We start from the raw sequence: 57671 nt of genomic DNA, 5'->3' as shown, positions 1-57671 counted from the left end.
TACAGCGAGGCCTTCCACCGGGACAACCCGCGCGTGCGCCCCTTCCACCCGGACCGGGAGATCGCCTGGGTGTGGGGCTGGTCGCTGCGCGACCGGGTGCCCCGCCTGGTCCCGGAGATCCTGACGTACTACCACGCCCCGGGCCTGGAGAACCGGTTCGTGCAGGAGAGCTCCAACGGCTGCGCGTCCGGCGGCAGCCTGGCCGAGGCCGCCTACTTCGGCCTGATGGAGGTCGTCGAGCGCGACGCCTTCCTGCTCACCTGGTACGGACGGCAGCCGCTGCCGGAGATCGACCCGGCGAGCAGCTCCCGGCGCTCGACCCGGGCGATGGTCGACCGACTGGCGATGTACGGCTACCGGGCCCGGTTCTTCGACACCCGGATCACCTTCCCCGTCCCCGTCGTGACGGCGGTCGCCGAACGGTTCGACGGCGGACCCGGCCGGATGTGCTTCGGCGCCGGCGCCGGCCTCGACCCGGAGTCCGCCCTGGCCTCGGCGCTATGCGAGATCGCCACCGACGCCGTCAACCTGCCCGGGCGCACCGAACGCGACGAGACCCGGCTGCGCGCCATGGCGGCCGACTTCGACCTGGTCACGGCGCTGCACGACCATCCGCTCGTCTACGGGGTACCGGAGATGGGCGCGCACGCGGACTTCCTGCTGCGCGGCCCCGGCCGCGAGCGCCCGCGGACCGTCGCCGAGCTGGAGTGGCCCGACGCGTGGGGCGCGCCCGCCTCGGACGACGTACGCGACGACCTGGAGCGGTGCGTGTCGGCGGTCGCGGCCGAGGGGTTCGACGTCGTGGTCGTCGACCAGACGATGCCCGAGCAGCGGGGGCTGGGACTGCACACCGTGAGCGTGCTCGTCCCCGGCCTGCTCCCCATCGACTTCGGATGGTCCCGGCAGCGGGCGCTCGGCATGCCCCGGATGCGGACCGGCCTGTTCACCGCCGGTCTGCGCGAGCGCCCGCTGGAGCCCGGCGACCTCAACCCGGCACCCCACCCCTTCCCCTGACCGGCCACCGCCGGTGTCCGCCCCCAACGCAGGAGGACCCATGGGCCACGCCCATGTCTACGCCCACGAGATCATGCACCGCGGCAGGGTGCCGATGGAGCCCGTCGACTTCGTCCCCGACTGGGCCGACCGGCCCCGCAAGGCCAAGTTCCACCCGGACGCCGAGACGTTCCCCCTGCCCCCCTCACCGGCCGGGCCCCCGCACACGGCGCCGGGGCCGCCCGCGCCCGGCTTCACCCTGCCGCTGCTGTCGGGGATGCTGCGGGACTCCTGCGGGCTGACCGGCCGGCGCCTCGCGGTCCAGGCCAACACCGACCTGGCGGCGCTGCCGCACTACCGCCACGCGAACTGGTCGCGCGGCACGGCTTCGGGCGGCGGTCTCTACCCGGTGGCCGTCCACTGGGCGGCCGGACCGGGCGGACCCCTGACCCCCGGCCTCTACCACTACGCACCGCACCAGCACGGGCTGCGCCGACTCCTGACGGGCGATGTCACGGGCGATGTCCGGGAGGCGCTCGGCGCGGGGACGGGCGCCGCCGGGCAGGCGGCGCAGTACCTCGTCCTCACCGTCAAGTACTGGCAGAACGCCTTCAAGTACAACAGCTTCTCCTTCCACGCCGTCAGCATGGACGTGGGCGCGCTCGTGCAGACCTGGCGGCTGTGGGCGGCGCGGTACGGGCTGCGGATCGACCCGCTGCTCTGGTTCGACGAGGAGCGCCTGGCCCGGCTGCTGGGCGTGGCCCCCGAGGAGGAGGGCGTCTTCGCCGTCGTCCCGCTGACCTGGGAGGGCGCGCCGACACCCGCCGAAGGCGGCGCGACGGGCGCCTCCGCGCGCCACCAGGATGTCGAACGCTCCCGCCGCGTCATCGAGTTCGAGGCGCTGCGGCGCATCCACGAGGCCACCGCCGGACGGGCCGCCGACCGCCCGGCGCCGGGTGCCCTGGACGCGGCGGCCGCCCACCCGCCGCGCGGCGCCGATCCGCTGCCGCTCCCGGCTCCCCCCGCACCGCCCGTCGGCACCGGCCGCGCCCTGCGCGAGCGCCGCAGCAGCTTCGGCCGCTTCGACGCCTCCCGCCCGGTCGCGGCCGGGCAGCTCGCCGCCGCGCTGGCCGACTGCGCGGCCACCCGGTTCGGGACCGAGGCCGAGCGCCCCGCCGGGCCGTCCCTCACCTCCCTGTACGCCTTCGTCAACCACGTCGAGGGCATCGCCCCGGGCGCGTACGCCTACGACCCGGCCGCGCACACCCTGCGCCTGCTCAAGCCGGGACCGCCCGGCCCCTTCCTCCAGCGCAACTACTTCCTCTCCAACTACAACCTGGAGCAGGCCGGCGCGGTACTCGTCCCGACGGTGCGCACCACCGCCGTACTGGACGGCGTCGGCGACCGCGGCTACCGGCTCGTGGGAGGTGCCGTCGGCGCCGTCGCGCAGACCTTCTACACCACCGCCGCGGCCTTCGGCCTGGGCGCAGGGGTGGCGCTCGGCTTCGACAACATCTCGTACATCGAGGAGCTGGGGCTGACCGGCACCGACGAGGCGCCCCTGTTGATCATGCTGCTCGGCCGTGAACGCCCGAGTCCGGCCGACTTCCGCCACGAGATCGCCTGAGGGGAGCGGCACGATGAACACCACCGAGTGGCACGCGGGCGACCGCTTCATGCTGCGCGTCGCAGGACTCGCCCTGACCGAGGTCCGCGCCCTGCGCGCCGACGGCACCCGCGGCTGGGCCGAGGACGTCCTCAACGCCGAGACCGGCCTGCGCCAGGGCGCCCAGAGGCTGGAAGACGTGCTCCACGCTGCCGTCGGCGCCACCGACCCGGCACCGGACGGACCCGGCGCGGCCCAGCGCCGCGCCCTGCTGCGGCTGCGCCGCCAGATCCACAACGACCGGCTGCCGGCCCGGCCCGACGCCTCGACCGAGACCGCCGTGGAGGCCGTGGCCGCCGTGGACGAATGCGCCGCCGAGCAGCTCGCCGGCTGGCTGCACCGGCGCCGCCTGCTGGACAAGCTGCGGGCGGAGGGTCCCTCGCTGCTCACCGCCGACCTGGCGCGCAACCGGACCGCGCTGCGCGAGCTGGTCGCCGACGAGCGCCTGCGCAGCGGCCTGCTGCTCGCCTCACCGGTGCTCGAACGGCAGCTCGACGCCTACACCCGCGCCGAAGGGGCGGAGAACGGGCGGACCCGCAAGGCGGAGCGGTCCCTGCTGTCGTACGTGTACCGCACGGCCTGCAAGACGAGCCCGTTCAGCACCCTCACCGCCGTGGCCACCGGACACTTCACGGACACCCCCGGCACCGAAGCCCCCGCCGCGATGCGGGTGGCCGACGCGTGGAGCAGCCACGTACGGCTCAACGTCGTGGTCCTGGCCCGGCTCGCCGAGCTGATCCTGGCCGACCCCGTGCGCCGCCGGGACCTGCCGCTGCGCCTCGCCTCCGGCTGGGGCCACGAGGACGACCGGATCCGCTACGTCCGGCGCTCCGTGACGGCGGGCGACGACGCGGCCGCGGTCACCTTCGACGCCGTCGAGGACCGGCTGTTCTACCTGCGCCGCAGCGGCACCCTCGACCGGCTCCTCGACCTGTTCGCCGAGCGCCCAGAGCCGCGCCACCGGGAACTGACCGACTGGCTCGCGGCCGAGCACGGAGCCGGCCCCGCGGAGTGCGAGGCGTACGTCTGCGCCCTCCTCCAGCTCGGCATGGTGCGCGTGCCCCTCCTGGACACCGAGGTGCACAGCCATGACCCGCTGCGCTCCTTCCAGCAGGCGCTGACCTCGCTGGAGCGGCCCTGGGCCGACCGGCTCGCCGCCCTGCTCGAAGCGCCCGCCGCCGCCCTGGCCGGCTACCCGGCCGCCGGGTACGCGGGGCGGGCCGACCTGCTGCGGGTGCTGCGCAGTGGACTGCACCGCGCCCAGGAGGAGCTGGGCGCCCCGGACGCGGCGCTGCCGCAGACCCTGCTCTACGAGGACGTCAGCGCCGGCAGCGACCTGCCCTGCCCGCCACGCGACTGGACCGCGCTGCGGTCGGTCGAGCGGATCCTGCCCGCCTTCGACCTCACCCTGGCCCAGCGGATCACCTTCGAGGGGTTCTTCACCGCGCGGTACGGGGCCGGGGGCCGCTGCGAGGACCTCCTCGGGCTGGTGCACGACTTCCACGAGGACTTCTTCGACCAGTACCTGTCGTTCACCGCACGGCGCAAGCCCTTCGACGAGCGCGGCGAGTACGTCGCGGAGGAGAACTGGCTGGGCCTGCCGGGCATCCGCGCCCTGGACGCGGCACGCCGCACGTTCATCGCCCGGATGCGGCACGCGTGGGCGGCGTACGAGGCCGAGCACGGCCGAGACGGGACGGCCGTCCTGCGCCTCGGCGCATCGGACCTCGCCGCGGTCGCGGACGAACTCGATTCGATCACACCGGGGTTCGCGCCGCGCTGCCACCACCTCCAGCTCGGCCGCGATCCCGCCGACGGCACCCCGTTGACCGTGCTGAACCGCTCGTACGGCGGACTGTCCTTCCCCTACAGCCGCTTCACCCACGTGTACGACGGGGAGGGCGCGGACCTCTCCGACGCCCTGCGGGCCGCGGCGGAGCGGATCACCCCGCCCGGAGCGGTCCTCGCCGAGGTCACCGGCGGCCCCGTCACCACCAACCTCAACCTGCACGGCCGGCTGACCGGACACGAGATCGTCTGCCCCGGCGAGAGCGGCACCCTCCCGCCGGAGCGCCGGCTGCACCTGGACGACCTGTACGCCGAGCACGTGCCGGCGACCGGACGGGTGGTGCTGCGCTCGCGCCGGCTGGGCCGCGAGGTGATCCCCGTCTACCTCGGCCACCTGGTGCCGCTCGCGCTGCCCGCGATCCCGCGCACGCTCCTGCTGCTGTCCCCGTCGTCGATGTCACCGCTCGACGTGTGGGCGGGCGTACCGGAAGGCGCCGCGCGCGACCACGTGACCACCCGGCCCAGGGTGGTCCACGGCGACGTCGTGCTGAGCCGCCGCAGCTGGACCACCACCGCCGGCGACCTGCCCGTACGGGGGGCGCGGGAGGCCGGGCACTTCCTCGACTGGCAGCGCTGGCGCCGCGCCCACGGCCTGCCGGAGCAGGTGTTCGCGACGGTGTCGGCCGGTCCCTCGGCCGCCGGGGCCAAGCCGCAGTATGTGGACTTCGCGAGCCTCCTCTCGCTGGCCGCCTTCGAGACGCTGCTGCGCGATCCGGCCCACCGGGTCGTCTTCCGCGAGATGCTCCCCGACCCCGAAGGCCTGCACGTGCACTCGGCGCGCGGCGCGCACGTCGCCGAACTCGCCGTCGAGACCTTCACCACGACGCCCCGATACGCAGCAGACGCAGCAGACCAGGAAGAGCAGGAAGGCGGCACGCGATGTCCGAGATGACCCCGTCCACCACCGGCGCACGCGCCGACACCCGCGGCGCCTGGCAGGCCGTGCACGTCTTCTACGCCGCCAACCCGCAGCCCCTGCTGGTGCAGTGCGTCCGGCCGCTGATCGCCGGGCTCACCGCCGACGGGCTGCTCGCCGGGCACTTCTTCGTCAACTACTGGCTGGAGGGCCCGCACGTGCGGCTGCGGCTGCGCCCCGCCACGCCGGAAGCGCAGACCGAGGTGCGGCGCCGCGCCGAGGAGGCCGTCGCCGCCTTCCTCAAGGCCCGCCCGGCCCTCTACGAGGTCGATTCCGGATTCCTCAACGAGTTCTACAACACGCTGTTCGACATCGAGTTCCCCGAAGGCGACCGTGCCGCCTTCATGGGCCCCGACGGCCGGATGAACCTGCGGCCGAACAATTCGTACTCCCGCGAGCCGTACGAGCCCGAATACGGAAAGTACGGCGGCCCCGCCGGCGTCGAACTCGCCGAATGGCATTTCGCCCGCTCCAGCGATCTGGTCATCGACGCGCTGCACCGCATGAACCTGCACCTGCGCACCGTCCTGCTGGGCACCTCCGCCCAGCTGATGATGGTCATGGCGGGCGTCTTCCTGCCGGACCGGGAGGAACTCGCCGGGTATCTCGACCGGTACTACGAGTTCTGGCACCAGGCCTTTCCCGGCACCGGGTTCATCGGTTCCGAGGAGTACGACCGGACCTACGGGCAGACCGCACCCGGGCTCGGGCGCCGCTTCGCGGCCGTGCGCGGCGCGCTCGCCTCCGGGGAGAGCGCCCGGCTCCCCGCGTTCCTCGCCGGGTGGGCCGACCACTGCCACGAGCTGCGCGAGCGCGCCGAAGCGCTCGCCGCCGCCGGCGAGCTGGTCTTCCGCTCCTGGGACGGCACCCGGGACGAGCGGGTGACGGACCCCGCCGAGGCCCTGCCGCTGCTGCTCTCCCCGTACATGCACATGACCAACAACCGGCTGCACGTGACCATCCGGGACGAGGCGTACCTGGCGCACCTGCTGGGCCGGGTGCTGCGCGAGGGCGAGGGCGAGGGCGAGGGCGAGAGCGAGGGCGCCGGAGGCGGCGCAAGCGGCGTCGAGGTCCCGGCCGGCGGTACGGCGGCCGCCACGTGACCGGGCTGCTGGACCACCGGCCCGCCCTGCGCCCGGAAGTCCTGCTCTCCCCGCCCCTCCTCGACGGGCCGGCCACCGTCCACCTGGTCAAGGACCCGGTGTCCGGAGCCTCGTTCGAGATCGGCCCCAAAGAGCACTTCCTCGTCTCACGGCTGGACGGCACCCGCAGCCTGGCGGAGATCGGCACCGAATACGGCCGCGCCTTCGGACGGCGGCTGGGCGAGGGCAACTGGCAGCAGCTCCTCGCCCTCCTCGGCAGCCGGCGGCTGCTCGCCGGCGGCCCGCCGCCCGCCGCACCCGCCCCGTCCGGCGGGCCGCTCCGGGGCGGCCTGCTGCGCGGCACGCTGCGCCTGGTCGCGGACGCCGACGCCACGACGGCCCGCCTGCACCGCGCACTGCGCCCGCTCCTGCACCCGGCGGTGCTCGGCGTACTCCTGCTCGGCTGCCTCGCCATGGAAGCGGCCCTCGCCGCGTCCCTCGGTGAACTCCTCACCGCTTTCGGGTGGTTGCTGCGCCATCCGGTGCCGCTGCTGGCCGTGGCGACCCTGATGTGGCTGAGTACCGCCCTGCACGAGTTCGCGCACGGTGTCGCCGCCCGCCACGTCGGCGGGACCGTCGGCGAGATCGGCCTGCGCTGGCGGCTGCCCGTCGCCATCATGTACTGCACGGTCGACAACTACCGCTTCCTGAGGCGGCGTCGGCACCAGCTGGCGGTCGCCTCCGCGGGAGCCTTCGCCAACCTGCTGTTCCTGCTGCCGTTCGCCGCCTGGTGGGCGGCACTGCCCCCGGGCGACGACCCCACCCGGCGGACGCTCGCCGCGCTGCTGCTCATCGGCAGCGCCCAGGCGCTCGTCAACCTGATCCCGCTGCCCCCGCTGGACGGCTACACGATGCTCGGCCACGGCCTGCGCGTCACACGCCTGGCGCCCGCCAGTTCCGGGTATCTGCGCCTGCGGATGCGCGACCGGACGGCCGCCGCCGCGTACCCGCCGCGCGCCCGACGGCTCTACCTCGCATACGCCGCCGGCTCCGCCGTCCTCGTCCTGCTGCTCGCCGCCGGCCTCACAGGAGCCGTCTGGTACGCCGCCACCGCCTGAACCACCACAGCCCGAACACCCCGCACGACAGACACAGAGGGACGCACGACCCATGACCACAGACAGCACCCAGCCGCCCGACTCCCCGGCCATCGCCGTGCAGGACGTCCACAAACGCTACGGCGACCGCCGGGCGGTCGACGGGGTCTCCCTCGACGTGCGCCGCGGCGAGTTCTTCGGGCTCCTCGGCCCCAACGGAGCGGGCAAGACCACCCTCATCGAGATCATGGAGGGGCTGCGGCAGGCCGACGGCGGCACGGTCACCGTCCTCGGCCAGAGCCCCTGGCCCCGCAACACCGCACTGCTGCCCCGGATGGGCGTACAGACCCAGGCCTCGGCCTTCTTCGTACGACTGAGCGCGCGCGAACACCTCGCCACCGTCGCCGGCCTGTACCGCCGCGACCCGGCGGCCGCGGACCGCACGCTGGAGAGCGTCGGGCTCACCGAGCAGCGCGACGTCCCGGTGGAGAACCTCTCCGGCGGCCAGCGCCAGCGCCTGGCCATCGCCTCCGCGCTCGTCCACGAACCGGAACTGATCTTCCTGGACGAGCCGACGGCCGCCCTGGACCCGCAGGCCCGGCGCGATCTGTGGGAGGTGCTGCGCGCCCTCAAGAGCCAGGGCCGCACGATCGTCTACACCACCCACCACCTCGACGAGGCCGAGGCCTTGTGCGACCGCGTCGCGATCCTCGTCGGCGGCCGCATCGCCGCCCTCGACTCGCCGCACCGGCTGGTCACCGCGGCCGGCGCGCCCTCCCGCCTGCTGCTGCCCGCCGGACGGCTCGGCGTCGAGGAGGCCGCGGCGCTGCCCGGCGTGGACCGCGCCGTCCTCCAGGGCGGCTCCCTCGTCCTGGAGACCGCGACGCCCGGCAAGGTGCTCCAGGCCGTGGACGCCCTCACCGGGCTGGACGGGGTCATGACCCGCACGGCCACGCTGGAGGACGTCTACCTCGAACTCACCGGCGCCGCAGTCACCGGTGCCGCACTCACCGGCGCCGCACACATCGGCCCGCAGGCCGGCCCCCACACCCGGACGGAGCACCAGGCATGAGCGCGTACACGGCCCTGACCGCCGCCGGCTACCGGGCGCAGGTCCGGGACAAGGCCACCCTCTTCTTCACCTTCGCCTTCCCGCTGCTCTTCCTGGTCGTCTTCGGCCTGATCTTCAGCGGGCAGGACGTCGAGGAGACCGGCCGCCCCTACATCTCCTACATCGCGCCGGGGGTGATGTCCTGGGGCGTAGCCAACGCGGCCGTCTTCGGCATCGCCTTCACCCTGATGCAGTGGCGCCGTGACGACCTGCTGAGGCTGATCCGGCTCACGCCCACCCCGCTGACGACCGTGCTCGCCTCCCGGTACGTCCTCGCCCTCGCCGTGGGCGTGGTGCAGGCGGCGGTGTTCATCGCGGTGGCCATGCTCCCCGGCTTCGGCCTGGTCCTGGACGGCCGCTGGCCGCTGGTGCTGCCCGCCCTGGTCCTCGGCATCACGGCCTTCCTCGCCATCGGCGTGATCGTCGGCACCTACGCCGACACCCCGGAGGCCGTCGCCGCCATCGCCAACTGCCTCATGGTGCCGATGGCGTTCCTGTCCGGCTCGTTCCTGCCGCTCGACATGATGCCGTCGTGGCTGCAGTCGGTCTCCCGAGTCCTGCCGCTGCGCTACCTCAACGACGCCGCGACCGGTGCGCTCACCGGCACCGGCTCCCTCGCCGCCATCGGCACCGGCTGCGCGGCACTGCTCGGCTTCGCCCTCCTCTTCGGCGCGATCGGCCTCAAGACCTTCCGCTGGAGCAACCGGACATGACGACGACCGCGCCACGTCCGCTCGCCCCCGACGGGACGCCCCTCGAAGCCGCCCGGCGCGACCTCGCCCGGGCGCTGGAGCCGCTCGGCGCCGTCGTGGTGACCCTGGGCGTGCACGACGCCCTGGGGCCGCGCGCCGCCGACCCGTTCGCCGCCGTCCGGCCCGCAGCCGGCGTCCACCTCAGCGCCCGGGAGGTCCTCGTCGGCCCGTGGGGAGGCGACGGCAGCGCACCGGCCTGCGGCCAGTGCCTGGCCATGCGCCGCCAGCGGCTGCGCAGCCGCAGCGAGCGCGACGCGCTGGAGACGGGCAGCCGGCCGGGCACGCCCACCGGGCCCGAATGGCCCCGGCTGTCCCCGTACGCGCACGACGCGGTGTACGCGCTGCACGAGGCCGTCCACGGCGGCCGGGCCACCGCACCCGCCGGGCCGGCCGCCGACCGGGCCCTGCCCCAGGTGTCCCGGCTGGACCTGGAGACGCTGCGGATCCGGACGTACCCGCTGCCGGCCGACCCGCTGTGCCCGGACTGCGGCCCGCGGGGCACCGACGCGCCGCGGCCCTTCAGGCCGGCGTCCAGGCCCAAGCCCCACCCCGGCGCTCAGCGGCTGCGCGCCGCGTCCTCCTACCCGATGCCGTACACGGCTCTGGCCAACCCGGTGACCGGGGTGCTCGGCGGCGGCACCTGGCAGAACGTCACCTCGCCGACCACTGCACCCGTCGCCGGGAGCGTCTTCATGCGCGGCTACGCCGGACTGACGGACGTCACCTGGAGCGGGCAGGCCAACAGCTTCACCGCCAGCCGCGACCTCGCCCACCTCGAAGGGCTGGAACGCTACGCCGGCACGCACCGCCGCACCGGGAACACCCTGCTCACCGCCTCGTACGCAGACCTGGGCGAGCGGGCGCTGGACCCGGCCGAGTGCGGCTTCTACGCGCCCGAGACCTACCGCGACGACCCGCTCGTGTCCCCTTTCGACCCCGAGCGGCCGATCCCGTGGGTGTACGGGCACTCGCTGCGCGACGACCGTCCGATCCTGGTCCCGGCCCGGCTGGTGCACTACAGCGCCGGCGTCGCCGCCGACAACTTCGTCTTCGAGTGCTCCAACGGCTGCGCCATCGGCAGCTGCCCGGAGGAGGCGCTGCTCGGCGCGCTGCTCGAACTCGTCGAGCGGGACGCGTTCCTGCTCGCCTGGTACGGGGGTCTGCGGCTCACCGAGATCGAGCTGGCGAGCGTACCGGGGACCGCCGTGCGCACGATGGCCGACCGGGCGGCGCTCCAGGGCTACGACGTGCACGCCTTCGACAACCGCGTCGACCTTGCGGTCCCGGTGGTGACCGGGCTCGCGGTGCGGCGCGACGGCGGCCCGGGGCTGTTCTCCTTCGGAGCCGGCGCCGCCCTCGACCCGGCGGCCGCGGTGGAGGCCGCCCTGTCGGAGGTGCTCACCTACATCCCGCACCTGCCGCGGCAGGTCGAGGAGCGGCGGGGCGAACTGGAGGCGATGGCGGCCGACTTCACCAGGGTGCTGCACCTGAAGGACCATGCCCAGCTGTACGGGCTGCCGGCGATGGCGGAACACGTTCGGCCCTACCGCGAGCCCCTGGCCGTACGGCCGATGGACGAGGTCTACCGGTCCTGGACCGACCACGGACGGCCCCGCACCGGCGACCTCCGCGACGATCTGCTGTGCGTCGCCGACGAGTTGGTGCGCGCCGGACACGATGTCATCGCCGTCGACCAGACCACCCCCGAGCAGCGGCGGATCGGGCTGCACACGGTCTGCGCGGTGGTGCCGGGGCTGCTGCCCATCGACTTCGGCTGGTCCCGGCAGCGCGCACCGTACCTGCCGCGCCTGCGCACCGCGCCACGCAGGGCGGGACTGCGGACGGCAGACCTCACCGGCGCCGACATCCGCCGGATCCCGCACCCGTTTCCGTAGGGCCGGCCCGAGCGGGCGGATGCCCCGGTCCCCGCACGCGCGGGGACCGGGGCATCCTGGCGTCCGCGGCCCGACGGGTCAGGCGGAGCAGGAGGTGGTGCTGGTGGTCGAGGAACAGGTCGAGGTGGAGCTGCAGCTCGTGGAGCCGGCGAGGACGACCTCGCTGGCGTCCGAGTAGTCGGAGATCTCGAAGGTCTCGGACTCCAGCTCCAGGATCTCGTCCGCGAGCGAGGCGAGGGGCGACTTCTCCATGATGACTCCTTCTGACGATCCGGTGAGGGGGCGGCGCCGGGCTGCGCCGGGCCTGCCCCCATCAGAGCCGGTGCCGCCGTCACCGGACCCCCCGTACCTCTGACACTCCGCTGACACGAGGTGTCAGCGGCCTGTCGTGACCGCCCCCGGTCCGTCGGCCGATCATGGGCCCATGACCGGCCACGCTCCCGCACCGCTCGCCCGACTCGGCGCGCACCTGCGCGACCTGACGACCTTCTACCTGGAACTGCACCGCGACCCGGAGCTGTCGGGAGCGGAACGGCGTACCGCGGACCGCTTCGCCGGCCGGCTGGAGTCGGCGGGGTACGCCACCACGCGGGACATCGGCGGACACGGCGTGGCCGGCGTGCTCCACAACGGGGAGGGGCCCACCGTCCTGCTGCGGGCCGAACTCGACGCGCTGCCGCTGCGGGAGACGACCGGGCTGCCGTACGCTGCCGGCGGGGAGGCGGCGCACGCCTGCGGGCACGATCTGCACCTGGCTGCGGCCGTCGGCGCGGCCATGCTGCTGGCGCGGACGCCGCAGGCCTGGTGCGGCACCCTCGTGGTGGTCGGGCAGCCGGCCGAGGAGACGCTGGAGGGGGCCGGGGCGATGCTGGCCGACGGCCTCTACCGGCGGTGCGGGCGGCCCGACGACGTCCTGGCCCAGCACGCGGCGCCGCTGCCGGCGGGGATGGTCGCGCACGGGTACGGGCCGGTGACGGCGGGCAGCGTCACCTTCCGGGTGGTGGTGCACGGCCGTGGCGGCCACGCGGGCGCCCCGCACCTCGCCGTCGATCCGGTGGTGGCGGCCGCGCGCGTGGTGACCGGACTCCAGACGGTGGTGGCGCGGGAGGCCGCCCCGGCGGACCAGGTGGCGGTGACCGTCGGCTCCTTCCGGGCGGGGGAGCGGGCGAACGTCATCCCGGACCGCGCCGAACTGGGCATCACCGTGCGGGCGGTGAGTGAGGCCTCGCTGGCCCGGGCGGCCGCGGCCGTCGAACGGATCGTGCGCGCCGAGTGCGCCGCCGCGGCCTGCCCCCGGGATCCGGAGATCGTCCGGCTCTCCGCCTCCCCCGTCACCCACCCGGATCCGGTGCTGACGGCGGCCGTACGGCAGGCGCACGCGGCCGAGTTCGGGGCGGAGCGGGTGGCGATGTGGCCGCCCTCGCTGGCGACGGAGGACTTCGCCCTGTACGGCGACGCGGGGACCGACGTGCACGGCGAGCGCGGCATCCGGCTCGGCTACTGGATGCTGGGTACGGTCGGCCCGGCCGCCTGGGCCCGCGCCCCGGGCACGACGGCGGCGGAGAAGATGGCGGCTCTTCCCGCCAACCACGCCCCGGACTTCGCCCCGGACGCCCGCACCGCCCTGCCGGCCGCCGTCCGCGCCCTGACCTCCGCGGCCCTGGCCCGCCTGGGCTCCCCCTGAACCGATCACGCCCCGTCAGCGGCCGGCCTTGCTGCCGGCCGCCTTCACCGCGGCGCCGTTGCGGGACCGGATCGGGTCCAGCGTGCCGAGGTGCTGGGCGATGAGCGCGGTCTGGAGCCTGGACTCCTCCTTGAACCAGATGTCGACCAGGCCCGTCTGCGTCTTGCAGTCGACCTCGGCGACGGCGATGGCGATCTCCTCCGGCGAGGGACGGCCCTCCACGTGGGGCACCCGGTCGGCCGCGTCGAACGGGGTCGTGAGGCCCTTGTGTCCCTTGCCGTCCATGCACTGCGACCACTCGCCCAGGGCCTTGGTGACGGCCGGCAGCTTCATCGACTCGGTGAAGGAGTTCCCGTTGAGCTCGGCGACGAACGTCAGGTCGTCCTGCGTGGGCTTCTCGATCTGCCCGGCCGCCCAGTTCGTGCAACCCCCCTCGTGGAGCTTCTTGCCGTTGTACGAGTCGCGGGCGCGCTCGGGGCTCTGCAGCGGCGTGTCCTTCGCGGCGGCGGCGGGCAGCTTCCGGCCGGTCAGGACCTCGAACGCCGCCGGTTCCAGCTCCGGGACCTTCTGCCGCACCGGCTCGGTGGCCTCGTCGGGCAGCCCGTACCCGTGGGCGGCCGCCGCCTCCCGGTCGGTGAGGCCGTAACGCCGCTCCATGTTCGCGTCGTTGTCGCTGGGCGGCGGGTTCGTGCCCTCCACCGGCAGCTGGACCGGGAGGCCGTAGTCGGCCATGCACCGCTCCTGGAGCTGCCGCACGGCCCCGTCGAGCAGGACGGTCTCCTCGAAGGTCTGCATGTAGGCCTCCAGCGGGAGCGTCAGCCCGCGCGCCAGGCCGCGCTCCGGGGTGGCCTTGGGCCACTTGGCCTTGTCGACCAGGGGCCGGTCCCCGGCCACGGGCGCCGCCGGCGTGGCGGACGGTGTGCCGCCGCCGGCGCAGGCGGTCAGCAGGCTGGTGGCCGCGACCACCACGATCGCGGCGGCGGATGCGCGCTGGTTGAACTTCACGGTCTCGGCTTCCTTTTCGAAGGGGGGGAGGGACGGGCGGGGCGGGCGGGTCAGGCGAAGTGCTGGGAGGCGTTCTCGTTCTTCAGCGCGGAGATCAGATTCGACCAGGGGCAGCTCCCGTAGGGCTCCCGCTTCTGGAAGTACTGGGAGGTGCCGCCGTAGCCGGAGTTGAAGTACACGCGGTAGGCGTCGGTGCCCGAGCAGTTCTGCACCGAGGCGGCGTTGTTCTTCATGTACTGCCAGGACCCGGTGCCGCTGCCGTTGAAGACGTACCGGAAGGTGGTGAGCGTGGAGCCCTGGTACTGGCTGGTCCCCGTGTAGTCGCTGACGTTGCCGTAGAACTGCGCCCAGCTGGAGGTGTAGGAGCCGTTCTTCACGGCCAGCTCCTTGGAGTTGTAGAAGAGCATCAGCAGGGGCTCGTTGGCGCAGTTGATCCAGGTCACGTCGCAGTTCGAGGTGACCTTGTGCTCGGCCGCGTGCGCGCTGGTGGCGGTGGCCGCCACCAGGGCCGTGGCCGCCGTCACCGTGGCGAGTACGGTGCCGAGACGGGCGCGGGAGGTCTTCTTCATGAGCGGGAGAGCCTTTCGTGTCCGGGGCGGGGCGGCGCGCCCCGCACCCGCGGGTGCGCAGGGCGCGCCGTTCGCCGTCGGTCGTCGGGGATGCCGGAAGCCGGCTCAGAACCTGACGACGAAGTTGTTGACCGTGCCGGTGTTGCCGGTGATGACGTCGTCGACGCGGAGCTTCCACCAGCCGTTGACCGGCAGGTCGGTCCCGTTGACCGTGTAGGTCTTCTTGAAGACGCCCGACCCGGTGGACGTGCCGCTCGTACCGGCCGCCTTGAGGAGGTGGAAGGAGCCGTCCGGGGCGATCAGGTCGATCTTGAGGTTGTTCAGGGCCTGGTGCTCGACGTGCACGTACACCTGGAGCTTGTCGGATCCGACGCCGGACAGGCCGTCGGCCTTGGTCCAGATCTCCGTGTAGTTCTTGTCCGGGATCGCCTTCACGGTCTGGTTCTCGTACGAGGGGAACCCGAGCGACCAGCCCTTGAGGTCGCCGGTGGAGCCGCCGGCCGAGTCGGTGACCTTGAGCGTCCACGTGCCGTTCGCGGTCGCGTCGGTGGCGTCCACACCGTAGGTGGTCTGGAGGGTGCCGCCGGCCTCGGAGCCGTACGGCTTGAGGGTGAAGGACTGGTTGTCGGGGCTCGTCAGGACGAGCCGCAGGTCGCCGATCCTGGTGTGGGTGAGGTTGGTGTAGACCTGGAGCGGGCCGGAGGCGTTGCCGGGGATCTCCGAGACGTTGATGGCCGAGGAGAGGGTGCCGGTGTCGGGGATGGCCTGGCTCGTGGTCTTCTCGAACGGCGTGGGGAAGATCAGCGACCAGGTGGTCAGCTTGCCCGCGTCGCCGTCGTCGGTGTCGGTCATGCGCAGCTTCCACTCGCCGCCCGCGGGCGAGTCGGAGGCGTCCACGGCGAACTGCGTGATGATGTTGTCGGCACCGTCGGAGATGTTCGAGCTCTTGAGCAGGTACGTCTTGCCGGTGGGCGAGAGGAGTTCCAGCTTGATGTCGCCCCGGTAGGCATGGGTGATGTTGACGGACGCGGTGAGGTTCTTCGGCGCGCTGCCGGGGTATTCGGTGACGGTCACCGGCGAGACGACCGGCGTGCCGGGCGTGCCCGCCCCGGCGGGGGCGTCGGGGATGTTCACGTCCAGGTCGTTGTCGACCTGGAAGGAGCGGGGCTTCTTGTCCGCCTCGGGCTTCGGCTCGATCGCCGAGACGGCCTTGCCGAGGTCGATGCGGGGCGTGGTCGTACCGGAGTAGGTGACCGAGGCGGCGCTGGTGGCCAGGAGCGACACCAGGCTGTCGATGCCCTCGGTGGGATAGGTCTGCTTCAGCACGGCGAGGGCGCCGGCCACGTGCGGGGCGGCCATCGAGGTGCCGTTCTTGGCTGCGTAGGTGTTGCCGGGCACGGAGGAGACGATCGAGGTGCCGGGGGCGAACAGGTCCAGCAGCGGGCCGCGGTTGCTGAAGGCGGAGACCTGGTCGTCATCGGTGGTGGAGCCCACGGTGACGGCGGAGGACACACAGCCGGGGGCGCTGACGGCGTCGGTGTAGCCGTTGTTGCCCGCGGCGACGACGGTGGCCACGTTCTCCGTGAGCAGGCTGTCGATGATCGCCTTGCGGGGGTCGGCGGCGCAGGCCGTCGTCCAGCGTCCGCCGCCCAGGCTCATGTTGGCGGCGACGATGCCGGTGCCGGCCTTCTTCAGCGCGTGGACCTTCTCCAGTCCCTTGATCTGGGAGCTGGTGAAGCTGAGCACGCACGGGCTGGCTCCGGCGCCGCAGTACTCGTCGGAGTCGAACTTCGAGAAGACCTGGACGGCGACGATGTCCGCGCCGGGTGCGACACCGCGGGTGGGCGCCCCGCTGATACCGGCTCCGTTGCCGGCGGCTATGCCGGCGACGTGCGTTCCGTGGGAGCAGGCGGTGCCCAGGGTGGCGCAGGCACCGGCCTCGGCGTCGGCGCTGCCGGGGCCCGTCTGCTCGGCGCTGCCGTCGGGGCAGAGGCTGGTGGCGCCGTAGCTCTCGTCGTTGACGGAGAAGCAGGCCTCCGTCTTGACGCGGCCCGCCAGGAACGGGTGCCTGGTGGCGACGCCGGTGTCGAGGACCGCGACGGCGGTCCCGGCGCCGGTCTTCCCGGCGGCGGCGGCCTTGTCGCTGCCGATCTTGACGGTGGATTCGTTCAGCGTCGGCGGGACCGGGACGTCCTCGGTGACGCTGAGGACGCCCGGCTTGGAGTTCAGTGTGTCGAGACCCGCACGGTCCACGCGCAGGGTGACCATCGGCACGGTGTCGTACGAGACGAGGGTCTGGCCCGCCTCGGACGCCGAGGCCAGGTCCGTGCGCTGGTCGGTGACGACGTTGACGCGCACGGTGCCGCCGCTCGCCGTCTCGTCGAGGAGCGGCGGGTCGACCGGGCCGGTCGGCGCCGCGGAGGCCGGGCTGGTGCCGATCAGCGGGTTGGAGGGCACCGGTATCGCGGTGAGCACCAGGGCCGCCGCGGTGGCGGTCACCAAGGCCCAGACGGGTCTTCTCACTTACTACTCCAGCTCGTGAAGGGGTTTTCGGCGCGCAAAAGGGGGCCGGGCAGCGAGGTTTTCTCGTTGCCCGGCCCCCTTGCGTCGGGCGGGGCCGGGACGGCTGACGGCTCAGGTGGCGTTGGCGCCGTTCTTGGGGCGTCCGAAGTAGAAGACGGCCGTGTAGTAGGTGTAGGCGGTCGACCGGCAGGCGCCCTTCCAGAAGTAGGCAGGGCAGGTGTTGTTGTACAGGATGTTGTAGAACGCGACATCGACGGAAATGCCCTTGTTGCGGTCCAGGTAGTAGCGGTAGCCCTTGTAGCTGTTGCCGATGGTGCCGTAGCCGTAGTCGTGCGAGTCACAGGCGGCACGGAAGTCCCAGCCTCCGGGCTTGTCCGATGCGCTGGTGCAGTGGTCGCCGTTGACGCCGATCACCCAGGCCTTGGTGGGTGTCTGCTTCCAGTACGGGTTCTTCCAGCCGTAGTGGGCGACCTTCGTGGCGCAGCCGCTGTACTGGTACCACATCCACGACACGGCGGTGGAGCAGTGACGCGGGTACGCCTGCGGGTCGGTGATCTCCGAGCCGCTGAAGTCCGAGGCGGCCGGGGTGATGCCTTCGTCCTGGGAGATGCTGGGCGCGCCGCTCAGCGCGCTGCCCGCGACCGGGACGGTGCCCGTGGTCTCCTGGGCCTGCGGGGCCACGGCGTCACCGGAGAACGTCAGCTCCCAGCGGGCGCCGTTGTCGGAGGTGGCGGTGGCGACGCGGTCGCTGGCGTCGTAGGTGTAGGCGTTGAGCTCGCTGCCCTCCGCCGGGTTGCTGACCTGCCGCAGCAGACCGGAGGTGTCGTAGGAGTAGCGGGCCAGCGTCTGCACGGTCTGGTCGACGGTGAGGGTGATGTCCTTCACCTGGCCGTTCACATCACCGAGGGCGCTGCCCGAAGCGGTGGTGGCGGTGGCGTAGTTGACCTTGAGGGACTGCTCCGGGGTCTCCCCGCGGGCGGGCTCCTTGACGGTGGAGACGCGGCCCACGGAGTCGTAGGAGACCGTGGACTGCTTGAACGCCTTGCTGCCCACCGCGGTGACGCGCCAGTTGTCGCCGCCGCCGCCGACCTGCTTCCACGTGAAGGAGGTCTTCAGGTCGGCCGCGGAGATCGGGTTGCCCGACTGGTCGACCGGGGCCTGGTCACCGGACTCGACGGTGGTCAGGTTGACGTTCAGGGTCTCCACGACGGACGTCTTCAGCGTGCCGAGGAGGTCGTCCCACGTGATGCTCTCGACCACGGTCGAGCCGTCCGACGCCTTGTACGTGTTCACGCTGCCGCCGCCCGGGCCGGCGACCGAGTCGGTCAGGTCGTAGCGGGTGGACTCGTTGGTGTCCAGGTACGTCGTGGTGATCGCACCGTTGCCCGTGGCCAGCTTCCGGTTGAGCTGCCCGCCGAGGAACTCCGCCTCCCAGCTGGGTCCGAAGACGCCGAGGTCGGAGCGGGTGGTGGGGGCGTCCTGGGCCTGCGAGACACCCTGGGTCTGACCGACGACCGTGTGCGAGCGGCCCATGAGGCCGGCGGGCACGTCGTTCTCGGCGATCTGGTAGCTGTTGCTCTCGGACACGTACATGCCCGGGCCGATGTTCTGGATCTCGCCCTGGGCGAGGGGCTGCGTGGGCAGCTCGGTGGCCGAGGCCATCTGCTGCGGGAGCAGCAGGGCCAGGGACACGGCGACCACGACAGGGAGCGCAGTTCTGCGCATGGGTGTTTCCCTCTCGATCAAGTCGACCGGCGGTGATCGACAAGCAGGACCGTAAGGAGGGCTTTTGTTGTCCGCAAAGCATGGCCGCGCCGATCAAAACACCGGGTTTTGTTGATTGTTGGAGCCCGGACACGATGAGTACGCGTACTCATTCACGAGGTGTTCGTCGTGGCGCATGATTCCCGCATGCGATCGACGACTCTCTTGAAGCCCGTACTGGCGGCCGCGCTCGGCTGCCTGGTCCTATCCGGTTGCGGCACCCCGAACGTCACCCCCGAACGGGCCTCCGCGGGCAGCACGGTGGGGGAGGAGCCGCAGGATCCGTCGTCGCCGGGCGACGATCAGGAGGTGCGCTTCCTCGCCCTGATGACCCGTACCGCGCAGGGCTGCGCCCCGGACGCCGCGAAAGGCACCACGGGTGGTGGCGGCGTCCCCAAGCCGGAGGACCTGCCGGGCGCGGAGGCCGTACCCACGCCGCGGTACGGGCCGGGCCGGACCCCGCCGGGCGTCCCGAACGCAGACGGGGACATCCCCGTGCCGCTGGACGACCCCGCGCCTGCGACGAAGCCGGCCGCCGGCTCCGGCTCGCCCGCGACCGCCCCGGAGGTGCCGCTGAACGGTGCCGAGAAGTGCGTGGGCGGTGAGCACGTGAAGCGGGTCGGCGAGGCCTTCAAGGGCACGAAGCCGGCCGGCTACGAGGCGATGCACCAGCAGCTGACGGGACTCGGCTACCCCGCTTCGCGGATCCACCGGATGCCGGACCGCGCGGGCGCCCCCCGGGTCAGGATCGACCTGCGTGCGATGGGCGGCCACGTGGCTCTGGAGGTCACCGCCGGCGACGGCGGGGTCGTCGCCGAGGCGTTCGGCGCTCCCGAGACGGAGGACGTGAAGGTGACCGACGTGACCCGCGGTACGGGCGCGGACGCGCCCGCCTCCTGACCCCGCCTGCTCCTAGGGTCTGTATCGAGTTGCCCCGCGGCGTCGCGACGCCCGGCACGCACCCTCGGCGCACGAGCCACATGCCCTGGTAGCTCCGCTACGAGGACATTCGTCCCGCACGCCGAGGGCACGCACCGAAGCCGCTCCTTGCTCCACGGGGCAACTCGATACAGACCCTGGCCGACGGGGACGGACACCCGGCATGTCCGGGACCGGAGTGTCGGACGGCCACGGGAGCCGAGCCGTCACCACGAAGGTGTCCGCCCGACCGGACCGGCTGCCAGGGTCGCGGTGGCCTCCGGCGCGGTGCCGCTGTCCGCCCGGACGGCCGAAGCGGACCCCGCCCGCTGACGCGCCGCCCTCCGCCCGCGCCGCAGTGACCGGACGCGGTGCACGGACGGGTGGACGGACGGGTGGAGGAGTGAAGCACGGACGGGTGGGCAGGCGCAGACAGGAAGCGCAACCCCGGACGCGTTCCGGAATGCGATTTCTTCTATGGTTCCAGGAGAGCGGGCCCATGCCTCTCCAACTGATACTCCACCTCGATCTGCACGGCCGGAGCGCGGCGGCGCGGGCCCGGCGTGCGACGCGCGCGCACATCGCCGCTGCCGCGGCGAGCGGCCGCGAGCCCCTCCCGCCCCTCGCGATGGACACGGCGCTCCTGCTGATCAGCGAGCTCGTCACCAACGCCGTCCGCCATACGGGCGGGGGCTGCCTGCTGGAGGTCCGTCTCACGTCGGACGGGATCGACATCGAGGTCACGGACACCAGCGACGCGGAGCCGGAACCGAGAAGGCCCGACCGGCGCGGTGAGGGCGGCTGGGGGTGGCACCTGGTCAACCGGCTGGGGACCGACGTGGGGATCCGCCACCACGCGGCGGGAGGCAAGACGATCGGCGTCCGCGTCCCGCGCTGACGTCCGGGACGACCGACGCGGCCGTGCGGGGCCGGTCGGCACGCAGGTCGCGGCCCCGCAGGCGGGCTCCGGGGCCCCGGCGCCCGCCTGCGGGGCAGGCGTCAGGTCACCGCCCGGGCCCGCAGCACGCGGGCCGGCTCCTGGCCTCCGCCCGTCGCGAGCACCCGTACCTCGCCGCCGCTGCTGATCTCCGCCCGGACGATGCCGGTGGCGTCCTCGTAGACGGGGTGCCCTCCCGGCCCCGCCGCGCTGGTGCGGGTCATCCGGACGGCGTCCTCGCCGACCCCGTCCGCGGCCGCGAAGACGACCTCGTAGGCTTCCGCGTCCCCGTCCGGCGACCGGGCGCCCTCAGGCTGCACCGCATTCATGGCCGACCCTCCTGCCGTGACGTCTGCCCTTCGCCGGCGGTGGCCGACTCTCCTCCTGCCACGCTAAGCCCGCTCCGCCGCTCTGTCCTCACCGGCCGCCACCGCCGGGCCGGTGTGGCGCCACTGCTCCCGGCGGGTGAACCACGGGCCGGGGTGCGGGCGGGCCCCCGGCCGGGGGAGACGTTTCAGGTGCGGGGCCGCACCACGAACGCGACCGCGTCCACCGGACCGCTGCGGCGGAAGTGCAGCACGAACGGCATGGCGTCGCCCACCCGCCGGCGGGTCTTGACCTTGATCGTCAGGTCCAGGGTGGCCGGTGTCATGACCAGGAAATCGCCCGCCGGGATGTTCGCGGAGGTGACCGTGCGCGTCACCTCGTCTTCCTCGCCGGCCCGCTCGTGCCGGTTCAGCGTGATCCCGTCCGCGACAGGGGAGGTCACTCCCACCAACTGGTCGTCGGAGTCGCCGGTGTTGGCGATCCGGAAGAAGGCCGTGGTCCCCTCCTTGCCGGCGGCGGGGAGGAGGACCCGGCCCACGCCGACGTCGATCCGTGCCGGGCTGCCCGCGGCCCCCGCCGTGGTCCAGGCCGTCAGCCCCACCAGCATCGTCAGACAGGCGATCACGGGTACCAGCGTGGCGGGCAGCCCTTCGCGCAGGCTGCGACGGCCGGGGCCGTGGCCCTCCGCCACCGCCTTCACCATCCGGTTCCCCGTTCGGCCGGCCGTCCGGATCGCCACGCGCAGGAGGTGCATCAACGGAGTGCCTTTCGTACGGGGGTGCCGAGGCGTCTCGGCGCGGGCTGCCAGGTGCGCAGGCTCAGGCTGTTGGCCACCACGAGGAGCGAGCTGGCGGACATCGCGGCGGCGGCGAGCATCGGGCTCAGCAGCCCCACGGCCGCCAGCGGGACGGTCACCGCGTTGTAGCCGAACGCCCAGACCAGGTTGAGCCTGATCGTCGCCAGGGTGCGGCGGGCCAGGCGGACCGAGTCGGCTACGGCCTCGATGTCACCCCGTACGAGGGTCACGTCGGCGGCCCCGATGGCCACGTCCGTGCCGCTGCCCATCGCGATCCCGAGATCGGCCTCCGCCAGGGCCGCCGCGTCGTTCACGCCGTCCCCGATCACGGCCACCCGGCGGCCGCCGCGGCGCAGCTGCCGGACCAGCGCCGCCTTGCCCTCCGGGGTGCAGTGGGAGTGCACCTGCGTGATACCGAGCCGGCGGGCGACGGCCCGCGCGGTGGCCTCCCGGTCGCCGGTGGCCAGGACCGGCTCCACGCCGAGGCGCCGCAGCCGGTCCACCGCCCGGTGGCTCCCGGCCCGCAGGACGTCACCCAGTGCGATGAGCGCCTCGTCGAAGCCGTCCACGCGGACCAGGACCGGGGTGAGCGCGGCGGCCTCCGCCTCGGCCAGGGCGTGTGCCAGGGAGGCGGGCAGGCCCTCGCCCGGCGTGCGTACCTCCACCCGGCGGCCCTCCACGATCCCCGTGACGCCGCTGCCGGGGACCGCCAGGAAGCCGGCGACCGGCGGCAGCGGGCCCTCGGCCGCGACGCGCTGCGCGTACGCGGCGACCGCGCGGCCCAGTGGGTGCTCGGAGCCCTGCTCGACCGCCCCGGCCAGCCGGAGGGCCGCCTCCCGGCCGATCCCGCCGGCGGCCCCCGTGACCCGGACCACGGACATGTGGCCGGTGGTGAGGGTGCCGGTCTTGTCCAGGACGATCACGTCGGCGTGCCGCAGGGCCTCCAGCGCCTGCGGCCCCCTGACCAGGATGCCGAGGCGGGCACCGCGGCCGGTGGCGGCCATGAGGGCGGTGGGGGTGGCCAGGCCCAGAGCGCACGGGCAGGCCACGACGAGGATCGCGACGGCCGCGGTGACGGCCGCCTCGGGGTCGGCTCCGGCGCCGAGCCAGAAACCGAGCACGGTGACGGCCAGGGAGAGCACGGCGGGGACGAAGACGCCCGCCACCTTGTCGGCCAGGCGCTGGGCCCGCGCCTTGCCCGCCTGGGCCTCGGTGACCAGGTGCGTGATCCGGGCCAGACGGGTGTCGGCGCCGACCGCCGTGGCCTGTACGACGAGCAGTCCGCCCATGTTGACGGCGCCGCCCACCACCGGCCGGCCGGGTCCCACCTCGACGGGATCGCTCTCCCCGGTGATCAGCGACAGGTCCAGGGCCGAGCTGCCCGAGACCACGACGCCGTCGGTCGCGACCCGTTCCCCGGGCCGGACGACGAACCCCTGTCCCGGCACGAGTTCCTCTATGGGCATCCGGCGTTCCCGGCCGCCCTCGCTCACCGTCACGTCCTTGGCGGCCAGACCGGCGAGCGAGCGCAGTGCCGCACCGGTGCCGCGCCGGGCGCGCGCCTCCAGACGGCGGCCGGTGAGCACGAAGAGCGGGACGGCGACCGCCGCCTCCAGGTAGACGTGCGCGGCCTCCGTGCCGGCCGAGGGGAGGAGGCTGAACGGCATCCGCATGCCGGGATCGCCCGCGCCGCCGAGGAACAGCGCGTACAGGGACCATGCGAAGGACGCGAGGACGCCGAGCGATACGAGGGTGTCCATGGTGGCCGCCGAGTGCCGCAGCCCGCGGGCCGCTCTCAGGTGGAACGGCAGGGCGCTCCAGACCGCCACGGGGGCGGCCAGTACCAGGCAGAGCCACTGCCAGTTGCGGAACTGCAGGGCGGGGACCATCGACAGGAGGAGCACCGGCAGGCTGAGCAGGGCGGTGATCAGCAGCCGTTCGCGGTCCTTGCGGGCTTCCTCCCGCGTCGGACCGGCGGGGTCGTCGGGGTCGTCGGGGTCGTGCGGACCGGGCGTGCCGCCGGTCCGGCCGGTCGCGGTGTCCGGACCGGTCGCGGTCGCCGGTGCCGCCCGTGGCACGGGCGGCCGTACCAACTCAGCCTGGTATCCGGCCCGTTCGACGGCGGCCAGGAGGTCTTCGGGCGGGACCTCGGCCGGGTGGTGGACGCGCGCCCGGCCCGTGGCCAGGTTGACCGCGGCCGTCACCCCGTCGATGCGGGCCAGCCGCTTCTCCACCCGGTGCACGCACGCCGCGCAGGTCATGCCCCGGACGACCAGGTCGGTGGTCGCCCCGGCGACCGTGCTCCCCTCCGCCGTCATCGGTCACCGCCGGTGTGGCCGTCCATGCTCCCGCTGCCGCCGGGACCGGACTGCCCCGAGGAACCGGCATCGCCCACGGTGCTCCGCATGCCGGGCGCCACCGGCCCGGCCGCGGAGCCGACCCCGTACGCGAGGGCGAACATCGCCAGGAGCAGCACCACGAAGCCGGTCAGCGCCGGGGGAGGGCCCCACCGCCCCGTGGCCGCGGGTGCCTGGACTGCGGACTGCTGTTCATCGGCCATCGACATTCCCTGATCCGAGGATTCGCTCACGGAGCCACCGCCCCGCCAGTTCCTCTCAGGTGGTCGGATGCCGTCCCGGCCTGGTTCCCGCGGATTCCGCGGATTCCGCGGACGACCGGGGCCGAGGAGGGTCCTCCGGTCCGCCGCGGCCGCGTCAGGGGCGTGCGGTCAGGTAACCGCCCATGGTGGTGAAGTACTCGGCCGCGGGCAGCTCGCGGCCGTCCTCGGTCCGCACCCGGGTGATGGCGAGCCCGTGGTTGCGGCCGGTGCGGGCGTCGGCGCCGGCGACGATGACCACGCCGTCGCCCTCGCGGTAGAAGACCCGGCCGGGCGTGCCGCCGTACCGGCCCTGTGACACGGACGCGGCCAGGACCTCGATCCGGCGGCCCCGGTGGAAGGTGAAGGCGCTCGGGTACGGCTCGGACTGGGCGCGGACGAGGCGGTCCAGCTCCTCGGCGGACCAGGTCCAGTCGATGCGGCTGTCCTCGACGGAGCGCTTGTGGAAGAAGCTCGCCTGCGAGCGGTCCTGGCGGACGAACTCCCGCTGCCCGGAGGCTATGAGGTCGAGCGCGCCCACGGTGACCGGCGCGATGAGGTCGACGGTGCGGTGGAAGAGGTCGGTGGCGGTGTCCCCGGGTCCCACCGGTACGGCCTCCTGCCGCACGATGTCGCCGGCGTCGAGCTCGTCGTTCATCATGTGCGCGGTGACGCCCACTTCGCTCTCGCCGTTGATCAGCGCCCAGATCAGGGGTGAGAAGCCGGCGTACTTCGGCAGCAGCGAGTCGTGCACGTTCAGCGTGCCGTGGCGCGGGAGGTCGAAGACGCGCGGGGGGAGCCAGGTCCGCCAGTTGTTGGCGACGATGATGTCCGGGTCCGCCTCCTTCAGGCGTGCGAACAGCTCGTCGTCGTCGGGGCGGTTGCGGAGCAGCACCGGGACGCCGTGCTCTTCGGCGAGGTCGGCGACGGAGTCGCTCCAGATCTTCTCGTAGACGTGCTCGCTCTTGGGGTGGGTCACGACCAGCACCACGTCGTGCTCGGAGTCCAGGAGGGCTTGCAGGGTGCGGTGCCCCCAGGTCTGGTAACCGAACACGACGACCCGCATGGGGTTCCTCCTCAGCGCAGGGGGTTGGTCACGTCGAGTAAAGCAAGGCTTGCCTAAGCGTGCAATGGGCCTGATTTGCAAGGGAGTTGAGGATCACCCTTGCGGGTGACGGCCCGTTCTGCCTATCGACAGTGCCGCCGTAATGAGCTTAGCCTTGCCTAAGTCTTGGGGTTGCGGCTCCGTCGGTGTGCTCGCATTCCGCGCCCGGCGGATGCTCGACCGACGGCCGCCCGCCCCCACGGCGCGCGGCCGCCCTCGCACGATGGGAGTGACATGGCACAGGTTCGTCCTGGCGAAGTCCCGTTGGTCCACGACCTCATTGGAATCGGCTTCGGGCCGTCCAACGTGGCCATGGCCATCGCGGTCAGCGAGCACAACCTACGCGTCAGCGGACAGGAAACGATCAACGCCCACTTCTTCGAGCAGCAGCCCCGCTTCGGCTGGCACCGCGGGATGCTCATCGACGACGCGACCATGCAGGTGAGCTTCCTCAAGGACCTGGTGACGCTCCGGAACCCGGCGAGCGAGTTCAGCTTCCTGTGCTACCTCAAGAGCAAGGGACGGCTGATCGACTTCATCAACCACAAGAACCTCTTCCCGCTGCGCGTCGAGTTCCACGACTACTTCGAGTGGGCCGCCGACAAGGTCGACGGCATGGTGTCCTACGGCCACGAGGTCGTCGGCATCACGCCCGCCGTCCGAGACGGAGCGGTGGAGCACCTGGACGTCACGGTCCGGTCCGGCGAGGGGCTCGCGCTCCACCGGGCCCGCAACGTCGTCATAGGCACGGGACTGCGCCCCTTCATGCCGGACGGGGTGGAGCGCACCGGGCGCGTCTGGCACAACTGCGACCTCCTGACGAAGGTCGACGGCCTGGACGGCACGGCCCCCTCCCGGTTCATCGTCGTCGGCGCCGGGCAGAGCGCCGCCGAGAACGTCGCCTACCTGCACCGCCGCTTCCCGCGGGCCGAGGTCTGCGCCGTCTTCTCCCGCTACGGCTACAGCCCCGCCGACGACAGCGGCTTCGCCAACCGGATCTTCGACCCGGAGGCCGTGGGCGAGTTCTTCGCCGCGCCCGAGGACGTCAAGCGCCGGCTCATGGACTACCACGGCAACACCAACTACTCCGTCGTCGACATCGACCTGATCGACGACCTGTACCGGCAGATGTACCAGGAGAAGGTCCTCGGCACCGAGCGCCTGCGCTTTCTCAACGTGTCCCGGCTGACGGACGTCAGGGAGACCCCGGCGGGCGTCCACGCCACCGTGCGGTCCCTGGTCACCGGTGAGGAGACCTCCCTGGAGGCGGACGTCGTGGTCTTCGCGACCGGCTACCGCCCCGCCGACCCGCTCGGCCTCCTCGGTGAGGTCGCCGGACGGTGCCTGCGCGACGACGCGGGCCGCGTCCGGGTCGAGCGCGACTACCGCATCGCGACCGATCCCGCGCTGCGCTGCGGTATCTACGTACAGGGCGGTACGGAGCACACGCACGGCATCACCTCGTCCCTGCTGTCCAACACCGCGGTCAGGGTCGGCGAGATCCTGGACTCCCTCCTCGGCAGGGGCCCCAAGTCCGGCTCCGACGAGGCCCGCACGCTCGCCGGCGGCACCGGTGGCACGCTCGGCCGCTGACCGGCGGTCCGAGGCCGCTGACCCCCGTCCACCGGTGGATCGAAGGGATGGCCTACGGCGACATGGGCGCGATTGCAGTGGAACGTCCCCTGCCCACGGGCACGACACGGGCGCGAAGGCGGCGGGTCGTCGGTTCGCTCACCCTGGTACTGATCCTCCTGACCGCGATGGTGGTGTCGTTGGGCGTCGGTGCGCGCGGGCTGACCCCGTCCGAGGTCTGGTACGGCCTGTCGGCCGGCCCCGGCCCCGACCACCGGCTCACCGAGATCCGGCTCATCGTGCAGACCGTACGGATCCCCCGCACGGCGCTCGCCACCGTGGCCGGGGTGGCCCTGGGGGTCGGCGGGGCGCTGATCCAGGGGTACACGCGCAATCCGATCGCCGACACGGGCCTGCTGGGCGTGAACGCGGGCGCCTCCTTCGCCGTGGTCTGCGTGATCGCCGTCCTCGGCTTCGCGAACCCGTTCCAGTACGTCTGGTTCGCGTTCGCCGGGGCGGCGGTCGCGGGCGTCGTCGTGTTCGGGCTGGCGAGCATCGGCCGGGGAGCCGGCAACCCACTGACGCTCGCACTGGCCGGGCAGGGGGTCACCGTGTTCCTCGCCGCCATGACCACGGCGGTCGCGCTGTCCGACAAGGCGTCGCTGAACGCCCTGCGCTTCTGGAACGCCGGCTCGGTGGCCGGCGTCGGATTCGGCGTCATCTGGCCGGTGACCGCGTTCATCGCGGTCGGCCTGCTGCTGGCGCTGACCACGCTGCCCGCCGTCAACCTGCTCAACCTGGGCGACGACGTGGCCCGGGGCCTGGGCGTGAACATCGCGCTGAACCGGACCGTCGGCATCATCGCCGTCACCCTGCTGGCCGGGGCCGCGACAGCGGCCTGCGGCTCCATCGCGTTCCTCGGGCTCATGGTGGCGCACGTGGCCCGCTACCTGACCGGGCCGGACTACCGCTGGCTGGTGCCGTACGCGGGACTCCTCGGCGCCATCGTCCTGCTGGTCTGCGACATCGCCGGACGCCTGCTGGTACGGCCGGGCGAGCTGGACGCGGGTGTCGTCGTGGCCCTCCTCGGCGCCCCCTTCTTCGCGGTCCTGGTGTGGCGCGGAAAGTTCAAGAGCGCATGAACGGAACCGGCATGGGCGCGACCCGGGTGAAGCCGTCGGTGCTCCCGGGCGTGCGGCTCGGCAGGGTCTCCTTCGTCTGGAGGCCGTGGCTCGTCTGCTCCACGCTGCTGCTCGCGGCGGCGACGTTCCTCGTCTTCTGCCTCTCCATCGGTGTGGGGGACTTCCCCATCGGCCTGCCCCAGGTGATCGCCACCATCCTGGGCCGGGGCGAACAGGTCGACGAGTTCGTGGTCATGGACCTGCGGATGCCGCGCGCGCTGGCCGGATGCGTCGTGGGCATCGCCCTGGGCATGTCCGGGGCGATCACCCAGTCCATCGCGCGCAACCCGCTGGCCAGCCCGGACATCCTCGGGATCACCTGGGGGGCCGGCGCGGTCGCCGTGTTCCTGGTGACGGTGTCGGGCGGCACCGCGACGGCGGTCGTCAACTCCGTGGGTCTGTCCGGGGCCGCCCTTGCGGGTGGTCTCGGCACGGGGCTCCTCGTGTACCTCCTGGCGTGGCGGCGCGGGATCGACGGCTTCCGGCTCATCCTCATCGGCCTGTCGGTGAGTGCGGTGATGGAGGCGATCACGACCTGGCTGCTGGTGACGGCCGACATCAGGGACGTGGCCCGGGCGCAGGCCTGGCTGATCGGCTCGCTGGACAACCGCTCGTGGGACGACGTACGGGTGGCGCTCTGGTGCACGCTCGCCCTGACGGCCGTCGTGGCGTGCGTCGCGTTCCAGTTCAAGCCGTTGCACCTCGGCGACGACGTGGCCGCCGGCCTGGGCGTCCGCTACACGGTGGTGCGCGCCGCCCTGCTGCTGTGTGCGGTGCTGCTGGCCGGGGTCGCGGTGAGCGCGGCCGGACCGGTCTCCTTCGTCGCGTTGGTCGCACCGCAGGTCGCGATGCGCCTGACGAGGTGCCCGACTCCGCCGATGGCGGCCTCGGGCATCACCGGGGCCCTGCTGCTGATCGGCGCGGACCTGGTCGCGCGGACGGCGCTGCCGATGCCCCTGCCCGTCGGCGTGGTCACCGCCGCGATCGGCGGCCCCTTCCTCGTCTACCTGCTGGTGCGGGCCAATCTTCGTTGATCGGAACATGTTCGGGCAGGCTTGGCACAAGGGGGAACCGTGGCCGTTGAGCACGTCACCGGGATCGCGACCGGGGGCGGTGAGACCGCACGGCTCGCCGCCAGAGGGGTCACCGTCGGATACGGGGGGCGGGTCGTCATCGACGATCTGGACGTGGCCGTCCCGCCCCGGGTGATCACGACGATCATCGGTTCCAACGGCTGCGGGAAGTCGACCCTGCTGCGGACCCTGTCGCGGCTGCTCAAGCCGACCCGGGGCAGCGTCGTCCTGGACGGCGACGACATCGCCCGGCTCAGGACGAGGGACGTGGCCAGGAAGCTCGGCCTGCTGCCGCAGGCCCCGGTGGCCCCGGAGGGGCTCACCGTGGCCGACCTGGTCGCCCGGGGGCGGCACCCGCACCAGAGCTGGCTGCGGCAGTGGTCGTCCGACGACGCCGCCGTCGTGGAGCGCGCGCTGGCCATGACGGGTGTCTCGGACCTGGCCGACCGTCCGGTCGACGCGCTGTCCGGCGGCCAGCGCCAGCGCGTGTGGATCTCGATGACGCTGGCTCAGGGCACCGACCTGCTGCTGCTCGACGAGCCGACCACGTACCTGGACCTGGCGCACGCCATCGACGTGCTCGATCTGGTGGACGACCTGCACGAGTCGGGGTGCACGGTGGTCCTGGTGCTGCACGACCTGAATCTGGCCACGCGCTACAGCGACCACCTCATCGTGATGAAGGCGGGATCGATCCTGGCGCAGGGGCACCCGCGCGACGTCATCACCGCCGAGTTGCTGCACGAGGCGTTCGGACTGCGTGCCAAGGTGATCGACGACCCCGTGGGGGACAGGCCCCTCGTCGTGCCGATCGGCCGCGCCCACGTACGGCCGGACGAGACGGACAAAGATACGGTTCAAGTAAGGCTAGGCTAGCCTCACTTGAGCGCGCTACTGTGTGCCTGCCCTCGGCCGGGGGCGCAATGGACAGCACGAAAGCAAGGGATTGCCGATGCTTCTCCATCGAACGTCAGATACGCACCCCTGGGCGCGGCCGGCGGCGGCGGTGGCCGCCGCGGCGCTCGGCATCGGGCTCCTGGCCGGATGCGGTTCCGACCCGGCGGACCCGGCCGACAAGAAGAGCGCTGACGCCCCGGCCGCCGCGGCCGGCACCTTCCCGGTCACCGTGGAGCACGCCTTCGGATCCACGAAGGTCGCCAAGGCCCCCCAGCGGGTCGTCTCGGTCGGCTACACCGACGACCAGGCCGTCCTCGCGCTCGGCATCAAACCGGTGGGCATGGTCGACCAGTACCCGAACCCGCCGGGCACGAGTCCCGACATCAACACCCAGTGGCCCTGGACGAAGGACAAGTGGGGCGACACCCGCCCCGAGGTCGTCATGACCAACGGCGACGCCGGCCCGAACTACGAGAAGATCGCCGCCCTGAGGCCGGACCTGATCGTCGCGGTCTACTCCGAGATCGACCAGGCCGCCTACGACAAACTCTCCAAGATCGCACCGACGGTGGGCCGGACCAAGGCCGAGAAGGAGCCGTTCAGCGCCCCCTGGCAGGACAACGCCGTCCACATCGCCAGGGCCCTCGGCCAGGAGGCCAGGGGCACCGAACTGGTCAAGGGCATCCAGGACAAGCTCGACGCGGCCAAGAAGGCGCACCCCGACTTCGCGAACCAGACCGCGGTCGCACTGTCCTGGTACAAGGACTCGGTGGCCCCCTTCACCACCACCGACGTACGCGGCCGGCTGGTGACGGGCATCGGCTACCGGGGACAGACCGAGATCGACAAGATCGCCGACGGCAAGTTCTACACCACGCTCTCCCCCGAGCGCATGGACCTCGTCGACGTCGACCGCATCTTCGTCATCGCCGACAAGGCCGACCAGGAAGCGCTGAAGAAGTCCGAGCTGTTCACCAACCTGAACGCGGTCAGGAACGGGAAGGTCTCCTACCTCCTGGACAGCGAGGGCCCGGCCGCCGGCGCGGCGATGTCCCAGGGCACCCTGCTCTCCCTGCCGTACGCGATCGACGAACTCGTCACGTCGGCCGGCTGAGTGTGAGCGCCACGGACACGCTCGTCGCGCCGGCCACCCTGCGCACGACGACCGGACGCGAGGCCGCCCGCTGGGTGGCCGCGCACTGCCGCGAGGTGCCCTGGCTGACGGCCGCCACCGTCCTCACGACGGTGGCCGGCGCGGCCCTCCAGGTGCTCCCGCTGCTCCTGCTCGGCCGCGTCGTCGACGGGGTGGTCGCGGGCGGACCGCGCTCGATCCTCCTCACCACGGGCGTGTTGATGGTGGCCGCCGCGCTCCTCGGCGCGGCGGCCACCGCCCTGTCCACCTACCTGGTCGGGCGGCTCGGCGCGGACCTCCTCGCCAGACTGCGGGAAGGCGCCGTCCGGGCGGTGCTGGGGATGCCGAGCGCCCGGATCGAACAGGTCGGCCGGGGAGACGTACTCTCCCGCGTCGGCGACGACGTCGCCGTGCTGTCCAGGGGCATCCGCACGGCCGTCCCCACCGTCTTCTCCGCGGGCGTGCTGGTCGTCGTCGCCACCCTCGGCATGTTCGGCCTCGACTGGCGGCTCGGCCTGGCGGGCGCCGGCGCGCTGCCCGCCTACGCCCTCGCGCTGCGCTGGTACCTGCCCCGCTCCGCCCCGCTCTACAAGCAGCAGCGGGCCGTCCAGGCCGACCGCGCACAGGCGCTGATCAGCGGACTGAACGGGATCGACACCGTCCGCGCCTACCGCCTGGAAGGGGCCGTACGCGAGAAGGTCACCACGGAGTCGTGGCGCGTCCGCGAACTGGGCATCGAGGTGTTCCGGCTCTTCGGCCGGTTCGTCGGCCGGGAGAACCGCGCCGAGTTCATCGGACTGGTCCTCATCATCGTGGCCGGGTACGCCCTGCTGGAGGCCGACGCCGCCACCCTGGGCGAGGCCTCGGCGGCCCCGCTGCTCTTCCACCGGCTGTTCACCCCGCTCGGCTCCATCATGTTCACCTTCGACGAGGCGCAGAAGTCGGGCGCGAGCCTCACCCGGCTGGTCGGCGTCCTCGGCGAGGACGCCCAGGACCGGCTGGTCGGCGCCACCGCCGTCGAGCCGGCGGCCGACGCGCCCCACCCGGTGACCGTGAAGGGCCTGACGTTCACCTATCCCGGCACCGAGCAGCCGGTCCTCCAGGACGTCGACCTGGCCGTCCCGGCGGGCGGCTCGCTCGCCCTGGTCGGGGCGACGGGCGCCGGCAAGTCGACCCTGGCCGCGCTGATCGCCGGCATCGGGACCCCGCAGGCCGGATCGGTGCGCATCGGCGGGACCGACCTCGCCGGGCTGGACGAGGCCGGCGCGCGGGCCCTGGTGAGCATCCTGACGCAGGAGACACACGTGTTCTCCGGCCCGCTCGCCGACGACCTGAGGCTGGCCGCACCGCAGGCCACCGACGCCGAACTGAGCGACGCCCTGAGCACCGTCGGCGCCGACGGCTGGGTGGACGCGCTGCCCGACGGTCTGAAGACCCCGGTCGGGGAGGGCGGCGAACGCCTGGACGTCACCAAGGTGGCCCAGATCGCCCTCGCCCGGCTGCTCCTGGCCCGCTCACCCGTGGTGGTACTCGACGAGTCCACGGCCGAGGCGGGCAGCGAGGGCGCGGCCGAGCTGGAGCGGGCCGTGCTCGCCGCGTGCGCCGGCCGCACCACACTGTTCGTCGCGCACCGGCTGACGCAGGCCATGGCAGCGGACCGGATCGCCGTGCTCGACGCGGGCCGCGTCGTGGAGCACGGAACACACGAGGAACTGGTGGCCCTGGGCGGCCGCTACGCACAGCTGTGGCGCGCCTGGCGCGAGGGAAGTTAGGACACGGCCTGGGTGTGGTCCACCCGGTCCGGGTGGGACGACCAGCGGACACTGAAGGGGCGTTGAGTCTTCGATGACGGAACCGACCGCTCGTCTCGTGCGGCTTTCTCCCACGCGTCTGGCCGGATTACGCCGGCGCGCAGGCGACTACTGCGACCGGACCATCACCGCGGCGTGCTCCATCGGGCTGGCGTACTGGGCCACCGGCCGCAGCCCCGACGGCATGGACCTCACCCCCGCCACCCTCTTCGCCGACGTCCTCGGCTGGGTCGACCACGGCGGCGGCGCGGCGGCCGGCTGGGACATCGGCGCGGACGCCCGCAGCATCACCCTCCCCGAAGGCGTCCCACCGGCCGAGGCGCAGCTCGCCCTGGACGACCTGGCCGACTTCCCCGACCGGCCCCTCGCCACGATCACCCCGTCCAGTGGGGCGGCGCGCATCGAGACCCTGGCCCGCTGGAACGACACACGCGCCGACCGGGTCCGCCCGACCATCGTCGAGATGTTCCGCGAGCAGGCGCGCACCCGCCCCGACGCCGTCGCCGTCGTCGACGAGCAACGCTCGCTCACATACGGCCAGGTCGCCCAATTCTCCAGCCAGTTGGCCCATGAACTCCTCGACCGCGGGATCACCGCCGAACAGGTCGTCGGGATCTCCCTCGCCCGCTCCGCCGACATGGTGGTCGCCCTGCTCGGCGTGCTCCAGGCCGGCGCCGCGTTCGTCCCCCTCGACCCGCAGTGGCCCGCCGCACGCAGGGCCGTCGTCATCGAGGACGCGACCGTGGTGCTCCAGCTCAACGACTCGGGCGAACACGACCCCGGCGAACCGGCCGCCGTCGCCGTCGACCTCGGCGACTGGCGCCACGGCTCCCGCCCCGGCGGCGGCACCGGCATCACCACCCCCGGCGACGCCCTCGCCTACGTCATCTTCACCTCCGGCTCCACCGGCCGGCCCAAGGGTGCGATGATCCGGCACGAGGCGATCAGCGAGCGCCTGCTGTGGCAGGTCGACGAGGTCCTGGGCTTCGGCCACGACGACACCTCGCTGTTCAAGGCCCCCCTGTCCTTCGACATCTCCATCAACGAGATCTTCCTGCCCCTGGTGTCCGGCGGCCGCCTGGTGGTCCTGCGGCCCGGCGGCGAACGCGACCCGCACCACCTGCTCGGCGTGATCGCCGACCAGCGCGTCACCTTCACCTACCTGGTGTCGTCCATGCTGGACGTGCTGCTGGACATCGCCGGCGACTCCGGCCGGCTCGACAGCCTGCGGCACGTGTGGTGCGGCGGCGAGGTGCTGACCCCCGAGCTGTACGAGCGGTTCCGCACCCGGCTCGACATACCCATGTACCACGGCTACGGACCGGCCGAGACGACGATCGGCGTCTCCCACGTCATCTACCGGGGCACGGCGGAACGCCTGTCCACCTCGATCGGCAGGGCCAATCCCAACACCCAGCTCTACGTCCTCGACGACGAACTGCGCCTGGTGCCCGTCGGGGTCGGCGGCGAGCTGTACGTGGGCGGCTTCCTGCTCGGCCGCGGATACGCCGGCGCCCCCGGCCTGACGGCCTCCCGGTTCGTCGCCAACCCCTTCGCCGGGGACGGCTCGCGCCTGTACCGGACCGGTGACCTGGCCCGGTACGCACCGGACGGGACGCTGGACTTCCTCGGCCGGGCCGACAACCAGATCAAGATCCGCGGCATGCGGCTGGAGACCGAGGACGTCGAGGCCGGCCTCGCCGAACACCCGCGCGTACGCCACGCCTGCGTCGTCGTGAAGAAGAACACCGCCGGCGGCACCTACCTGGTCGGCTACGTCATCCCCGCCGCGGGAGCCGCGGACCTGCGGGCGGAGGAGGTCGCGGACTGGGCCGCAGGGCACATGGTCGCGTACATGGTGCCCGCCCGCATCGTCGTCGTGAAGGAGTTCCCGCTCACCGCCAACGGCAAGCTCGACCGCGCCGCACTCCCGGAGCCCGGCACCGGGGCGGGCCCGCTCGCCCTGCCCGCCACCGACAACGAGCGCCTGGTGTGCGCGGCGGTCGCCACGCTCCTGCGGCTGGACGCGGTCGGCGTCGACCAGGACTTCTTCCGGCTCGGCGGAGACAGCCTGCTCGCCATCTCGCTGCTCGGCGCGCTGCGCAAGGAGGGCCTGCACGTCACACCGCGGCAGATCTTCACCAACAGCGTGATCGGCGCGCTGGCCGCGGCGGCGACCCCCGCCGACACCGCCGCCGAGGACCATGACGACGTCGCGACCGGCTCCGTCACGGGATCGCCCATCGTGCGCTGGCTCGGCGAGACCACCGACGCCGTCGACGGCTTCGTGCAGTCCGTCGTGCTGAACACCCCCGAGGACCTGACCGCAGTCGCCCTCGACACGATCCTCGCCGCCCTCGTCGAACGCCACGCCGTGCTGCGCGCCCGGCTCGTGCGCGGCGACCACTGGAGCCTCGACGTCCCGGCGCCGGCCGACCGCACCGCCGTCGGGTGGCAGGAGAGCGGCCTGCCGCTCGACGAGTGCGTCGCGCTCGCCACCGGTGCGCTGGACCCCGAGGGCGGTGTCATGCTGCGCGCCGTATGGCGCCGCGACGCCCGGCAGCTCGTCCTCGTCGCCCACCACGTCGTGGTCGACGGAGTGTCCTGGCGCATCCTGATGGAGGACCTCGCCACCGCGTGGCACCGGTACACCTCCGGCGAACCGGTCCGACTGCCGTCCGCGGGCTCCTCGTTCCGCCGGTGGACCCAGCTGCTGGAGCACGCCGCGTTCGACGACGACCTCGCCTCCTACCAGCGCGCCCTGCCCGGGCCGGACGCACCACTGGGCCGGCGCGTGCTCCACGCGGCCGACACCGTCGCGCGCGAGCGGACGACGACCGTCGTGGTCGGCCCCGACGTCACCGCAGCCCTGCTCGGCGACCTGCCCGCCAGGTTCCACGCGGGCGTCAACGACGTGCTGCTGACCGCCCTCGCCGTCACCCTCGCCCGATGGCGCCGCGACCTCGGCCAGGACCAGTCCTTCGCTCACGTCGAACTGGAGGGCCACGGCCGCGAAGCACGCTTCGTCGCGGACGGCGCCGGCTTCGAACCCGAACTCTCCCGGACCGTGGGCTGGTTCACCACCCTCTTCCCGGTCACCGTCGACCCCGGCGCGGCGGCCGACCCCACTGATCCCGCCTACCTGACGGCCGCCCTCAAGGCGGTCAAGGAAGACCTCGCGCGCGTCCCGAGGAACGGCCTCTCCTACGGCGTCCTGCGCCACCTGGCCGGCGCCCGGTTCGACACCCCCGCACCCCAGGTGCTCTTCAACTACCTCGGCCGCTTCGGTGCGGGATCCTCCGGCGACTGGGAACTCGCAGACACCACGGGCCAGTTGGGGGAACGCCGGGACCCCCGGATGCGGCTGCCCCGCGCCCTGGAGTTCAACGCCATCGCCGAACCCGACCCGACCGGCGCCTACCGGCTGGCCACCACCCTCTCCTGGCCCGAAGGGCTGCTCACCGACGAGGACGCCGCGACCATCGGGGCGTACTACCAGGAGACCCTCGCCGCGATCTCCGCACTCGACCACGGCGGCCACACTCCCAGCGACTTCCCCCTGGTCGCCCTCACCCAGGCCGACGTCGACGAGCTGGACGGCCCGGCCCTGCGCGACATCCTGCCGCTGACCCCGCTCCAGGAAGGCCTCTACTTCCACTCCGTCTTCGACGACGGATCCTCCGGCAACTACGTCGAACAGCAACTGCTGACCCTGGAAGGGGAGGCCGACGCCGACCGGCTCGCTGCCGCGGCGACCCGCCTGCTCGCCCTCTTCCCCAACCTCGCCGCCCGCTTCACGCCCCTCGCCGACGGCCGTGTGGTATCCGTGCTCGAAAGCGGCACACCGGCCCCCTTCACCGTCCTGGACCGGCCCGGCATCACCGACGACGAGATCCGCGACCATGCCGAACAGGACCGCCGCGCCGGATTCGACCTGGCCGCCGGCCCGCTCATGCGGTACACGCTCATCCGCGCCGGAGCCGGCCGCACCGTCCTGGTCCAGACCGTGCACCACATCGTCGCCGACGGCTGGTCGGTGCCGCCGATGCTCCGCGCCCTCCTCGCCGAATACCACGCGCCGGGCACCGTGTACCCGGTCGGCGGCCACACCGACTACGTGCGCTGGCTCGCCGGGCGGGACCAGGACGAGAGCGACCGGGTGTGGCGCGAACAGCTGGCCGACCTGCCCGGCCCCTCACTGGTCGCGGAAGGGCACACCCCGTCCGACCGGTTCGCCGACACGGCCGTCGAGCCGGACGGCGACGACCTCGACGAGGCGGTCCGGTCGGCCGGGGTGCCCCTCAGCGTCGCCGTGCACAGCGCCTGGGCGCTGGCCCTCGGCGGCCTCCTGCACCACCGCGACGTCGTCTTCGGCTCCACGGTGTCCGGGCGCGACGCGGAGGTGCCGGGCATCGAGGACATGGTCGGCCTGTTCATCAACACCATCCCCGTCCGCGCCCGCTGGACCGCCGCCACCACGGCCCGCGACCTGCTCGCCTCGGTACGCGAGCACCAGAGCGCCGTACGGCCGCACCAGCACGTCTCACTGGCCCGCATCAGCCGCGGCACCGGCGCCGGCCCGCTCTTCGACACCCTGGTCGTCTTCGACGTCGCGACCGACCCCGCCGCCCTGCGCGGCCGCGACGACTCCCTGTTCATCACCGCCGTCGTCAACGAGGGCGCCCCGCACTATCCGCTGACGCTGGTGGCCGAGCGCACGCCCGACGGCCGGCCCCGCTTCAACCTGATCTACGACGGCACCCTGCTGCGGGAGGCCGGCGCCCGGGCGGTCCTGGCCGCCTTCACCCGTGCCCTCACCGCCCTCCTCACCCGGCCGGACGACCTGGTCGACACTCTGGCCGACGACCTCGCACCCGACGCCGCCCGACGTCCGGCAGGGACGACGGCCCCGACCACCCTGGCCGCCCTCTTCGACGCTGCCGCACGCCGCGACCCGGCCGCCACCGCCGTCACCCAGTGCGCCCTCGACGGCGCCACCCGCTCACTGACCTACGGCGAACTGGCCGCGGCACGCGACGACCTGGCCGCCACCCTGCGCGCCGCCGGCGTCGGCCCCGGCGGCCGCGTCGCCGTCGCCGTACCGCGCTCCCTCGAACAGGTCGTCGCCCTCGTGGCCGCCGTCACCGCAGGCGGTGCCTACGTACCGCTGGACCTCGCCCACCCGGACGGCCGGCTGGAGTACGTCCTCGCCGACGCCGCTCCGCAGGTCGTCCTCGTCGGCCCCGGGCAGCGCGACCGCTTCACCCGGCTGCTGGACCGGGCGGGCGTCCCCGCCCGCGTACTCGTCCAGGGGGAGGAGCCGCTGTCGCACGCCCCGGGCGGCGGGCTCGCTGCCCCCGCGGCCGGCCCGCACGACCCCGCCTACGTCATCTACACCTCCGGATCCACCGGCCGGCCCAAGGGCGTCGTCGTCCCGCACTCCAGCGTGGTGGCCCTGCTCGCCAACACCCGCCCCGACATGGACTTCGGACCGCGCGACGTATGGGTCCAGTTCCACTCGTACTCCTTCGACTTCGCGGTCTGGGAGCTGTGGGGCGCCCTGGCCCACGGCGGCGAACTGCTCGTGCCGGAACACGCGCTGACCCGCTCCCCGGTCGACTTCCACCGGCTGGTGCGCGAACGCGCCGTCACCGTGCTCAACCAGACCCCCTCCGCCTTCTACCAGTTCATCGAAGCCGACCGGCACACCGCCGAGCCGCTCCCCGCACTGCGCCGGATCATCTTCGGCGGTGAGGCGCTGGACCTCGGCCGGCTGCGCGGCTGGATCGAGCGGCACGGCACCGCCTCGCCCGAACTCGTCAACATGTACGGCATCACCGAGACCACCGTCCACGTCACCCACCGGGTCCTGACCGACGAGGACTTCGAGCGCGGCGACGACGTCAGCCCGATCGGCGGCCCGATCCCCGGCCTGGTCACCCATCTGCTCGACGACCGGCTCCGGCCGGTGCCGCCGGGCCGGGTGGGCGCCATCTACGTCGCCGGCGACCAGGTCGCGCTCGGCTACCTGGGGCGGCCCGGGCTCACCGCCGGCCGGTTCGTCGCGGACCCGTTCGCGGGAGGCGGCGCCCGCATGTACCACACCGGCGACCTCGCCCGCCGCACGCTCGACGGCGAGCTGGAGTTCACCGGCCGCGCCGACGACCAGGTGCAGCTCAAGGGCTTCCGCATCGAGCTGGGCGAGGTGGAGGCCGCGATCAGGGAACTCGACGGCGTCGTCGACGCGGCCGTCACCGTCGCGGACAGCGGCGACCACCTCGTCGCCCACATCGCGGGCCGGGTGCCGGGCGATCTCACCGGCCTGCTCTCGGCGAAGCTGCCCGCGCACATGGTGCCCGCCCGGGTGCTGCCGGCCGACGCCCTGCCGCTGACAATCAACGGCAAGCTGGACCGCGAGGCCCTCACCGAACGGGCCGCCACGGCAGGAACGGGCCCGGGCCCGGCCCACGACGGGGCCGTGGTGGCGCAGGACACCGCGCTCACGGCGCTGGTCGCGATCTTCACCGACACCCTGCCCGGCACCGCCGTGGACGGCGACTGCGACTTCTTCCGGGCCGGCGGCGACAGCATCCTCGCCATCACCGTCGTCAACCGGGCCCGGGCACTCGGCCTCGCGATCTCACCGCGGGACGTGTTCCTGCTCAGGACACCGCGTGCCCTCGCCGCCCACCTGGCCACGAGCGCACCGCCGACCGCGGCGCCCGCCTCCGCCACCGCTCCGGCCGCCCCCGAGGACGGCCCGATCACCCCGACCCCGATCATCCTGCGCCTGCGCCGGCTGGGCGGCTCCCTCGCCCGGTTCGCCCAGGCCCGCGCCCTGACCGCCCCCGAAGGCACCGGATTCGCCGACGCCGAGCGCGCCGCGAAGGCCGTCGTGGCCGCGCACCCGGCCCTGCGGCTGCGCCTGCGCGTCGAGCACGGCGTATGGGCCCTGCGTACCGAACCGGCACGCGCGGTCGGCGTCGTACGCGCGGACACCACCGACCCCGAGACCGCGGCCGACGAGGCCGCGGGACGCCTCGACCCGGAGAACGGCGACGTCATCGCGTTCTCGTGGCTTGAGACGAGCCGCACCCTGGTGGTCGCCGTGCACCACCTCGCCGTCGACACCGTGTCCTGGCTGATCCTGCTGGACGACCTGGACGCCGCCCTGCGCGCAGCGCCCCCGGCGCCGCGGACCACCCCCTACGCCGAGTACGCGCGGGCTCTGGCCGCCCCGTCGGCCCACCCCGCCGACGACGGTCTCGAACACTGGATCACCACGCTCCAGGCGCCTCCGATGCTGCCCGCCGTCCGGGCACCGCGCGACACCGTGACCGTGCTCCCGCCCGACGTGAGCGACCTCGTCACCCGCACCGCGCCCGCCGCACTCGGCGTCGGCCTCACCGAGCTGCTGTGCGGCGCCCTGCGCACCGCGCTGACCCGCGTCCAGCCCACACCCACCGACCTCGCGGTCGACCTGGAGCGGCACGGCCGCGATCCGGTACTGCCCCACCACGACTACACCCGTACGGTCGGCTGGTTCACCTCCATCGCGCCCGTCCGGCTCACCGCGCACACCGACCCGGTCGCCGCGGCCCGCGAGGTCGCCGTCCGCCGGCCGGACGAGCGCGCCCACCTCGCCTACGGCCGGCTCCGCTACCTCGACCCGCAGACCGCCCCGCTCCTGGAAGCCCACCCGCAGGTGCTGTTCAACTACCTCGGCCGGGGCGGCGAGTCCCAGGCCCTGCCCCTCACCGGCGGCGACCGGGACAGCAGCCCCTACGCCGTCGAGGTCAACGCCTGGACGGACGCGGCCACCGGCAGCCTCCACGCCGTCTTCACCCTCGCCGAGGGCGTCTCCGACGGGATCACCGGGCACTGGCGCGACGCACTGGAGCGCATCGCGGAAGCCTCCACGACCGCCGAGCGCACCGCGCCGGTCACCCCGCTCCAGCGCGGCCTGTTCTTCCAGGCCCAGCTGGGCGGACCGGCCGGACACTACGTCGCGCAGAGCTGGTTCACCTTCGACCGGCGCCTGGACGCCGACGCCCTGGCCGAGGCCATGGCCCGGGTGATCGCCCGCCACCCCTCGGTGGGCGCCGGCTTCGCCACCGACGACGAAGGCAACGCCGTGCAGGTCCTCGCGGCCGGCCGGCGCGTCGACGTCCGCACCGTCGACCTCGCGACGGACGCCGAGGTCGACACCCTGCTGGCCCGGGACCGCGACACCGGATTCGACACGGGCCGGCCGCCGCTGATCAGGCTGACCGTGGTGCGCCGCCCCGACGGCCGCGACGGCCTGCTGCTCAGCTACCACCTCCTGCTGTGGGACGGCTGGTCCCGGGAGACCGTGCTCCGCGACCTGTTCGACGCCTACGAAGCCGCCCTGGCGGGCGAGCCGGCGGCGCCCGCCCCGGCCACCCCGAGCTTCGAGGACCACGCCCGGGCCCTCGCCGCCAAGGACCCCGCCGAGGCGGAACGGTTCTGGGCGCGGCACCTCACCGGTCTCCCCGGCCCGACGCTGCTCGCAGGACCGGCGCCGGCCCTCGCCGACGGCCTGCCCCGCACCCTCCTCCACACGCTCGACCCCGAACGGTCGCAGCAGCTGCGGGACACCGCCCGCACCCACGGCGTCACCCTGAACTCGGTGCTGACCGGTGCCTTCGGCCTCCTGCTCGGCGCCCGGACGGGCCGCAGCGACGCCGTGTTCGGCGTGACCGTCTCGGGCCGGGAGGGCGAGGGCCTGGACGGCATCGTCGGCGTACTGCTCAACACCGTGCCCGTGTGGACGCGGCCACGGCCGGGCGACACCGTAGGCGAATACCTGTCGGCCGTGCAGGCCGCCCGGGTCGAGGCGATGGAGCACGAGCACATCGGGCTCGGCGAGATACAGCGGGCCGGCGGACACGACACGCTCTTCGACAACCTCTTCGTCCTCCAGAACTTCCTGGACATGGACGCCCTCGCCGAGATGAACGCCCGCCACGGCATCACCGGGGTCCGCGCCGACGACTCCACCCACTACCCGTACACCTGGGTGGTCACCCCGGGCGACCGGCTCACGGTGAAGCTGGAGTACCGCGACCACGACACCCCGGCCGCCCGCCGACTCCTTGACGACTACCTGCGCCTCCTCGACGACCTGGCCCGGACCCCGGGACCGGTCGGCGCCCTGCCGGGCCTGGGACCGCGGCCCGAGCCCGCCGAGCGCACCGACGTCGGCACGGACACCGTCGTCGACCGGTTCGACCTGGCGGCCGACCGCGACCCCGGGAGGACCGCCCTCGTCGCCCACGGACACGCCATGACCTTCGCCGACCTCCGGGACCGCAGCCGCGCCGTGGCCGGAGTCCTCGCCGGGCGCGGCATCGGCCCCGAGACCACCGTAGGCCTCGCCGTCCCCCGCTCCCTCGACTCGATCGTGGCGCTGTTCGCCGTACTGCGCACGGGCGCCGCCTACGTGCCGCTGGAGCTGGACCACCCCGACGAACGGATCGAGGCGATCGTCGCGGACGCCCGCCCGGAGGTGATCCTCACCGTCAGCGCCGTGTCCCTGCGGCTGGGCCGGCTGCCCGGCGACCTGATCGAGCTGGACCGGCCGCTCCCCGCGGCCGAGCCGTTCACCACCTTCGCCCCCGACGACCCGCACCGCTTGCGCCACCCCGCGTACACGATCTACACCTCCGGATCGACCGGCAGGCCCAAGGGCGTGGTGACCGAGTACGCGGGCCTGACCAACATGCTGGTCAACCACCAGCGCCGGATCTTCGAACCGGTCCTGGCCGACCACGGCCACCGGGTCTTCCGGATCGCGCACACCGTGTCGTTCGCCTTCGACATGTCGTGGGAGGAACTGCTGTGGCTCGCCGACGGCCATGAGGTGCACATCTGCGACGAGGAACTGCGCCGCGACGCCCCCCGGCTCGTCGAGTACTGCCTCCGGCACGGGATCGACGTCGTCAACGTCACCCCGAGCTACGCCCGGCAACTGGTGGCCGAGGGCCTGCTCGACGACCCGGACCGGCGGCCCGCCCTCGTACTGCTGGGCGGCGAGGCCGTCACGCCCGAGCTGTGGCGGCGGCTCGCCGAGACGGACGGCACCGCCGGCTACAACCTGTACGGACCCACCGAGTACACCATCAACACCCTCGGCGTCGGCACCTTCGAATGCGAGGACCCGGTGGTGGGCGTGGCCATCGACAACACCGACGTGTACGTCCTGGACCCCTGGCTGCGCCCCCTCCCCGACGGCGTCCCCGGCGAGCTGTACGTGGCGGGCATCGGCATCGCGCGCGGCTACCTCGGGCAGGCCGCCCAGACCGCGCACCGCTTCGTCGCCTGCCCGTTCGGCCGGCCCGGCGAGCGCATGTACCGCACCGGCGACCTGGTGGCGCGGCGGCCCGACGGGAACCTGGCGTACCTGGGCCGCACCGACCAGCAGGTCAAGATCCGGGGACACCGCGTCGAACCGGGCGAGGTGGAGGCCGCGTTCGCCGCGCACCCGGCGGTCCGGTTCGCCGCCGCGGTCCCCCAGCCCGATCCCCAGGTCGACGGCGCGTTCCGGCTGGCCGCCTACCTCGTACTGGACGGCTCCGACCTGGCGACGGTCGCCGCCGAAGTGGGCGCCGCACTGCCGGACTTCCTGCGCCCCACGCACTATGCCCAGGTCGACGCGATCCCGCTGACGGTGAACGGGAAGGCCGACGCCAGGGCACTGCCCGAGGCCCGGCCGCTGGGCGCGCTGACCACGGTGGGGGAGCGCGGCCCGCGGACCGCGACCGAGACCGCCGTCTGCGCGTTCTTCGCCGAGGCACTGGACCTGGACGACGACGAGGTGAGTGCGGTGGGCGACTTCGTGTCCCTCGGCGGACACTCCATGCTGGCGGTGCGGCTGATCGGCCTGCTCCGCCGGGAGTACGGTCCAGTGATCACGATCCGAGACCTGTTCACCCTGCGCACCCCGGAAGCGATTGCCCGCCACCTCGATGACAACTCCTGACACGCAGCGGCCCCGCTCGGGGTCCGACATCCTGCGCATCGCACTGCGCCGCAACGTCGGCGCCATGGCCTGGGGCACCGTCCTCATGGGCCTGTACCAGGCCGGCGAGACCGCCTTCCCCATCGCGCTCGGCCTGATCGTCGAGCACACGATGCGGGACCGGGCCCCCGGCGCCCTGGTGCTGTCGATCGCCGCGCTGGCCGTGATCATCACGACGGTGTCGCTGTCGTGGCGGTTCGGCATGCGCATCCTCCAGAAGGCCAACACGACCGAGGCGCACCGCTGGCGGGTGCAGGTCGCCGACTGCGGGCTCCAGCCCGTGGCCAGGGACGTCGACCTCAAGTCGGGCGAGGTCCTGACCATCGCCACCGAGGACGCCGACCAGACGGCCGACATCATCGAGGTGGTGCCCCTGCTGATCAGCTCGCTCGTCGCGGTGCTGGTCGCCGCCGCCGCGCTGGGGCTGGCGGACCTGCGGCTCGGCCTGCTGGTCATCGTCGGCACCGTCGCGATCCTGTCGATCCTGTCGGTGCTGTCCCGGCGGATCGGCTCCAGTACGCGCGAACAGCAGGCCCGGGTGGCCCGGGCGGGGGCGAAGGTCGCCGACCTGATCACCGGTCTGCGCCCGCTGCACGGCTTCGGAGGCAACCACGCGGCCTTCCGCTCCTACCGGACGGTCAGCACCGAGGCGAAGCTGCAGGCGGTCACCGTCGCCGGGGTGAACGGCGCGTACGCCGGCACGGCCATGGCCCTCAACGCGGCGCTGGCCGTCGCGGTGACGCTGACGGCCGGGGGGCTGGCCTTCGACGGCCGCATCACCATCGGCGAACTCGTCATGGCCGTGGGACTGGCGCAGTTCATCATGGAACCGCTCAAGATGTTCTCCGACATGCCCAAGTACGTGATGATGGCGCGGGCTTCGGCGGAGCGGATGGCGCTGGTGCTGACCGCGCCCCCGGTCTCGGTCCCGGGCCCGCGGCGTCCCGCCCCCGGCGGCGACCTGGAGATCGACGGCGTCCGCCACGGAGCCCTGCGCGCCCTGAAGTTCCATGTTCCGGCGGGCGAGTTCGTCGCCGTCGCCGCCTACCAGCCGCGCGCCGCGGCCGACCTCGCCGCAGTCCTGGCCGTGAAGGTCCCGCCGCACGCGTACCAGGGGGCCGTGCGGGTCGGCGGGCAGGAGATCAGTGAGCTGTCGGTGGAGGCGGTCCGCGAGCACATGCTCGTGAACCCTTGTGACGCGGAGGTGTTCGCGGGCACGCTGCGTACCAACATCGACCCGTCGGGCCGCAGCCGCTCGGTCGCGGAGGCCGTCGAGGCGTCCATGCTGACCGACGTCGTGGCCCTGCACCGGGAGGGACTCGACTACGCCGTCCGCGACCGCGGGGCGAACCTGTCCGGCGGGCAGCGCCAACGGCTCTCGCTGGCCCGGGCCCTGGCCGCCGACAGCGACGTCCTCGTCCTGCACGACCCGACGACGGCCGTCGACGCCGTCACCGAACAGCTCATCGCACGCAACATCGCCCGGCTGCGCCGGGGCCGGACCACCGTCGTGATCACGAGCAGTCCGGCCCTCCTGGACGCCGCCGACCGGGTCCTGGTCCTGGACGACGGCGTCATCACCGCCGAGGACACCCACCGCAACCTGCTCGCCACCGACCAGGGCTACTGCCTGGCGGTGGCCAGGTGAGCGCTCGGGTCAGCCCGGGACCGGCCGTGTTGGGGGCGCCGGCGAAACCCGTGCAGGGGTGGTGGCGGCCGGGACTATCCCAGGGCCCACGCGACATCCCTGAGCAGGGCGTGGCGCCACCCCGCGCGGTCGTGGGCGGAGGGTGAGCGCGACACGCGTACGGCGGCCCCCGCCTGGGCGGCCAGGGTCTCGACCAGCGCGCAGTGGGGCAGCATCCGCGTCTCGTGTTCCCCCACGTCGAAGGCGACCCGCAGCCCCGACAGGTCGACGCGCTCGCGCAGCCGCGCCGCGACGGCGCCGCCGAGCGGGCCGCCCAGCGGGTCCGCGAGGTCCGGGGCACCGGGTGCCCACCAGAACGACGGGGACTGGCAGGCCACCCGCGACACCAGGTCCGGGAACTCCAGAGCGGCGTACATCGCGCTCAGCCCGCCGAGGCTCTGCCCGGCGGCCACCAGACGGTCCGGGTCCGCGGACAGGCCCGTCTGCGCCACCAGCGGCAGCAGTTCGTCCCGTACCGCCTCCCACAGTTGCGGCCGGCATCCGAACTCGGCCTCCCGGTCCCGGGTCGGCAGGAAGACGAGGGTGACGGGGGGCATCGCGCCGGCCGCGACGGCCGCGTCGAACGCCGCCATGGCCGGGTGCAGGTACAGCCAGTCGTCCCCGTCGAGGAGCAGCACCACCGGACCGCCGCCGCCCGCCGGGTGGACCCGTACGGTGCGCCGCCCGCCCAGGCGTTCGCTCGTCCATCGGATCCGGGTGCGCGGCAGGGGGAGCACCTGGTCGGCGCCGAGGGCGGGCCAGTACGGCTGGGCCGGCGCGTCCGGCGTCGCGGCGACGGACCGGTCAGCGCCCGCACCGGCCGGGTTGAACGGGTCGGCGCACTCCGCGCCTTCCGCGAGGAACCGGTAGGTGACCCGCAGCCGCGTGGGCATGCGGACCTGCGCGTACCAGCAGTCCGTGTCGCCCCACCGGTGCAGCGCCACCGGCTCCGACCAGCTCTCGAAGACGATGGTCGCCGGGGAGCCGCGCCACAGGAACAGGGTTGCCCAGCCGCCGTCCTGCGCGGGAACGCACACGGGCCCTTCCGCCGCCGCCCAGAACGCCTCGGAGCCGGGTTCGCCGGGCAGTCCGTACGCGGCGAAGGCGCCCTGCGCACCGGCGCCTTGGCCGGGGACGGTGTCGGGCCGGCGCATGCGGGTCTCCTTGTGAGCGGCAAGGGGAGGGACTAAGCTCGATGCAATGAGGTGAGCCTAACCTAATCGTGACGTTCCGGGGAGGCGACGACCGTGAGCACCAACCCCTTCGACGACGACGAGGGCCGCTTCCTCGTCCTGGTGAACGACGAGGGCCAGCACTCGCTCTGGCCGTCCTTCGCCGAGGTCCCCGGCGGATGGACGATCGCCCTCGGCGAGAACAGCCGGGCGACGTGCCTGGACTTCGTCGAGGCGAACTGGACCGATCTGCGGCCCCGTTCCCTCGCCCGGACGATGGACGTCTGACCCTCCACCGCCCCTCCGGCATGGTCGGCCGTGCCGGCCGACCACTTCGGGGTCCCGCACGATGCTCTGCACCCGGCTGACCAACGCCCGCTTCCCCCCGGCATCACCCTGGTCGGCTGCTCCGACCGCCCGGTGACGGACGGGTCCCCGCTGCGTGCCGTCCAGTGCAGGGTCGAGCGCGCCTCCGAGTCCGGCCGCCGGACCTGGGCCCGGCGCGTCCGCGGGCCGTCAGCAGGCGCGGACCGGCTGGTGGTCGTGGACGAAGCGGGCCGAGACCCAGCCCTTGGAGCCGTGCAGGCGGTACCAGACGGGGTTGCCGTCCACCCATCCGCCGCGCGTCTGGCAGCTGAGGAGCACGCGCTGACCGGGGCGGAGCGACTTGACGGCGGCGGAGTACACGGTCGGCCTCGCGCGTACGTGGAGCGGCGCGTCCGAGACCACCTCACCCACCGGGTACGCGGCCCGGGGTGCGGCGGTATCCGGCGCGGCCCCGTGCTGCTGGGCGGCCCACCCGGCGCCGCCCATCGGGCCGAGCGCCAGGCCGGCGGCCAGCGCGCACATCAGTACGGACTTGTTCATCTTCGGCCCTCTTCTCGGACGACTTGGGCGCGGGCATGCCCCGGCGGACCGCGGACGGTCGAGAGTGCCCTTCACGACTATCCGCGCGGACAGGGGGAGCTCCGGGGCCGACACGTCCGCCGTTCCCCCCGATGGCCCGCGGGCCGTCGCGGCCGTGCCCCTGTTCGGGCGCATGTCCGGATCCCGCTGTTTCGGACGCGGACGAACGAGCAGACGCGAGCCACGGCACCCGGTGTCGTCGGTGCCGTCGCGCCGCCGTGCCGCCGCGGCCGGACGGCGCGCCCCCGACCGCCCGGCCCCCGGCCCTCCGCCGCCCTCCCGCAGAGACGAGTCATCATGGACCACCGGCCCCACGTCCCCGAGCAGGACCTGACCTGGACGACCGAGATCCACCAGGCCCGTACCCGGCTGCGGTTCCCCCTCCGGGCCACGTTCCACTGGTCGTCCGGGAACCCGCTGGAAGTCGAGGTCACCTTCCACCCGGTGGGTGCCGGCGACGTGACCTGGGTGATCGGGCGCGACCTCCTCGCCAGCGGCCTGCGCACCCTGGCGGGAACGGGCGAGGTGCGGGTCCGGCCGTGCGCCGGGCCCGGCCGGACGGGACAGGTCCTCCTGCGGCTGGGGACGGCGCCCCCGTACGCCCTCTTCCTGCTGGACCGGGCGGGGCTGGAGTCCTGGCTGGACAAGACCTGGGCGGCGGTTCCGGCCGGCGGCGAAGCGGAGCGCCTGGACTGGGAGTTCTTCGAAGGCCTGCTCGCGGACAGTCCTTAGGTCCTGTCTGGAGTTCCCCCGCGGCGGTGCCAGACGCCGCAACGCCGCGCCGGAACTCCAGACAGGACCTAGCCCTGGCGGGTGCGTGCGGCAGGCGGCTGCTCTGGCGTCGGAGGAGGGACGGCGCCGGCCCCGTAGCCGCTCATGCACCCTCCGTGAACACGGGCGCCTCGCAGCGGGGGCGTCACACCAGGGGAAGGGCCCTGTCGTCCGGGACGTCCGCCGACCCGGAGCCCGGCGAGGCCGTCGGGGCGCCCAGCGGCCCCGCGAGGTAGGCCAGGAGGCCGGCGATCTCACGGCCGGCCTCCGCCGGGTGGCGGAAGCGCGCGCCGGGGGCGATGGCGTAGCGGTTGCGCCGCCCGTCCCGGGTCCGGGTGAGGTACCCGTCCGTCTCCAGGTCCGTGACGATCGTCTGCACGGTGCGCTCGGTGAGGTCGCAGCTGGCCGCGATGTCGCGCAGCCGGATCCCCGGGTCGCGCGCGATGGCGATCAGGACCCGGGCGTGGTTCGTCAGAAAGGTCCAGTGGTTCCGACGGGAACCCGCGTGCTCGTTCTCCACTCCGACATTGTTGAGGGGTGAATCGCGAAAAGCAAATCCCGAAAAGTTTTTCCGGTATAACTTGACGTGTGTCCGGGGCCCCGGCAGGGTGCAGGGAAGCGGAAGGGGACTTCCGCAGCGACCGAGCAACGAGCGACCGAGAGATCGCGCAACGCGCCGCAAGCACCTGTGCCCAAGGAGCGAAGACGATGACCATGACGGCCACGACCGAGGCCACCACCTCGACGACGCCTCCCACGACGGCCACCGCCCCCGCCGGTGGCGCCGCAGCGGGCTCCGCGCTGAGCGGGCTGCCCGAGGTGCCCTGCCCGCGGGAACTGTCGACCGTCGACGCCCGGCAGCTGACCCGGGTGTTCTTCGAGCGGCTGCGCAGCCTCGAAGAGGGCACCCGCGAGTACCAGTACGTGCGCGGCACGCTGATCGAGATGAACATCTCACTGGTGAACTTCGCCGCACGGCCGTTCCGCGACCGTCCCGGCGGCCCCGAGAACGAGGACATCGTCCAGGTCGGCATCATCGGCCTCATCAAGGCCATCGACCGTTACGACCCCGACCGCAACACCCAGTTCACCACGCTCGCCGTGCCCTACATCACAGGTGAGATCAAGCGCCACTTCCGCGACACCACATGGGCCGTGCGGGTCCCGCGCCGGCTCCAGGAGCAGCGCCTGCTGCTCGCGAAGGCCACGGAGGAGCTGACCTCCGAGACGGACCACGCGCCCACCCCGGCGGAACTGGCCGCCCACCTGGGCCTCACCGAGGACGAGGTCCGCCAGGGCCTGGTGGCCGCCAACGCCTACTCCACCCAGTCCCTCGACGCGCCCCAGAGCGAAGCCGGCGGCACCGGGACCGCCGCGGGCGGACAGCCCGCCCGCTCCCTGGCCGAGACCGTCGGCGACCTCGACCCCGCCCTGGAGGCCGTCGAGGACCGTCAGGTCCTGGGACCCCTCCTCGCCGACCTGGACGAGCGCAGCACCCGCATCCTGGAGCTCCGCTTCGGCCGGGAGATGACCCAGGCGGAGATCGGCGAGGAGGTCGGCCTCTCCCAGATGCACGTCTCCCGCCTCCTCAACCGCACCCTGGAGAACCTGCGCGAGGAGATGCTGCGCGACTGACCGGCGGTCCGAGGACCTCAGGGGGCCGGGCGGCCGTCGCCGCCCGGCCGCCCCGACCCGTTCCCGAGACCTGACACCGGGGAGTCATGAACAGCTTCGTCCGACTGCTGGCCCTCCTGGGCGGCTCCGTCGTGCTCACCCTCGTCGTGGGCCGCCTCACCGACCTGCTGCTGCGGCGTGCCGACGTCCGCCACCCCGAGACACCCCTGTGGAACATGCTGCGCCGCTGCGGCCCGTCGGTGCGGGTGCTGCTCTTCACGGCGGTGCTGCGCGGGGCGTACCGGCAGATCGAATGGCGGCCGCTGCACGACCACGAGGCCGCCGTGGGCCGGACCCTGACGCTCGTGCTGATCGGCGCGGGCGCGTGGTGCGTCGTCGGCGTCGCCTCCGCCATCGTGGAATCCTCCTACGCCCGCTATGCGTTGGGCACCCGCGACCCCTCGCGCGTACGCCGGGTCCGCACCCAGGTGACGCTCATCAGAAGGATCGTCACCGCCGTCGTCGCCGTGGTCGCGGCGGCCGCGATGCTGCTCACCTTCCCCGCCTTCCGAGCCGTCGGCACGTCCGTACTGGCCTCGGCCGGCATCATCGGCATCGTCGCGGGCGTGGCCGCCCAGTCCACTCTCGGCAACCTCTTCGCCGGCTTCCAGATCGCCTTCGGCGACATGGTGCGCATCGGTGACACGGTCGTCGTCGACGGGGAGTGGGGCGTGGTCGAGGAGGTGACGCTCACCCTGATCGCCGTGCGCACCTGGGACGAGCGCAGGATCACCATGCCCGTCTCGTACTTCACCTCGCGGCCCTTCGAGAACTGGTCGCGCGGCGGCGTCCAGATGACCGGCACGGTCTTCCTCCACTGCGACCACACCGCCCCCGTCCCCCTGATGCGCGAGAAGCTGAAGGAGATCCTGGACGGCTGCGAGGCCTGGGACGGCCGCGGCTGGGACCTGGCCGTCACCGACGCCACCCCCACCACCATCGTGGTCCGGGCGATCGTGACCGCCAAGGACGCGGACAGCCTGTGGACGGCCCGCTGCGAGGTACGCGAGCAACTGGTCGGCTGGCTGGCCGAGAAGCACCCCTACGCCCTGCCCCGCGTCGCCACGTCCACGGCCGTACCCTCGCCGGACGCCGGTACGGGACCGCTCGCGGGAGCGCGTACCGGGCCCCGCGCCGACGTCAGGCGGCCAGCGGGGTGAAGGGGTACAGCCCGTCCGCACCCGGCTGCACGACGCCGTAACTGCTCTCCGGCACCTCGTTCCACGCCCCGGGCAGATCGCCGAGGGGCTCGGACACCACCAGGCGGGTCTCGTCGGACACGCCCTGGAGGAAGCGTATGTCGGGGTGCAGTTTGCGCAGCGTGTCCACCCGGCTGCTGTAGAAGAGCGACCGCGAGGTGCCCTCGCTGGAGTAGCGGAAGGCCCACACCGCGGCCCCGTTGGTGACGGCCACCGTCATCTGCATCGGGTATTCCACGCCGTGCTCGCGGCCGACGCGCTCCACCACCCCCACCATCCTGGCGACGGCGCCCGGAGGGTCCTCCTCCAGGCCGAAGGTGAGCGCCAGGTAGAACATGACCTCCGAGTCCGTCGTGCCCTCGATCTCCCCGAACAGCTCGGGATCGACGAGCAGGGCGAGGTCCCGCCGCATCGCGTGGAAGCCGGCGATGGCTCCGTTGTGCATCCACATCCAGCGGCCGTGCCGGAAGGGGTGACAGTTCGTCTGCTGCACCGCCGTGCCCGTCGACGCCCGGATGTGGGCGAAGAACACGGGCGAGGTGACGTGGTCCGCCAGCTCCCGCAGGTTGCGGTTGTTCCATGCGGGACCGACGTCCCTCATCAGGGCGGGTGTGCCGTCGCCGCTGCCGCCGTCCGGATACCACCCGATGCCGAAACCGTCACCGTTGGTCGTCTCCACGCCCAGCTTCGAGTGGAGGCTCTGGTCGATCAGCGAGTGGGCGGGTTTGTACAGGATGGTGTCGAGCAGCACAGGGGTTCCCGAATACGCCAGCCACCGGCACATGTGCGATCACCTGACTCGTCCGCCCCGTCCGGTTGGCCGTGTCGTGCCGCGGTACGGCCGGGGCTGTAACCGCCCGCATGGGCGCCCCGTCGCCCATGCGCCATTCTCCCGCCGCCCGGCGGGGGCCGCACGCGGGACGGCGGCGCGCCGGGGGCGGCTACCAGCCGAAGCGGCGGTCGACGACGGCTGCGAACTCCTCGAAGCTCAGCACGCGGTCGCCGTTCTGGTCGGCCGCGTCGAAGAGAGCCGAGGAATCCTCGGTGCCCCCCACGCCCCAGAACGGGATCGCGCCCTGCGCGGCGAGCGTGGGTCCCTTGGAGCGCAGGGCGCCGATGACCTCGGCGCGCGTCAGGGTGCCGTCCTGGTCGAGGTCGAGGGCGTCGAACAACCGCCGGGCCTTCTCACTCATCACATGTCCTCTCAGTGGTGCACGCGCCGTCTCGGCCGACGGGTTCTGCACGCAAGGACGCGATCCGCCCCCACGAGGTTGCCCGGTCCGCCTCACCATGCCGCGTGCAGCGCCTCCGGCGAGCGGTGGATGAGGGTGGGCCGCATCCGCGGCCGGGGACGGCCGGGGTCCAGGCGCAGCCCCGGCACCGGCAACCTAGGGTCTGTATCGAGTTGCCCCGCGGCGTCGCGACGCCCGGCACGCACCCTCGGCGCACGAGCCGAATGCCCCAGTAGCTCCGCTACGAGGACATTCGTCCCCACGCCGAGGGCACGCACCGAACGCCGCTCCTTGCTCCACGGGGCAACTCGATACAGACCCTAAGGGTTGGCGTTGAGCTCGGCGACGATCGAGGCAGGGGTGTGGCCACTGCTGTCCGACAGGCGGTGGAAGTCGACCGAGACGAAGTTCGGAGCGCGGCCGCCGGCCGCGGGCCGGCACTGCTCGGCGATGCGGTTCCTGAGCTTCGCGCCGTTGTCCAGGGCCGCCGTCAGCACGGTGGGCACGTTGCGGTGGTGGCTCATCGTGAACAGGCGCCGGAAGCCGGGCTCCTGCCGGTCAAGGGGCACGTCGGGCCAACGGCTCACGCAGGACGTGTCATTGCCCAGGTCACCGAGACTCCAGTAGTTGCTCACCGTCCAGGACCTGTCGTACATGACGCCCAGGTGTTCGCGGTCGGACCGGTCCGAGAAGATCAGCAGCCGCTTGCCGGAGGTGACGAGGTCGGCGGCCTTCGGCCATCCGTTCTGCCGCACGCCCCACTCGTCGGGCCGGAACACCACGTCGGACAGCCCCCGGACCCGGCCGAGGGACCCGCCCAGCTGGTCGGCGCTCACGTAGTCCTCCAGGAACACGGTCACGATCTCCTGGGGGTGGGCGGCGAGGAAGTCCACCACGGTCTGCATCGTGCCGTGGAAGGACTGGCGGGGCAGGGCGTAGGTGGCACCGGCGAAGGTCTTGCAGCCGCCGTGGCACAGGTACACGTCGCTGGGGTAGCAGTCGCTGCCGAAGCTGATGACGCACAGCCAGGTGCTGCGCTCGTACCAGTGGGTGTCCAGGCTGAGGCCGCGGACGCCGCCGTCGAGCTGGGCGCGCACCGATTCGGACTGGTTGACGGAACTCCAGCGGGAGTCCTCGTAGTTGGTGAAGGCGTTGTGGGTGGTCAGGAAGGAGACCTCGTCCAGGTGCCGCTCGCCCCAGCGGGCGGCCGCGAGGTCCGCCGGAGCACCGGTCGCCGCCGCCGCGGCGGTCGCAGTGGTCGCGGTGGCCGCCGTGCCCAGCAGTGCCAGCAGGAGGAGGCACGCCGCGGTGCGCCGGGCATGTCCCCTCCGGAGCGCAGCGCGCAGGCGGGCGCGGAACCCGCTGCAAGTCATGTCCATGTCAATCATGGCGGGAGGTTAGCGCGCGCGTCGCCGTTATAGCTCCCGGTGGACGCGTGCGGGGTGCCCGCGATCCCCCTCTGCCGGGCGCGCTCCAGGCCGGCCTCGGGCCGGCACACCGCGCTGCTGCTCGTACACGACCCCGTACGGGAACCGATCCTGCGAAGCCCTGGCCGCCTGCCGCCCAGGGTGCCCGCGGGGCGGCTCAGTAGCGCAGGGCCCTGGCGGTCTGCGCCGACACCGTGCCGGACAGCTTGTGCGTGCTGCGGGCCGTGCCCTGGCCCGTACCCTTCCCGGGGACGTCGGAGACCGTCACCACCACGGTGTCGACGAGGTTGCCGCTCTCGTCCTCGAACTCGACCTGCACCGCGAAGGACCTGGTGGCGTCGTCGGTGTTCCGCACGGTCACGGGGACCGTCGTGTAGCCGTCCCCGGCGGTGGCCACGGCGCCCAGGGACACCTGGTCCTTGGCGTCCACCCCGTCCTTGACCTCGGCGAGCTTGTCCTGCGCGACGGCGGCCGCGGACTCTGCGGCCTTCGCCGCCTCGGACGCGGCCGACGAGACGGCCGCGCCGGCCGACTTCACCGCGGACGCGGCACTGGAGACCGCCCCGGCCGGGTCGCCGTCGCCGCCCGAACAGCCCGCGGCGCCGAGCGCCACCGCCGCCAGCACCACACCTGCCGCACCACGCATCCACGCGAACGTCGCCACCACGCCTCCAAGGATCTTCCGGGCCTCCCAGTCAAGGCACCTCGCCCCTCGGACGCCCACTGGACGGGGCATCCGGGTGAGGAGCCGCCGCGGTGGCGCGGTGGGTGCTTCAGGGGCGTCCCGCGGCCGGGTCCGGCAGGGGAGTGGCCACCCCCGGTGCACGGGCGCGGACGGTGAGGTCGGGCAGCGCGTGGTCGGCCTCCGCCGGCGCCCCTGCGACCAGGTCGCGGTAGAGGGGCGGGGGAGCCGGGAGCCGTGACCGTCGCCGCGCTGCGGCCGGCTGTGCCACATGGCGGCGACGACGTCCCCGGTCGGCGGCGAGTCGGTGCCCGCCTCGGTCAGGACCGTACGGATCGCGTCCACCTGCGGGGGTCTTTCGTCGGGGCGGGTGGAGTGCCGTCGACGGGAGTTCGAGGGGTGCGCCGGGTGCGCGGGGCGTACCGGGAGACCGCCACGCCGGCCAGGCACAGCAGCCCGCCGAGCAGCGTCAGCCAGGCCGGTACCTCGCCCAGCAGGGCCCAGCTCAGCAGGACGACGATGGCCGGGACGGCGTACGTCGTCGCCCCCAGCCGGCCGGCGGGCATGCGCGCCAGGGCGTAGGTCCACGTGGTGAAGGCGAGGGCGGTGGGGACCACGCCGAGGTAGACCATGTTCAGGGTCGCGGACACCGGCGCCCGGGGGAGCTCGTCGAGCAGCCGACCGGTGAAGGGCAGACAGACCGCGGCGCCGGTCATGCAGCTGTAGGCGGTGATCTGGAGGGGCGTTCCGTAGGAGAGGGCGGGCTTCTGGGCGATGACGCCGGTCGCGTAGGCCACCGCCGCGAGCAGGCACAGGAGCACTCCGAGGAGCGAGGTGGAGCCACCGTCGCCCGAGGACATAGACAGGCCCACGACCACCGCCCCGACGAAGGAGACGGCCATGCCGGCCAGCAGGCGCGGCGGCAGCGCCTCGCCGAGCAGGCGGGCCGCGAGCAGCGCCATGAGGATGGGCCCGGTGTTGACGAGCAGGGACGCCGTGCCGGCGTCGACCAGCCGCTCGCCCCAGTTCAGGGCCACCGTGTAGCCGCAGAACCAGACCACACCGGAGATCAGGATCCCGCGCCAGGCCTCGCGGGGCGGCAGGCCCTGCCGGCGGATCAGGAGCAGGGCGCCGAGCACGAGCGAGGCGGCCAGCAGCCGGCCGAGGGCCAGGGCGCCCGGGGAGTACGCGGCGCCCGCGCTGCGGATGGAGACGAAGGCGGAGGCCCAGGCGACCACCGTGAAGGTGACGGCGCCGACCGTGAGGACGCCGGGCGGGATCGGACTGAAGCGGAACGTCATGCCATCACTCTACGACCGCAACATTTCGGCGTCGACCGAAATATATTTCTCGGTTCAGGCCCATTCCCGAGGCGTGATCCCCAAGAGGTCGCCGAACGCCCGCTCGCCGGCCGCGGTCACCTCCAGTGCGCGCCCGCCGCCCGGCGGGCGCACCACCCAGCCCTCCGCCAGCGCCCGCGCGCACAGCCTCGCCCCCGCCAGGCCGCCCAGATGGCGGCGCCGCTCGGTCCAGTCCAGACAGGAGCTCGCCGGCCGCCTGCGGCCTCCGCCCGCGAGACCGATGCCGGCCTCGGCGCACCACAGGCGGCCTGCCTCCGTCAGTTCGAACACGCCGTCCGTGCGCAGCAGTCCGCGCCGTTCCATCGCGTCGGTCACCGCCATCCCCAGCCGCCCGGCGAAATGGTCGTAGCAGGTCCGGGCCCGGGCCAGCGGATCCGGTGCGCCGACCACCGGCACGGCGTGCGCGGCGTCCCGGTCCGGGACGGCGTACGAGGCGAGTTCGTCCAGCAGGCGGGCGGTCGCGGCGTCCGCGACGCGCACGTAACTGCGCCGGCCCTGCCGCTCTGCCACGCAGATGCCGGCATCGAGCAGCCGGGTCAGGTGACCGGAGACGGTGGAGGGCGCCACCCCGGTGATCCGGGCCAGCTCGCCGGCGGTCCAGGCTCGGCCCTCCAACAGCGTCATGCAGATCGAGGCCCGGGTCTCGTCGGCCAGGGCGGCGGCGAAGGCCGCCAGCCGGGCCGCGGGGGCCGGGGCGTCCGCGGAGGCGGGGGCGTCCGCGGAGGCGGGGGCGTCCGCGGAGGCGGGGGCGGACGCGGACGGCCCGGGACGCAACTCGTTCATGGGTCCAGGATGCCCGATGATTTCGGCATGCGGCGAACCGTTTGCCTCGCCCGAGGGTTCAGTGCCCGGCCGCGGCCTTCACCAGGGCCACCGCCAGGCCGATCGCCGCGTCCAGGGCGCCGGCCAGCAGGGCGACGGCCGCGCCGCTGCCCATGTGGACGCCGCCGTACCATCCCCAGCCGAAGAGGCTGGCGACGCTCACGCCGGCCGAGGCGTACAGGGCGGTCCGCAGGTCCATCACCCCCAGTGCGGAGGAGGCGATCAGGATGAGCGGGGCGACGGCGGACAGCAGCAGGGGACTGCCGACCCAGAGCATGTGCCGCAACTCGGCCCCGGTGGCGAGCCGGCCGTGGACGACGCGGTGGGCCTGCTGGTCCGCGACGAGCATCGCCATCCACAGTCCGACGGCGGCGGTCACCACCGTGGCCGCGGCCCCGGCGGCGTCGGCGTGCTCCGAGCCGGCCAGACCGATCACCACGGAGATCA

At 73.3% G+C, this 57671-nt stretch carries 43 protein-coding genes (2 of these 43 running past the window's edge); 23 read left to right on the top strand and 20 right to left on the bottom strand.

Annotated elements, in window-relative coordinates; translation table 11 throughout:
* The 8 genes in view from ACFWFZ_RS20800 to ACFWFZ_RS20765 are tightly spaced (at most 52 nt apart) and all read left to right on the top strand, a layout consistent with a single transcriptional unit that may run on beyond the window.
* Window positions 1-1014, top strand: partial view of a TOMM precursor leader peptide-binding protein gene (locus tag ACFWFZ_RS20800; RefSeq protein ID WP_387124263.1) — the 3' portion only. Its footprint begins 981 nt before the window's first position; 1014 of the gene's 1995 nt are visible here — the last part of the coding sequence; the start codon falls outside the window, past its left edge; it ends in the stop codon at window positions 1012-1014.
* Between the two features lie 40 nt (window positions 1015-1054).
* Window positions 1055-2620, top strand: a complete 1566-nt coding sequence (locus ACFWFZ_RS20795) for a SagB family peptide dehydrogenase (protein WP_387124262.1) — start codon at window positions 1055-1057, stop codon at window positions 2618-2620.
* A gap of 13 nt (window positions 2621-2633) precedes the next feature.
* Window positions 2634-5399 (top strand): lantibiotic dehydratase, encoded by a 2766-nt coding sequence (locus ACFWFZ_RS20790; protein ID WP_387124261.1) that lies wholly within the window; start codon window positions 2634-2636, stop codon window positions 5397-5399.
* On the top strand, window positions 5396-6526 hold the full coding sequence (locus tag ACFWFZ_RS20785; RefSeq protein WP_387124283.1) for a lantibiotic dehydratase C-terminal domain-containing protein: 1131 nt from the start codon (window positions 5396-5398) through the stop codon (window positions 6524-6526). The genes ACFWFZ_RS20790 and ACFWFZ_RS20785 overlap by 4 nt, the downstream gene beginning before the upstream one ends.
* Window positions 6523-7623 (top strand): metalloprotease, encoded by a 1101-nt coding sequence (locus ACFWFZ_RS20780; RefSeq protein ID WP_387124260.1) that lies wholly within the window; start codon window positions 6523-6525, stop codon window positions 7621-7623. The genes ACFWFZ_RS20785 and ACFWFZ_RS20780 overlap by 4 nt, the downstream gene beginning before the upstream one ends.
* Window positions 7624-7675: 52 nt before the next feature.
* Window positions 7676-8674 (top strand): ABC transporter ATP-binding protein, encoded by a 999-nt coding sequence (locus ACFWFZ_RS20775; RefSeq protein WP_387124259.1) that lies wholly within the window; start codon window positions 7676-7678, stop codon window positions 8672-8674.
* Window positions 8671-9426 carry an ABC transporter permease gene (locus tag ACFWFZ_RS20770; RefSeq protein ID WP_387124258.1) on the top strand — a complete coding sequence of 252 codons (756 nt, stop codon included), beginning with the start codon at window positions 8671-8673 and terminating at the stop codon, window positions 9424-9426. Before ACFWFZ_RS20775 ends, ACFWFZ_RS20770 begins: the two co-directional genes overlap by 4 nt.
* Window positions 9423-11360, top strand: a complete 1938-nt coding sequence (locus ACFWFZ_RS20765) for a TOMM precursor leader peptide-binding protein (protein ID WP_387124257.1) — start codon at window positions 9423-9425, stop codon at window positions 11358-11360. The genes ACFWFZ_RS20770 and ACFWFZ_RS20765 overlap by 4 nt, the downstream gene beginning before the upstream one ends.
* 78 nt (window positions 11361-11438) lie before the next feature.
* Here the strand turns inward: ACFWFZ_RS20765 and ACFWFZ_RS20760 are convergent, their stop codons facing one another.
* Complete coding sequence (locus ACFWFZ_RS20760; protein ID WP_007268044.1) at window positions 11439-11612, bottom strand: thiazolylpeptide-type bacteriocin; 174 nt, start codon at window positions 11610-11612, stop codon at window positions 11439-11441.
* Between the two features lie 172 nt (window positions 11613-11784).
* On the opposite strand from ACFWFZ_RS20760, the gene ACFWFZ_RS20755 reads away from it, so the two are divergent.
* Window positions 11785-13044: an amidohydrolase gene (locus tag ACFWFZ_RS20755; RefSeq protein ID WP_387124256.1), complete on the top strand. Its 1260-nt coding sequence runs from the start codon at window positions 11785-11787 to the stop codon at window positions 13042-13044.
* 15 nt (window positions 13045-13059) lie between these two features.
* Here ACFWFZ_RS20755 and ACFWFZ_RS20750 read toward each other — a convergent pair whose 3' ends face one another.
* The 4 genes from ACFWFZ_RS20750 to ACFWFZ_RS20735 form a co-directional block, all read right to left on the bottom strand.
* Window positions 13060-14049, bottom strand: a complete 990-nt coding sequence (locus tag ACFWFZ_RS20750; RefSeq protein ID WP_387124255.1) for a hypothetical protein — start codon at window positions 14047-14049, stop codon at window positions 13060-13062.
* Between the two features lie 50 nt (window positions 14050-14099).
* Window positions 14100-14618 (bottom strand): hypothetical protein, encoded by a 519-nt coding sequence (locus ACFWFZ_RS20745; protein WP_387124254.1) that lies wholly within the window; start codon window positions 14616-14618, stop codon window positions 14100-14102.
* Between the two features lie 105 nt (window positions 14619-14723).
* On the bottom strand, window positions 14724-17141 hold the full coding sequence (locus tag ACFWFZ_RS20740) for a proprotein convertase P-domain-containing protein (RefSeq protein WP_387124253.1): 2418 nt from the start codon (window positions 17139-17141) through the stop codon (window positions 14724-14726).
* 111 nt (window positions 17142-17252) lie between these two features.
* The gene (locus ACFWFZ_RS20735; protein WP_387124252.1) at window positions 17253-18866 is read right to left on the bottom strand and encodes a phospholipase A2; all 1614 of its coding nucleotides are present in this window, start codon (window positions 18864-18866) and stop codon (window positions 17253-17255) included.
* Between the two features lie 186 nt (window positions 18867-19052).
* On the opposite strand from ACFWFZ_RS20735, the gene ACFWFZ_RS20730 reads away from it, so the two are divergent.
* Together ACFWFZ_RS20730 and ACFWFZ_RS20725 are read left to right on the top strand one after the other, a co-directional pair.
* Entirely contained in the window at window positions 19053-19805 is a 753-nt protein-coding gene (locus ACFWFZ_RS20730) for a hypothetical protein (RefSeq protein WP_387124251.1), read from the top strand.
* Window positions 19806-20322: 517 nt separating this feature from the next.
* Window positions 20323-20721, top strand: coding sequence for an ATP-binding protein (locus ACFWFZ_RS20725; protein WP_387124250.1), 399 nt, complete (start codon window positions 20323-20325; stop codon window positions 20719-20721).
* A 101-nt stretch (window positions 20722-20822) separates the two neighbouring features.
* Here ACFWFZ_RS20725 and ACFWFZ_RS20720 read toward each other — a convergent pair whose 3' ends face one another.
* The 5 genes from ACFWFZ_RS20720 to ACFWFZ_RS20700 form a co-directional block, all read right to left on the bottom strand.
* Window positions 20823-21089 (bottom strand): DUF6296 family protein, encoded by a 267-nt coding sequence (locus ACFWFZ_RS20720; RefSeq protein ID WP_387124249.1) that lies wholly within the window; start codon window positions 21087-21089, stop codon window positions 20823-20825.
* 185 nt (window positions 21090-21274) lie between these two features.
* On the bottom strand, window positions 21275-21790 hold the full coding sequence (locus ACFWFZ_RS20715; RefSeq protein ID WP_387124248.1) for a copper chaperone PCu(A)C: 516 nt from the start codon (window positions 21788-21790) through the stop codon (window positions 21275-21277).
* 50 nt (window positions 21791-21840) lie between these two features.
* Window positions 21841-24201: a heavy metal translocating P-type ATPase gene (locus ACFWFZ_RS20710; RefSeq protein ID WP_387124247.1), complete on the bottom strand. Its 2361-nt coding sequence runs from the start codon at window positions 24199-24201 to the stop codon at window positions 21841-21843.
* On the bottom strand, window positions 24198-24443 hold the full coding sequence (locus tag ACFWFZ_RS20705) for a hypothetical protein (RefSeq protein WP_387124246.1): 246 nt from the start codon (window positions 24441-24443) through the stop codon (window positions 24198-24200). Before ACFWFZ_RS20705 ends, ACFWFZ_RS20710 begins: the two co-directional genes overlap by 4 nt.
* A gap of 154 nt (window positions 24444-24597) precedes the next feature.
* Window positions 24598-25545 (bottom strand): methionyl-tRNA formyltransferase, encoded by a 948-nt coding sequence (locus tag ACFWFZ_RS20700; RefSeq protein ID WP_387124245.1) that lies wholly within the window; start codon window positions 25543-25545, stop codon window positions 24598-24600.
* Window positions 25546-25818: 273 nt separating this feature from the next.
* On the opposite strand from ACFWFZ_RS20700, the gene ACFWFZ_RS20695 reads away from it, so the two are divergent.
* From ACFWFZ_RS20695 to ACFWFZ_RS20660, 8 genes are all read left to right on the top strand, one after another.
* Window positions 25819-27177, top strand: coding sequence for a lysine N(6)-hydroxylase/L-ornithine N(5)-oxygenase family protein (locus ACFWFZ_RS20695; RefSeq protein ID WP_387124244.1), 1359 nt, complete (start codon window positions 25819-25821; stop codon window positions 27175-27177).
* Between the two features lie 62 nt (window positions 27178-27239).
* Window positions 27240-28298 carry a FecCD family ABC transporter permease gene (locus ACFWFZ_RS20690; protein ID WP_387124243.1) on the top strand — a complete coding sequence of 353 codons (1059 nt, stop codon included), beginning with the start codon at window positions 27240-27242 and terminating at the stop codon, window positions 28296-28298.
* 11 nt (window positions 28299-28309) lie between these two features.
* Window positions 28310-29371 carry a FecCD family ABC transporter permease gene (locus ACFWFZ_RS20685; RefSeq protein ID WP_387124282.1) on the top strand — a complete coding sequence of 354 codons (1062 nt, stop codon included), beginning with the start codon at window positions 28310-28312 and terminating at the stop codon, window positions 29369-29371.
* A 39-nt stretch (window positions 29372-29410) separates the two neighbouring features.
* A complete protein-coding gene (locus ACFWFZ_RS20680) occupies window positions 29411-30286 on the top strand; it encodes an ABC transporter ATP-binding protein (RefSeq protein ID WP_387124242.1) in 876 nt (291 codons plus the stop codon).
* A gap of 76 nt (window positions 30287-30362) precedes the next feature.
* Complete coding sequence (locus tag ACFWFZ_RS20675; protein WP_387124241.1) at window positions 30363-31421, top strand: iron-siderophore ABC transporter substrate-binding protein; 1059 nt, start codon at window positions 30363-30365, stop codon at window positions 31419-31421.
* A gap of 2 nt (window positions 31422-31423) precedes the next feature.
* On the top strand, window positions 31424-33211 hold the full coding sequence (locus ACFWFZ_RS20670) for an ABC transporter ATP-binding protein (protein WP_387124240.1): 1788 nt from the start codon (window positions 31424-31426) through the stop codon (window positions 33209-33211).
* 73 nt (window positions 33212-33284) lie between these two features.
* Window positions 33285-44252: an amino acid adenylation domain-containing protein gene (locus ACFWFZ_RS20665; protein WP_387124239.1), complete on the top strand. Its 10968-nt coding sequence runs from the start codon at window positions 33285-33287 to the stop codon at window positions 44250-44252.
* Window positions 44239-45939 carry an ABC transporter ATP-binding protein gene (locus ACFWFZ_RS20660; RefSeq protein ID WP_387124238.1) on the top strand — a complete coding sequence of 567 codons (1701 nt, stop codon included), beginning with the start codon at window positions 44239-44241 and terminating at the stop codon, window positions 45937-45939. The genes ACFWFZ_RS20665 and ACFWFZ_RS20660 overlap by 14 nt, the downstream gene beginning before the upstream one ends.
* A 74-nt stretch (window positions 45940-46013) precedes the next feature.
* Here the strand turns inward: ACFWFZ_RS20660 and ACFWFZ_RS20655 are convergent, their stop codons facing one another.
* On the bottom strand, window positions 46014-47132 hold the full coding sequence (locus ACFWFZ_RS20655) for an alpha/beta hydrolase-fold protein (RefSeq protein WP_387124237.1): 1119 nt from the start codon (window positions 47130-47132) through the stop codon (window positions 46014-46016).
* A 93-nt stretch (window positions 47133-47225) separates the two neighbouring features.
* On the opposite strand from ACFWFZ_RS20655, the gene ACFWFZ_RS20650 reads away from it, so the two are divergent.
* The gene (locus ACFWFZ_RS20650; protein WP_387124236.1) at window positions 47226-47438 is read left to right on the top strand and encodes an MbtH family protein; all 213 of its coding nucleotides are present in this window, start codon (window positions 47226-47228) and stop codon (window positions 47436-47438) included.
* 228 nt (window positions 47439-47666) lie between these two features.
* Here the strand turns inward: ACFWFZ_RS20650 and ACFWFZ_RS20645 are convergent, their stop codons facing one another.
* Window positions 47667-48017, bottom strand: a complete 351-nt coding sequence (locus ACFWFZ_RS20645; RefSeq protein WP_387124235.1) for an SH3 domain-containing protein — start codon at window positions 48015-48017, stop codon at window positions 47667-47669.
* Window positions 48018-48353: 336 nt separating this feature from the next.
* On the opposite strand from ACFWFZ_RS20645, the gene ACFWFZ_RS20640 reads away from it, so the two are divergent.
* A complete protein-coding gene (locus tag ACFWFZ_RS20640; protein ID WP_387124234.1) occupies window positions 48354-48788 on the top strand; it encodes an SsgA family sporulation/cell division regulator in 435 nt (144 codons plus the stop codon).
* Between the two features lie 184 nt (window positions 48789-48972).
* On the opposite strand, the gene ACFWFZ_RS20635 is transcribed toward ACFWFZ_RS20640, so the two are convergent.
* Window positions 48973-49347 carry a helix-turn-helix transcriptional regulator gene (locus ACFWFZ_RS20635; RefSeq protein WP_387124233.1) on the bottom strand — a complete coding sequence of 125 codons (375 nt, stop codon included), beginning with the start codon at window positions 49345-49347 and terminating at the stop codon, window positions 48973-48975.
* A 194-nt stretch (window positions 49348-49541) separates the two neighbouring features.
* On the opposite strand from ACFWFZ_RS20635, the gene ACFWFZ_RS20630 reads away from it, so the two are divergent.
* Window positions 49542-50462, top strand: a complete 921-nt coding sequence (locus tag ACFWFZ_RS20630) for a SigB/SigF/SigG family RNA polymerase sigma factor (protein ID WP_387124281.1) — start codon at window positions 49542-49544, stop codon at window positions 50460-50462.
* An 86-nt stretch (window positions 50463-50548) separates the two neighbouring features.
* Complete coding sequence (locus ACFWFZ_RS20625) at window positions 50549-51661, top strand: mechanosensitive ion channel family protein (protein WP_387124232.1); 1113 nt, start codon at window positions 50549-50551, stop codon at window positions 51659-51661.
* On the opposite strand, the gene ACFWFZ_RS20620 is transcribed toward ACFWFZ_RS20625, so the two are convergent.
* The 7 genes from ACFWFZ_RS20620 to ACFWFZ_RS20590 form a co-directional block, all read right to left on the bottom strand.
* The gene (locus tag ACFWFZ_RS20620; protein ID WP_387124231.1) at window positions 51642-52484 is read right to left on the bottom strand and encodes a class II glutamine amidotransferase; all 843 of its coding nucleotides are present in this window, start codon (window positions 52482-52484) and stop codon (window positions 51642-51644) included. The genes ACFWFZ_RS20625 and ACFWFZ_RS20620 overlap by 20 nt on opposite strands.
* 157 nt (window positions 52485-52641) lie before the next feature.
* Window positions 52642-52893 carry an EF-hand domain-containing protein gene (locus ACFWFZ_RS20615; protein WP_387124230.1) on the bottom strand — a complete coding sequence of 84 codons (252 nt, stop codon included), beginning with the start codon at window positions 52891-52893 and terminating at the stop codon, window positions 52642-52644.
* A gap of 359 nt (window positions 52894-53252) precedes the next feature.
* On the bottom strand, window positions 53253-54320 hold the full coding sequence (locus ACFWFZ_RS20610; RefSeq protein ID WP_387124229.1) for a PI-PLC domain-containing protein: 1068 nt from the start codon (window positions 54318-54320) through the stop codon (window positions 53253-53255).
* 196 nt (window positions 54321-54516) lie between these two features.
* Window positions 54517-55026, bottom strand: coding sequence for a hypothetical protein (locus ACFWFZ_RS20605; RefSeq protein WP_387124228.1), 510 nt, complete (start codon window positions 55024-55026; stop codon window positions 54517-54519).
* Between the two features lie 335 nt (window positions 55027-55361).
* Entirely contained in the window at window positions 55362-56342 is a 981-nt protein-coding gene (locus ACFWFZ_RS20600; protein WP_387124227.1) for a DMT family transporter, read from the bottom strand.
* A gap of 54 nt (window positions 56343-56396) precedes the next feature.
* Window positions 56397-57185, bottom strand: a complete 789-nt coding sequence (locus ACFWFZ_RS20595; RefSeq protein WP_387124226.1) for an ArsR/SmtB family transcription factor — start codon at window positions 57183-57185, stop codon at window positions 56397-56399.
* A gap of 58 nt (window positions 57186-57243) precedes the next feature.
* On the bottom strand, window positions 57244-57671 hold the 3' portion of the coding sequence (locus ACFWFZ_RS20590; protein WP_387124225.1) for a hypothetical protein. Its footprint extends 103 nt past the window's final position; only the last 428 of its 531 coding nucleotides appear in the window; its start codon lies off the right edge, out of view — the gene reads right to left on this strand; the stop codon is at window positions 57244-57246.

The organism is Streptomyces sp. NPDC060232 (assembly GCF_042726555.1).
GTDB lineage: Bacteria > Actinomycetota > Actinomycetes > Streptomycetales > Streptomycetaceae > Streptomyces.
This window is presented reverse-complemented; position numbering and strand designations above follow the sequence as displayed.

Bases quoted from the DNA above. Each gene is read 5' to 3' on its own strand.
- ACFWFZ_RS20795 (WP_387124262.1), top strand. From the start codon at position 1,055: ATGGGCCACGCCCATGTCTACGCCCACGAGATCATGCACCGCGGCAGG.
- ACFWFZ_RS20790 (WP_387124261.1), top strand. From the start codon at position 2,634: ATGAACACCACCGAGTGGCACGCGGGCGACCGCTTCATGCTGCGCGTC.
- ACFWFZ_RS20785 (WP_387124283.1), top strand. From the start codon at position 5,396: ATGACCCCGTCCACCACCGGCGCACGCGCCGACACCCGCGGCGCCTGG.
- ACFWFZ_RS20775 (WP_387124259.1), top strand. From the start codon at position 7,676: ATGACCACAGACAGCACCCAGCCGCCCGACTCCCCGGCCATCGCCGTG.
- ACFWFZ_RS20770 (WP_387124258.1), top strand. From the start codon at position 8,671: ATGAGCGCGTACACGGCCCTGACCGCCGCCGGCTACCGGGCGCAGGTC.
- ACFWFZ_RS20765 (WP_387124257.1), top strand. From the start codon at position 9,423: ATGACGACGACCGCGCCACGTCCGCTCGCCCCCGACGGGACGCCCCTC.
- ACFWFZ_RS20760 (WP_007268044.1), bottom strand. From the start codon at position 11,612: ATGGAGAAGTCGCCCCTCGCCTCGCTCGCGGACGAGATCCTGGAGCTG.
- ACFWFZ_RS20755 (WP_387124256.1), top strand. From the start codon at position 11,785: ATGACCGGCCACGCTCCCGCACCGCTCGCCCGACTCGGCGCGCACCTG.
- ACFWFZ_RS20745 (WP_387124254.1), bottom strand. From the start codon at position 14,618: ATGAAGAAGACCTCCCGCGCCCGTCTCGGCACCGTACTCGCCACGGTG.
- ACFWFZ_RS20735 (WP_387124252.1), bottom strand. From the start codon at position 18,866: ATGCGCAGAACTGCGCTCCCTGTCGTGGTCGCCGTGTCCCTGGCCCTG.
- ACFWFZ_RS20730 (WP_387124251.1), top strand. From the start codon at position 19,053: ATGCGATCGACGACTCTCTTGAAGCCCGTACTGGCGGCCGCGCTCGGC.
- ACFWFZ_RS20725 (WP_387124250.1), top strand. From the start codon at position 20,323: ATGCCTCTCCAACTGATACTCCACCTCGATCTGCACGGCCGGAGCGCG.
- ACFWFZ_RS20720 (WP_387124249.1), bottom strand. From the start codon at position 21,089: ATGAATGCGGTGCAGCCTGAGGGCGCCCGGTCGCCGGACGGGGACGCG.
- ACFWFZ_RS20715 (WP_387124248.1), bottom strand. From the start codon at position 21,790: ATGGTGAAGGCGGTGGCGGAGGGCCACGGCCCCGGCCGTCGCAGCCTG.
- ACFWFZ_RS20710 (WP_387124247.1), bottom strand. From the start codon at position 24,201: ATGACGGCGGAGGGGAGCACGGTCGCCGGGGCGACCACCGACCTGGTC.
- ACFWFZ_RS20705 (WP_387124246.1), bottom strand. From the start codon at position 24,443: ATGGCCGATGAACAGCAGTCCGCAGTCCAGGCACCCGCGGCCACGGGG.
- ACFWFZ_RS20700 (WP_387124245.1), bottom strand. From the start codon at position 25,545: ATGCGGGTCGTCGTGTTCGGTTACCAGACCTGGGGGCACCGCACCCTG.
- ACFWFZ_RS20695 (WP_387124244.1), top strand. From the start codon at position 25,819: ATGGCACAGGTTCGTCCTGGCGAAGTCCCGTTGGTCCACGACCTCATT.
- ACFWFZ_RS20690 (WP_387124243.1), top strand. From the start codon at position 27,240: ATGGGCGCGATTGCAGTGGAACGTCCCCTGCCCACGGGCACGACACGG.
- ACFWFZ_RS20685 (WP_387124282.1), top strand. From the start codon at position 28,310: ATGGGCGCGACCCGGGTGAAGCCGTCGGTGCTCCCGGGCGTGCGGCTC.
- ACFWFZ_RS20675 (WP_387124241.1), top strand. From the start codon at position 30,363: ATGCTTCTCCATCGAACGTCAGATACGCACCCCTGGGCGCGGCCGGCG.
- ACFWFZ_RS20665 (WP_387124239.1), top strand. From the start codon at position 33,285: ATGACGGAACCGACCGCTCGTCTCGTGCGGCTTTCTCCCACGCGTCTG.
- ACFWFZ_RS20660 (WP_387124238.1), top strand. From the start codon at position 44,239: ATGACAACTCCTGACACGCAGCGGCCCCGCTCGGGGTCCGACATCCTG.
- ACFWFZ_RS20655 (WP_387124237.1), bottom strand. From the start codon at position 47,132: ATGCGCCGGCCCGACACCGTCCCCGGCCAAGGCGCCGGTGCGCAGGGC.
- ACFWFZ_RS20645 (WP_387124235.1), bottom strand. From the start codon at position 48,017: ATGAACAAGTCCGTACTGATGTGCGCGCTGGCCGCCGGCCTGGCGCTC.
- ACFWFZ_RS20640 (WP_387124234.1), top strand. From the start codon at position 48,354: ATGGACCACCGGCCCCACGTCCCCGAGCAGGACCTGACCTGGACGACC.
- ACFWFZ_RS20630 (WP_387124281.1), top strand. From the start codon at position 49,542: ATGACGGCCACGACCGAGGCCACCACCTCGACGACGCCTCCCACGACG.
- ACFWFZ_RS20625 (WP_387124232.1), top strand. From the start codon at position 50,549: ATGAACAGCTTCGTCCGACTGCTGGCCCTCCTGGGCGGCTCCGTCGTG.
- ACFWFZ_RS20620 (WP_387124231.1), bottom strand. From the start codon at position 52,484: ATGTGCCGGTGGCTGGCGTATTCGGGAACCCCTGTGCTGCTCGACACC.
- ACFWFZ_RS20615 (WP_387124230.1), bottom strand. From the start codon at position 52,893: ATGAGTGAGAAGGCCCGGCGGTTGTTCGACGCCCTCGACCTCGACCAG.
- ACFWFZ_RS20610 (WP_387124229.1), bottom strand. From the start codon at position 54,320: ATGATTGACATGGACATGACTTGCAGCGGGTTCCGCGCCCGCCTGCGC.
- ACFWFZ_RS20600 (WP_387124227.1), bottom strand. From the start codon at position 56,342: ATGACGTTCCGCTTCAGTCCGATCCCGCCCGGCGTCCTCACGGTCGGC.
- ACFWFZ_RS20595 (WP_387124226.1), bottom strand. From the start codon at position 57,185: ATGAACGAGTTGCGTCCCGGGCCGTCCGCGTCCGCCCCCGCCTCCGCG.